Source organism: Pseudoalteromonas sp. KS88, assembly GCF_004766475.1.
Classification (GTDB): Bacteria; Pseudomonadota; Gammaproteobacteria; order Enterobacterales; family Alteromonadaceae; genus Pseudoalteromonas.
Genome location: NZ_PYHV01000011.1, coordinates 57,672 through 114,726 on the forward strand (window position 1 = coordinate 57,672; position 57,055 = coordinate 114,726).

44 protein-coding genes and 1 tRNA gene (1 of these 45 running past the window's edge) are annotated in these 57,055 nt (G+C 40.3%); 24 read left to right on the forward strand and 21 right to left on the reverse strand.

From position 1 onward, the window contains the following. The 10 genes from bcsA to C7Y70_RS07270 form a co-directional block, all read left to right on the forward strand. Nucleotides 1–1,021, forward strand: the final stretch of a protein-coding gene (gene bcsA / locus C7Y70_RS07225) for a UDP-forming cellulose synthase catalytic subunit (RefSeq protein ID WP_135474009.1). 1,646 nt of this gene lie to the left of the window's left edge; 1,021 of the gene's 2,667 nt are visible here — the last part of the coding sequence; the start codon falls outside the window, past its left edge; its stop codon occupies nt 1,019–1,021. After that, nucleotides 1,014–3,260 carry a cellulose biosynthesis cyclic di-GMP-binding regulatory protein BcsB gene (gene bcsB, locus C7Y70_RS07230; protein WP_135474011.1) on the forward strand — a complete coding sequence of 749 codons (2,247 nt, stop codon included), beginning with the start codon at nt 1,014–1,016 and terminating at the stop codon, nt 3,258–3,260. The genes bcsA and bcsB overlap by 8 nt, the downstream gene beginning before the upstream one ends. Beyond that, nucleotides 3,260–4,393 (forward strand): cellulose synthase complex periplasmic endoglucanase BcsZ, encoded by a 1,134-nt coding sequence (bcsZ, locus tag C7Y70_RS07235; RefSeq protein ID WP_135474013.1) that lies wholly within the window; start codon nt 3,260–3,262, stop codon nt 4,391–4,393. The genes bcsB and bcsZ overlap by 1 nt, the downstream gene beginning before the upstream one ends. Then, entirely contained in the window at nt 4,384–8,220 is a 3,837-nt protein-coding gene (locus C7Y70_RS07240) for a cellulose synthase subunit BcsC-related outer membrane protein (RefSeq protein ID WP_135474015.1), read from the forward strand. Before bcsZ ends, C7Y70_RS07240 begins: the two co-directional genes overlap by 10 nt. Nucleotides 8,221–8,477: 257 nt before the next feature. Further along, on the forward strand, nt 8,478–9,971 hold the full coding sequence (locus C7Y70_RS07245; RefSeq protein WP_135474017.1) for a peptide MFS transporter: 1,494 nt from the start codon (nt 8,478–8,480) through the stop codon (nt 9,969–9,971). A 208-nt stretch (nt 9,972–10,179) separates the two neighbouring features. Next, complete coding sequence (locus tag C7Y70_RS07250; RefSeq protein ID WP_135474019.1) at nt 10,180–12,912, forward strand: metallophosphoesterase; 2,733 nt, start codon at nt 10,180–10,182, stop codon at nt 12,910–12,912. 299 nt (nt 12,913–13,211) lie between these two features. After that, a complete protein-coding gene (hppD, locus tag C7Y70_RS07255) occupies nt 13,212–14,258 on the forward strand; it encodes a 4-hydroxyphenylpyruvate dioxygenase (RefSeq protein WP_099294524.1) in 1,047 nt (348 codons plus the stop codon). A gap of 152 nt (nt 14,259–14,410) precedes the next feature. After that, a complete protein-coding gene (gene fahA, locus C7Y70_RS07260) occupies nt 14,411–15,724 on the forward strand; it encodes a fumarylacetoacetase (protein WP_058559870.1) in 1,314 nt (437 codons plus the stop codon). 153 nt (nt 15,725–15,877) lie between these two features. Continuing rightward, nucleotides 15,878–17,026 (forward strand): M23 family metallopeptidase, encoded by a 1,149-nt coding sequence (locus C7Y70_RS07265; protein ID WP_135474021.1) that lies wholly within the window; start codon nt 15,878–15,880, stop codon nt 17,024–17,026. Then, nucleotides 17,016–17,507: a polymer-forming cytoskeletal protein gene (locus tag C7Y70_RS07270; protein WP_058559868.1), complete on the forward strand. Its 492-nt coding sequence runs from the start codon at nt 17,016–17,018 to the stop codon at nt 17,505–17,507. The genes C7Y70_RS07265 and C7Y70_RS07270 overlap by 11 nt, the downstream gene beginning before the upstream one ends. On the opposite strand, the gene C7Y70_RS07275 is transcribed toward C7Y70_RS07270, so the two are convergent. Continuing rightward, nucleotides 17,508–17,981 carry a hotdog fold domain-containing protein gene (locus C7Y70_RS07275; RefSeq protein ID WP_099294840.1) on the reverse strand — a complete coding sequence of 158 codons (474 nt, stop codon included), beginning with the start codon at nt 17,979–17,981 and terminating at the stop codon, nt 17,508–17,510. Between the two features lie 504 nt (nt 17,982–18,485). On the opposite strand from C7Y70_RS07275, the gene C7Y70_RS07280 reads away from it, so the two are divergent. The 3 genes from C7Y70_RS07280 to C7Y70_RS07290 all read left to right on the forward strand — a co-directional run bounded on the left by C7Y70_RS07280 (nt 18,486) and on the right by C7Y70_RS07290 (nt 20,878). Further along, nucleotides 18,486–19,655 (forward strand): multidrug effflux MFS transporter, encoded by a 1,170-nt coding sequence (locus C7Y70_RS07280; RefSeq protein ID WP_135474023.1) that lies wholly within the window; start codon nt 18,486–18,488, stop codon nt 19,653–19,655. A 105-nt stretch (nt 19,656–19,760) separates the two neighbouring features. Beyond that, nucleotides 19,761–20,396: a LysE family translocator gene (locus tag C7Y70_RS07285; protein WP_135474025.1), complete on the forward strand. Its 636-nt coding sequence runs from the start codon at nt 19,761–19,763 to the stop codon at nt 20,394–20,396. 17 nt (nt 20,397–20,413) lie between these two features. Then, on the forward strand, nt 20,414–20,878 hold the full coding sequence (locus tag C7Y70_RS07290) for a methylglyoxal synthase (protein WP_087532055.1): 465 nt from the start codon (nt 20,414–20,416) through the stop codon (nt 20,876–20,878). A gap of 11 nt (nt 20,879–20,889) precedes the next feature. Here the strand turns inward: C7Y70_RS07290 and yegD are convergent, their stop codons facing one another. The 6 genes from yegD to C7Y70_RS07320 form a co-directional block, all read right to left on the reverse strand. After that, on the reverse strand, nt 20,890–22,257 hold the full coding sequence (yegD, locus tag C7Y70_RS07295; RefSeq protein WP_135474027.1) for a molecular chaperone: 1,368 nt from the start codon (nt 22,255–22,257) through the stop codon (nt 20,890–20,892). A gap of 64 nt (nt 22,258–22,321) precedes the next feature. Next, nucleotides 22,322–23,188: a DNA ligase gene (locus C7Y70_RS07300; RefSeq protein WP_135474029.1), complete on the reverse strand. Its 867-nt coding sequence runs from the start codon at nt 23,186–23,188 to the stop codon at nt 22,322–22,324. A 30-nt stretch (nt 23,189–23,218) separates the two neighbouring features. Beyond that, complete coding sequence (locus C7Y70_RS07305; RefSeq protein WP_135474031.1) at nt 23,219–23,875, reverse strand: HAD family phosphatase; 657 nt, start codon at nt 23,873–23,875, stop codon at nt 23,219–23,221. Between the two features lie 143 nt (nt 23,876–24,018). Further along, nucleotides 24,019–24,318 carry a hypothetical protein gene (locus C7Y70_RS07310; protein ID WP_135474033.1) on the reverse strand — a complete coding sequence of 100 codons (300 nt, stop codon included), beginning with the start codon at nt 24,316–24,318 and terminating at the stop codon, nt 24,019–24,021. A gap of 110 nt (nt 24,319–24,428) precedes the next feature. Beyond that, nucleotides 24,429–26,708: a TonB-dependent receptor gene (locus C7Y70_RS07315; RefSeq protein ID WP_135474035.1), complete on the reverse strand. Its 2,280-nt coding sequence runs from the start codon at nt 26,706–26,708 to the stop codon at nt 24,429–24,431. Nucleotides 26,709–27,066: 358 nt separating this feature from the next. Further along, the gene (locus C7Y70_RS07320; protein ID WP_135474037.1) at nt 27,067–28,755 is read right to left on the reverse strand and encodes a mechanosensitive ion channel family protein; all 1,689 of its coding nucleotides are present in this window, start codon (nt 28,753–28,755) and stop codon (nt 27,067–27,069) included. Nucleotides 28,756–29,097: 342 nt separating this feature from the next. Between C7Y70_RS07320 and C7Y70_RS07325 the strand changes: the two genes are divergently transcribed. Then, complete coding sequence (locus C7Y70_RS07325) at nt 29,098–29,652, forward strand: DUF308 domain-containing protein (RefSeq protein ID WP_245321408.1); 555 nt, start codon at nt 29,098–29,100, stop codon at nt 29,650–29,652. A 162-nt stretch (nt 29,653–29,814) separates the two neighbouring features. On the opposite strand, the gene C7Y70_RS07330 is transcribed toward C7Y70_RS07325, so the two are convergent. Both C7Y70_RS07330 and C7Y70_RS07335 read right to left on the reverse strand, forming a co-directional pair. Next, entirely contained in the window at nt 29,815–31,449 is a 1,635-nt protein-coding gene (locus C7Y70_RS07330; RefSeq protein WP_135474039.1) for a methyl-accepting chemotaxis protein, read from the reverse strand. A gap of 207 nt (nt 31,450–31,656) precedes the next feature. Next, nucleotides 31,657–32,526 (reverse strand): mechanosensitive ion channel domain-containing protein, encoded by an 870-nt coding sequence (locus C7Y70_RS07335; RefSeq protein ID WP_135474041.1) that lies wholly within the window; start codon nt 32,524–32,526, stop codon nt 31,657–31,659. Between the two features lie 414 nt (nt 32,527–32,940). Between C7Y70_RS07335 and C7Y70_RS07340 the strand changes: the two genes are divergently transcribed. The 4 genes from C7Y70_RS07340 to C7Y70_RS07355 all read left to right on the forward strand — a co-directional run bounded on the left by C7Y70_RS07340 (nt 32,941) and on the right by C7Y70_RS07355 (nt 38,063). Then, nucleotides 32,941–35,073, forward strand: coding sequence for a M3 family metallopeptidase (locus C7Y70_RS07340; protein ID WP_135474043.1), 2,133 nt, complete (start codon nt 32,941–32,943; stop codon nt 35,071–35,073). An 84-nt stretch (nt 35,074–35,157) separates the two neighbouring features. Then, the gene (locus C7Y70_RS07345; protein WP_135474045.1) at nt 35,158–36,018 is read left to right on the forward strand and encodes a carboxylate/amino acid/amine transporter; all 861 of its coding nucleotides are present in this window, start codon (nt 35,158–35,160) and stop codon (nt 36,016–36,018) included. Nucleotides 36,019–36,046: 28 nt separating this feature from the next. Then, nucleotides 36,047–37,273: a glycerophosphodiester phosphodiesterase family protein gene (locus C7Y70_RS07350; RefSeq protein ID WP_135474047.1), complete on the forward strand. Its 1,227-nt coding sequence runs from the start codon at nt 36,047–36,049 to the stop codon at nt 37,271–37,273. Nucleotides 37,274–37,322: 49 nt separating this feature from the next. Then, entirely contained in the window at nt 37,323–38,063 is a 741-nt protein-coding gene (locus C7Y70_RS07355) for a dienelactone hydrolase family protein (protein WP_135474049.1), read from the forward strand. Between the two features lie 282 nt (nt 38,064–38,345). Here the strand turns inward: C7Y70_RS07355 and C7Y70_RS07365 are convergent, their stop codons facing one another. Next, nucleotides 38,346–39,269, reverse strand: a complete 924-nt coding sequence (locus tag C7Y70_RS07365) for a LysR family transcriptional regulator (protein ID WP_135474053.1) — start codon at nt 39,267–39,269, stop codon at nt 38,346–38,348. A 400-nt stretch (nt 39,270–39,669) separates the two neighbouring features. On the opposite strand from C7Y70_RS07365, the gene C7Y70_RS07370 reads away from it, so the two are divergent. Together C7Y70_RS07370 and C7Y70_RS07375 are read left to right on the forward strand one after the other, a co-directional pair. Continuing rightward, nucleotides 39,670–40,353, forward strand: a complete 684-nt coding sequence (locus tag C7Y70_RS07370) for a type 1 glutamine amidotransferase domain-containing protein (protein WP_135474055.1) — start codon at nt 39,670–39,672, stop codon at nt 40,351–40,353. A gap of 95 nt (nt 40,354–40,448) precedes the next feature. Beyond that, nucleotides 40,449–41,045: a rhomboid family intramembrane serine protease gene (locus tag C7Y70_RS07375; protein WP_099294488.1), complete on the forward strand. Its 597-nt coding sequence runs from the start codon at nt 40,449–40,451 to the stop codon at nt 41,043–41,045. Nucleotides 41,046–41,116: 71 nt separating this feature from the next. Here C7Y70_RS07375 and ggt read toward each other — a convergent pair whose 3' ends face one another. Then, nucleotides 41,117–42,784 carry a gamma-glutamyltransferase gene (gene ggt / locus C7Y70_RS07380; RefSeq protein ID WP_135474057.1) on the reverse strand — a complete coding sequence of 556 codons (1,668 nt, stop codon included), beginning with the start codon at nt 42,782–42,784 and terminating at the stop codon, nt 41,117–41,119. A 70-nt stretch (nt 42,785–42,854) separates the two neighbouring features. Further along, nucleotides 42,855–43,391: a GNAT family N-acetyltransferase gene (locus C7Y70_RS07385; RefSeq protein WP_135474059.1), complete on the reverse strand. Its 537-nt coding sequence runs from the start codon at nt 43,389–43,391 to the stop codon at nt 42,855–42,857. A gap of 108 nt (nt 43,392–43,499) precedes the next feature. Between C7Y70_RS07385 and C7Y70_RS07390 the strand changes: the two genes are divergently transcribed. Then, the gene (locus C7Y70_RS07390) at nt 43,500–43,868 is read left to right on the forward strand and encodes a hypothetical protein (RefSeq protein WP_135474061.1); all 369 of its coding nucleotides are present in this window, start codon (nt 43,500–43,502) and stop codon (nt 43,866–43,868) included. Nucleotides 43,869–43,956: 88 nt separating this feature from the next. Here the strand turns inward: C7Y70_RS07390 and C7Y70_RS07395 are convergent, their stop codons facing one another. Continuing rightward, on the reverse strand, nt 43,957–46,179 hold the full coding sequence (locus C7Y70_RS07395; protein ID WP_135474063.1) for a TonB-dependent receptor: 2,223 nt from the start codon (nt 46,177–46,179) through the stop codon (nt 43,957–43,959). A 299-nt stretch (nt 46,180–46,478) separates the two neighbouring features. Here C7Y70_RS07395 and C7Y70_RS07400 point away from each other — a divergent pair, with 299 nt between their 5' ends. Both C7Y70_RS07400 and C7Y70_RS07405 read left to right on the forward strand, forming a co-directional pair. After that, nucleotides 46,479–47,624 (forward strand): porin, encoded by a 1,146-nt coding sequence (locus C7Y70_RS07400; protein WP_135474065.1) that lies wholly within the window; start codon nt 46,479–46,481, stop codon nt 47,622–47,624. 12 nt (nt 47,625–47,636) lie between these two features. Next, on the forward strand, nt 47,637–48,044 hold the full coding sequence (locus C7Y70_RS07405; protein WP_099294476.1) for a phosphate ABC transporter substrate-binding protein: 408 nt from the start codon (nt 47,637–47,639) through the stop codon (nt 48,042–48,044). 82 nt (nt 48,045–48,126) lie between these two features. Here the strand turns inward: C7Y70_RS07405 and C7Y70_RS07410 are convergent, their stop codons facing one another. From C7Y70_RS07410 to rlmE, 8 genes are all read right to left on the reverse strand, one after another. Next, complete coding sequence (locus C7Y70_RS07410) at nt 48,127–49,752, reverse strand: HAMP domain-containing methyl-accepting chemotaxis protein (RefSeq protein ID WP_099294474.1); 1,626 nt, start codon at nt 49,750–49,752, stop codon at nt 48,127–48,129. Between the two features lie 483 nt (nt 49,753–50,235). Next, nucleotides 50,236–50,320 (reverse strand) — tRNA-Leu (locus tag C7Y70_RS07415). 80 nt (nt 50,321–50,400) lie between these two features. After that, a complete protein-coding gene (gene secG / locus C7Y70_RS07420; RefSeq protein ID WP_135474067.1) occupies nt 50,401–50,751 on the reverse strand; it encodes a preprotein translocase subunit SecG in 351 nt (116 codons plus the stop codon). A gap of 1 nt (nt 50,752) precedes the next feature. Then, complete coding sequence (gene tpiA, locus C7Y70_RS07425; RefSeq protein WP_135474071.1) at nt 50,753–51,502, reverse strand: triose-phosphate isomerase; 750 nt, start codon at nt 51,500–51,502, stop codon at nt 50,753–50,755. Nucleotides 51,503–51,574: 72 nt separating this feature from the next. After that, nucleotides 51,575–52,924, reverse strand: a complete 1,350-nt coding sequence (gene glmM / locus C7Y70_RS07430; RefSeq protein ID WP_099294468.1) for a phosphoglucosamine mutase — start codon at nt 52,922–52,924, stop codon at nt 51,575–51,577. Beyond that, entirely contained in the window at nt 52,917–53,780 is an 864-nt protein-coding gene (gene folP, locus C7Y70_RS07435; protein WP_099294466.1) for a dihydropteroate synthase, read from the reverse strand. Before folP ends, glmM begins: the two co-directional genes overlap by 8 nt. A 94-nt stretch (nt 53,781–53,874) precedes the next feature. Next, a complete protein-coding gene (gene ftsH, locus C7Y70_RS07440) occupies nt 53,875–55,815 on the reverse strand; it encodes an ATP-dependent zinc metalloprotease FtsH (RefSeq protein WP_099294838.1) in 1,941 nt (646 codons plus the stop codon). A gap of 66 nt (nt 55,816–55,881) precedes the next feature. Beyond that, a complete protein-coding gene (gene rlmE, locus C7Y70_RS07445; protein ID WP_099294464.1) occupies nt 55,882–56,511 on the reverse strand; it encodes a 23S rRNA (uridine(2552)-2'-O)-methyltransferase RlmE in 630 nt (209 codons plus the stop codon). An 88-nt stretch (nt 56,512–56,599) separates the two neighbouring features. On the opposite strand from rlmE, the gene yhbY reads away from it, so the two are divergent. Continuing rightward, nucleotides 56,600–56,896, forward strand: a complete 297-nt coding sequence (gene yhbY / locus C7Y70_RS07450) for a ribosome assembly RNA-binding protein YhbY (RefSeq protein ID WP_058559834.1) — start codon at nt 56,600–56,602, stop codon at nt 56,894–56,896. The last annotated feature ends 159 nt before the right edge of the window (nt 56,897–57,055 follow it).

Here is a 57,055-nt window from a genome sequence, read left to right on the forward strand (position 1 = left end):
AAATGCAATGTTGCACTTTTTATCGGGCATTCCTCGTATTGTCTTTTTAACAGCCCCGCTGGCATTAATTTACTTCAATGCCTACATTATATACGCTCCTTTTACAGCTATTTTTTTATATATAGTGCCCACCTTAATGCAGGTCAAAATAACCAACTCCAGAGTTCAGGGTAAATTCCGATATTCGTTTTGGGGAGAAGTTTATGAATCTGTATTAGCATGGTACATATTAAAACCGACCACTGTAGCGCTTATTAACCCCAACAAAGGAAAATTTAATGTTACAGAGAAAGGTGGCTTGAACGACACCGCTCGTTACGACTGGCTAATATCAAAGCCCTATATCGTGTTATTATTAATAAACGTACTGGGTATGTGTTACGCCATTTTTCGATTGATTTTTGGTGATGTCTCACAAATAGGCGTTTTACTGATCAGTATGCTGTGGGTTAGCTACAACATCATTATTTTAGGCGCCGCGGTTGCCGTTGCAGCAGAAGCAAAACAAGTGCGTAGCTCTCATCGAATTAAAGCAAACTTCCCAGCGGCTATTCGGTTAGAAAACGGTCGTACGATTAAGGTTAAAATTACAGATTACTCTGACAGTGGTGTTGGTATCGAAACCATTAGTGACCACCCTTGTCGTGAAAATGATAAAGTTGAGTTGTTAATGAGCCGAGGCAAAAAGCAATTTTCATTTCCGACTTATATTTGCAACACCCGTAAAACACAAATTGGCTTAACATTACGCGATCTTGATTTAGCTAAACAAAAAGCATTTATCCAATGTACCTTCTCAAGAGCGGATGCTTGGATAGATTGGCAAGAAAACTTTAAACACGATAGACCTTCTTACAGCTTTAAACATGTTTGTATTACCAGCTTGAGAGGATTTACCAATTTGATTTATCATGCGCCAAGTCAATTTAAGCCATTTATAATTTTGATGGCAAACATAATTAACTTTGTAGTGTCGTTATTACCGAAAAAACCAATAAAGTATTATAACCAATATGACTAAATATATATTTAAACCTGCCTTTGTAATTTTAGTGTTGTGCAGCTCTTTATTTGCAGCCGCATCAGAGCCACTTGCAGATAAAAGTATTTTTGATGCCGGGTACCCAGAACAAGCACCAACGCAAAGTTTGACGCTGAGCTTTAAGCGTTTGGGGGTTAATAAATACAAACTCGATGGTATAAACAACGCAACAACTGTTGATTTTACTAACCGATTAGACAAAATTGGTAAAAAGCTAACGCTTAACTTTTCTTATAGCCATTCCCCTGCATTAATTAGCAGAGTATCGCATCTAAAAATATACTTTAATGACAACCTAATCACGGTTATGCCCATTAATGACCACAACAAAAAAATAGAGTCACTGGCAACACACAGCCTTGAGTTAAACCCAAAGTTCATCAAAGACTTTAACCAAGTACGCTTTGAGCTGGTTGGCTACTACGATTTAATTTGCCAAGACGATTTTAGTAAAACAATTTGGACTGAACTTAGTCAAAATAGCGCTATCATGCTTGACCAACAAGCGCTTGCACTTGAAAGCTTACTGGAATACCTACCAGCGCCATTTTTTGATGAACGAGATTACACTCAACTCACGCTGCCGTTTATTTTCACATCTAAAACAGATAAAAACACGCTTGAAGCTGCGGCAACTTTATCAAGCTGGTTTGGAGCGAAAGCTGATTGGCGCAAAGCAAGTTTTCCGGTCTCATTTAATAAAACACCGACTCAGCATAGCGTTGTATTTGCTACAAATGACAATAAACCAGATTTCTTACTTGATTACCCAGATGTCACTAAACCAACCATTGAGATTATTTCAAGCCCAATTAATCGATACGCAAAAGTGTTACTTATTCTAGGCAAGGATACTAATCAGTTAAAAGAAGCCGCGCTTGGTTTAGCATTCGGCCATAAAGTTATGACCGGCCGTACTGCAAGCGTTAATGCGATCAATCAATTACCTTTGAGAAAAGCTTACGACGCACCTCGCTGGGTTCGCTCAGATAGACCGGTTGCCTTTGAGGAGTTTGTCGAATACCCCAATCAGTTGCAATCTCAAGGCGTTCAAGGACGGCCAGTAAATTTAGATGTTCGTTTTGCACCAGATTTATTTACCTGGCGTAAAGAAGGTATTCCTATTGACTTACATTACCGTAATGCACCTGCCGATGAAGCATTACTTTCACGATTAAATATGCTTATCAACGGAAAGTTCATTAACGGTTTTGTATTGGCAACCGACAGCTCGCAAATTGTCGAATCAAACAGTTTTATGCCGCTGCTGAACAATAACAATATGGCCCATACGCAACGTGACTTTGAGCTAACAGGATTAGATCTTAGTAAGAAAAACCAGCTAACATACGACTTTAAATTTGGTGTTGTAAAAGCAGGGAAATGTAGCGCTGTGCCTGCCGGTGGTGAGTACGGCGTTATCGATGGAAGCTCAACTATAGACGTGAGTGACTTTCACCATTACATTGCCTTACCCAACCTAAACGTGTTTGCAAACAGTGGTTTTCCCTTTACAAAGTACGCTGATTTACACCAAACAACCCTTATTATTGAACCAAATAGTTCAGCGCAAGCTGTCGAATTACTCCTTAATTTTACTGGCCACTTAGGCCAAATTACAGGCTACCCTGCACACCGTTTAAGCATCGCATTTCCAACTAGTGATCTAGATTTATCACAGAACGATATTCTTATTATTGGTAAACCCGATGCACTAAATTCTGAACTACCAAAAGACACAGCTATCAGCGTGCTATTAAAAAACAATCAGCGTATCGTCAATCAGGCCATATATAACGGTGCCTATCATGATAATGAACCTGAAAAAATTAATGTAAGCATTAATAGTAGAGGCAAGCTTGGGATAATTGCAGGGTATCAATCGCCGTTCAATTCAGATCGTTCTGTCGTATCAATGATCGCGACTTCAGATAGTGCATATACACTGTTAAGTGATTCGTTAATTAACGACACCATCACGGCACAAATTAAAGGCAGTGCAACGGTCATCAGTAACAAAGGAGTTAAAACAATAAACACTGACGACCTGTATTATGTTGGTCAGATCCCTATCCATACTTTGATTTGGTTTCATTTCTCTGATCATCCATTTGTTTTGGCCTTTTTATCTATTTTAATACTACTGCTTATCTCATTTTTACTTTGGCGATTACTCGGTATATTAACTCAAAAACGTTTATCTGAAGGGGACGAATAATGAAAAATACGTACATTAAGATTTATTCATTATTGGCTTTTCTACTGTTCACAACAACAAGCTTCGCGCAAACAATGTGTGAACCTTGGACACAATGGGAAACCTTCAAAAATCACTTTATCACCTCGGATGGTCGCGTAATCGACTTAGGCAGCAAACAATCGATCACCACATCTGAAGGACAATCCTACGCGTTATTTTTTGCATTAATAGCAAATGACCGCGTAACGTTTGATAAAGTGCTAGATTGGACAGAGGTTAATCTCGCTGAAGGTGATTTGAGCACGCGCCTTCCAGCGTGGCAATGGGGTATTAATGATGATGGACAAGAGTCGATATTGGACTCAAACCCAGCATCGGATTCTGATTTATGGATTGCATACGCGCTCTCTCAAGCGGGAATACTTTGGCAAGATAGACGTTACAGTGTACTCGCTGCGGTAATGGCCAAACGGATCATGCGTGAAGAAACCGCATACATCCCTAACTTGGGACTGTCTTTGTTACCTGCGCCAAGTGGCTTTGAATATAAAAATGATCAATACAAACTCAATCCAAGCTATGCCCCTCTTTTTATTCTCCGTCAATTAAGTCAATTGTACCCTCACTCTCCTTGGCAAAAACTGCATGATAACTCCGCTCAAATGATACTCGAAACGAGTAAAGAAGGTGTTAGCCCTGATTGGGTAATGTATCAACCAAGTAAAGGGTTTTATTACGATAAAACAACCTCTGATCTAGGGAGCTATAACGCTATACGTGTTTATTTATGGGCCAGTATGATGGCAGAAGATGCTCCTTACAGAGAGACGTTAGTAAAACAATTTAAACCAATGTCAGACCATGTTGTTAGATTATCTAGCTCCCCTCTAAATACTTATGCAAAAACAGGGAAAGTACAAAAATATGGCCCGCGAGGATTTGATGCGGCACTACTGCCCCTGCTCGCTGTATTTAATGAAGACGAGGCAATGACTGCGTTGCAGCAAAAATTGATGATCGATACTTCGTTTACAAAAAGTCGTTACTACGACAGTGTTTTATACTTATTTGGTACGAGTACCGTAAACAAGCAATTCGCTATCGATGAAATGGGGAAATTGACACCTCATTGGAGCACTGAATGTCGCTAAAAGGATTGATAGGTGTTTCACTGTTAAGTACCTTTTATTTTACATCAGGCCCGTTGCTTGCCCAATCAGCGAAAGATTTAGATACGCAATCAATTAATTGGCTTGTGAGCCAAATTGAGTTAGGTGAAATTCAAAAAAACACCTTACTCATGACTGACAGCTTAGATAAGTTAATGAGTATTGCACCCAATAACGTGCTGGCAAGATGCGCTCAGGCACGCGTATATTTAGCGTTAAACAACCCAACCAGAGCGCAAATAGTTATAGATCAGTTTAGTAAGCTGGATAACTCACAGCATTGCGTTAAACAGCTGAAAGTATTTGCTAAAGTAAGCACTAAAGAGAAGCAACAAGTTCAAAAAGCCCGTTTATTGGCTAAAGCGGGGCAATACCAGCAAGCTGTAAAAATATATGATGTATTGTTTTCCCCCGTTTATCCTAATTCTGAATATGAATTTGAACATATTAGCTGGATTGCAGTAGATACAAATAATTGGCAAGAGGCACTTAAAGGGTATCAGTCACTTCGTAAGCGCTACCCTAATATAGGCCGGTATGATATTGCTTATGCAAGACACCTATTAAAGCGTGATCCACAAAGTAAAAAGGCGTTTGAGATATATACTCACTATGCACACAGTAATCAATACAGTGTTGCAGCAGAGTTTGCTTGGCTCGATGCACTAAGAAATTTGCCAATTACTAAAGAGACTAGCCTCGCCTACCGTGAATACATTAGTCACTACCCTAACAGCAGCAAAGGTAAATTACAGTTTTCAGACTTTAAAGCTGATTTAAAAAACGAATTAATTAAACAGGCAGATCCGGCTTATAAGCTTTGGGTGAGAGGTGCAAATGCACTTGAAAAGAAGCAATATGTGAAAGCTGAAAACTTATTGCTTCGTGCATACCAAGGTAGGCCTGATGATCACGAAGTATTAAATAGCTTAGGCTTACTAAACCTCCGCCAAGGTAGAAATGAAAAAGCGTATAAATATTTCAAAGAAGCACAACGAAGTACGCTTGAGGTTGATTTAGTATCTGTATACCGAAACTTAGCTAAAACGGCCAAGTTTTGGCAATACATAGAACAAACTCAACTTGCTATTGCTGCACAGCAATTTAAACGTGCCCAGCTGAAACTAAATTTAGCAGATACCTTAGCTGAGAGTCCTGATACCGTTAATTATTACAGAGCTGAAGTATATAAAGCACAAGGCAACTATCAGCAAGCCATGCAGTTTTATAATAAAGTGTTAGCTAATGACCCAATAAATAACTCTGCATTGCGTGGTATGTTAGAAATATTAAGTGTTGATAATAACTTTGATAGAATTAATCAGTTTTATTACCAACTTTCACGGGCTCAACAACAAGCTATAATTGAAGATTATACCGTATTACAAAGCCAGCAATTGCGTCAAAGAGCGACTATGTTAGTCGAACAAGGCCAACTTGACGACGCGGTTGAGTTACTTTTGGTAGCGATTAAACAAACCCCTCGGGAAAGCTGGCTGTACTATGATTTAGCGAATGTATACCAACAACAAGGTTTAAATACTCACGCCAAAGCGCTTTATAATAGAACATTGTGGCAATTTCCGCTTGATGCCGAATTACGATACAGCCATGCTATATTTCTTAGTTCACTTAATGATTATCAAGGCGCGTTAGATACGCTTCAATATATTCCCAACAACGCTCGAACAAGTGATATTGAGCAATTTGCCCAACAACTGTCTGTGAATGCAAAACTCGATAAACTTGAAAATAATAACCCTGTGGATAGAGCCACAATAATTTACAACCTCACAGAGCTAGGTGCTCAGCCTTTAACTCCACTAATGCAAGCTGAACTTGCCGTTCAGTGGCAACAAATTAACGAGTTACAATATGCCACTAGGCAACTAAAAATTGCCTTAGAGCGCGATAATACCTTAAGTCCATATTGGCATATGACCTATGGGCAGTGGCTTTTAGATAGTGGTAACGAGCAGCAAATAAAACACTGGTTTACCAATTATCAATTACCTCAACAGGCAACCGTCGATGATCAGGTGCGCTGGTTATCATTGCAAGTTGCTCATATAAATAAGTTTAACGAACCACAGCAACGATTGAATAAGTTAAACAGCCTTGCCAAAAGCTCATCTAATAATCCAGCAGTCATTGAGGCTATGATTGCAGCAAACATTGAGCTAAATCGTTCAAAAGCAGCCATAGACTTATATTTACAACAGCAACAAACAGGAAGCACTTTATCGTCTGACACTCAGCTGGCGGTAGCGCAAATTAGCCGAGAGCAAGGTAACTACGCATTATCTGATAATATCATTGCTTCACTAATCGAAAATGTTCAACCAGATCAGTTGTATCAACAGCAGCTTTTAATGACTGCGCTGATAGATTTAAATGATGATACCAATGCTATTGATTTAGCAAAAAGCTTATTAGTTAAATCTGATTATAATCAAGAAATGTATTATCAAGCAGCCCAAGTTGCGCAAAGTAAAAAACAGCCTTTTTATGCTGAAACTTGGTACAAAGAGGCCATTGAGCCACACAGCAGCATAAAGGCAAGCAACGACCCTGCGCTTAATTATAAGCTATACAGATTAGACGACGAGGCCCCGTGGTATATTAATAATGCTAAACGTGAGTTAGCCTCTATGGTAGAACACAATCAGGCTTATATTACAGCAGGTATTAATTTTAGTAGTCAAACAAGCACACAAAATCAATCAAGCCTTGGGGCTGGTACTATTCCTATAGAAGCGGGATTCCCATTATGGGATGGCTTAGCAATAATCAAGCTTGACCCTGTGGCAATTTCAAGCCAAGAAACGCGCTTTGACGAGACATTTGCAGGCAGCCGTTATGGGCAAGGTGCCTTATGTATTTTGGGCTGCCCATTAAATAGTATTGAGCCAAAGCAAGAAGGTATTGATATTGGTTTAGCTTGGCAAAATGACACCTGGCGATTTGACGTTGGTACTACCCCCATTGGTTTTTTAGTTGAAGATATTGTTTGGGGTGTCGATTATAGCGACAGTTTTGGCGACTTTGGTTACAGTGTGACATTAAATAAGCGCCCAGTTACAAGCTCAGTCTTATCCTATGGCGGACTAGAAGATGTGTTCACCAACCAAGTTTGGGGGGGTGTTCGAGCAACGAGTTTACGCTTAAATGTATCGCACGACCTAGGTCTTGAGTGGGGATTTTGGGGCTCAACTGATTTTCAGTTACTACAAGGCAAAAATGTAAAAGATAACCAGCAGTACAGCATCATGGGCGGTGCATATAACCGTTACATTCAAGAAAAAGATATTGAATTAACCCTAGGTGCAAGCCTTTTACATTGGTCATATAAGTACAATTTAAGTGAAGAGACCTTTGGCCATGGCGGGTATTATAGCCCACAAAGTTATCTAGGCGCTTCTGTTCCAATTACTTTTGATCATCGCTTAAATAATGATTTTATATATAGATTACGTGCTGGTGTTTCTTGGTCGACCACAACAAATGATGACAGTGAGTTCTTTCCCAATGACCCACTCCTACAGTCTCAGGCAATGCAAAGAGAATCAATCACGGGCGTTAATCCTTTCTTTGAAGGAGATAAAAGTGCTGGTATTTCATATAGCTTAGGGGGAAGTTTTGAATATCGATTTACGCCTCATTGGTTCTTTGGTGGCTTTTTTAACTTAGATCGTGCTGATTTTTATGAACCCAATTTTGGCCAGCTTTATTTTAGGTATTACTTTAAACCTGTTTACACTGAAATGGTTTTCCCAGGCACTCCTGTTGTACCTTATGCTAGCTATTAACGCAGGGTGGTGAGGTACAACCAGTACTAACTATCGCAATCACTTCCCCTGACCATAAGGTCTATGTATACTTACCCGCAATTGTAGCTAGGATAAGGGTGTGACTCTTACCACTAAGTTATCGCTTAGTTAGCAAACCATTACCTTAGCTGCATTAGAAAACATTCATGGCCGCCCGTTCAAAAAGTGCGTTAAAGCACGAACGAATAAAGCAATAAATATAAGGCCGCAATAATAATATAAGTTAGGAAGTAAATATGAGTTCATCTTCAACTGGGGGCTTTTTTGGCCACCCAAAAGGACTTTCAACACTGTTCTTCACTGAAATGTGGGAACGAATGAGCTATTACGGCATGCGTGCCTTATTAGTACTTTTCATGACCGCTAGTTTGCAAGAAGAAGGACTAGGTTTTACTGTCGCCTCCGCCGCTGCAATTTATGGTTTGTACACTGGTGCAGTTTACTTTTTAGGTTTACCCGGTGGTTGGCTAGCTGACCGTCTGTTTGGTGGCCAAAAAGCGGTATGGTATGGCGGTATCATAATCATGATCGGCCATATTATATTGGCTATCCCACATGAATATTCATTTTTCATCGGCCTGGTTTTTGTTGCCACAGGTACGGGTCTATTAAAGCCAAATATAAGTGCTATGGTCGGATTGCTATACAGCAGTGAAGACGAGCGCCGTGACAGTGGTTATGCAATTTACTACATGGGCATCAACTTAGGCTCAATCATCGGTTATTATGTGTGTGGTTACTTCATGGAAAATGTAGGCTGGCATTGGGCTTTTGGTGCTGCTGCTGTGGGTATGGGTATTGGTCTTATTCAATATCATTTAACAACCAAACACTTGCCGAGTAATAGTGCTCAGCCAGCTAACCCGCTAAGTGCAAGAGGTATTACACGCGCTTGGTTTGGTATCGCTACTTTTATAATCGTTGTTGCATCAATCGTTGCAGCTGCAATGACTGGCCACCTAATCATTGACCCTGTTGTTATAGCTGGCTACGTTGCAATCGCATTCACACTTATTTTCTTCGCTTACTTTGGCATTATCTATTTCAAAGGCAAGCTGACTGAAGCTGAAAAACGCCGTATGTGGGCACTGTTTTTAGTGTGTGTAGCCTCAGCGTGTTTTTGGTCTGGCTTTGAACAAGCAGGCTCATCGCTAAACTTATTTGCACGTGATTACACTGACCGTTTAATTGGTTCTTTTGAAATCCCAACCGCGTGGTTCCAATCACTAAACGCTATTTTTATTATTGTTCTGTCACCGTTTTTTGCGGCGCTATGGATTAACTTATCTAAAAAAATGATCTCACCTTCATACAGCGTCAAATGCGCGATTGGCTTAATCATCATGGCTTCTGGCTTTTTAGTGATGTTTATGGCTGCTCATTACGCTGCAGAGGGTTTAAAAGTAGCGCCATACTGGCTAGTTACTACCTACTTCTTACACACTGTGGGTGAACTATGTTTAAGCCCAGTAGCATTAAGCGCAGTAAGCCGTTTGTCACCGAAGCGTTTCTCTGGCCAGATGATGGGTGTATTCGTATTAACTTATTCTATCGGTAATATCATCGCAGGCTTATTAGCTGGTGGTTTTGATCCGAACAACATGGAAGAAATTCCTTACCTGTACTTACAAATTGCACTCTTTAGCATAGGCGTAGGTATTATATTAGTGCTAATGAGCTTCAAAGCTAAAATCTGGGAAAAACAAGGGCTAACTGAAAACAACGTTTGAAAATAAAGCGTTAGTTTTTATAAATTGATACCCTCGTATCAACTTTGGTTCCCGAATAGGCAAGGTAGTAATATCTTGCCTATTTTATTCCCTCCCCTTTTTGAGCCTATGTTACTTCCACGTTAATATATTCTATATAAAGTACCTATAACCACGCATTTATTACTGCTATCATGAGATTATTAGACTTAGTGGTAAAATGGATATTATGAGTTTTTTTTCTAATAGTAAGTTGCTTAGTGTAAGCATATTACTCATGTTAGTAAGCGGGTGCGGCGGAGATAGCTCTAAAAAAGAGACTAACTTTGAAGTTGCTGAATCAAACTTAATCATTTCAGTTGAATCAGGCCTCTCTGAAAGCTTTGATAATGATCTCATAGAGCTTAGTGCACCAGCCAATGCAGTATCATCTGATACCAGCTTTATCTATAGTAAAGTGGATGTAGATGAGGCTAATAAGGCACTTAATATTGTCTCACCTCTTTATACTTTTACACCCAGCGACATCATATTTACTAATCCACTAACAGTCACTATTACGGTACCTGATGCCACCGAGCAACAAGCTTATACTATTGTTCAGCTCGTAGATGAATCTTGGCAGCCATTGGCGAGCACAACGACTAATTTAAACCAAATCAGTGCACAAATATCAGCATTTGGGACTTTTGCCGTACAATCTCGAACTTTACCACTCGTTGCAAAAACAATTGGACCGCAATGTGTTGATAATCAAAACGAGCAAATGTTGCGATTCATCCACGTTGCAGATTTGCATGCTCGTTTTGGTTTTAAAGAACAATATTTTAGTCGCATTAAAGGCTATTACAATGCTGCCATCGCAGAACAACCTTTCACTTTATTTACCAATGGTGGTGATGATTACGAAAAAGGGACCGTTGCAGAGCAAACATCAATGGGACAAGCAACTGTTGAGGCAATTAAAGCGATGGCTTTTGATGTCAGAGTTGTTGGTAATCATGACTATGCATGGGGACCTGAACAACTGCTCGATTACGCAAGTGACGAAAACGCAATAGTTCTGGCCAGTAACACCACCTATGAAGGTGCACCCGATACAACGTTTGACGCAGTTGACTTCTCTGTTGTCCAAGTTGGGTGTTTAAAAGTAGGCTTTTTTGGTATGACTTCAGTGCCTTGGAATGAGCTGGATGAACCACTTGAAACTGATCCTATCCCTGATTTCATCGCAAACTTTAAAATGAATTGGCTATGGCAGGATGTCGCACAAGAGCTGGTCAATAAATACCGCCAAGATGTAGACTATATGGTTATGGTGAGCCATTTAGGCGAAGGGTCAGATGTACGTGTTGCGCAAAATGTTCCGGGCATTGATTTAGTTTTAGGCGGACATACTCACGGTGGCGAAAGTTATCAACAACTAGATAACGGGACCATTGTTATACAACCCAACTTTTTCGCGCAAGGGTTAACAGACTTAACATTAACATTTGATGCCCAAACAAAAACAGTAAAAAATATAGACTACAACACGGTTGCTACAACGTCAGTTTCAACAATTGATACCAACACTCAGCGTGAAGTTGATATGATCATGGGTAAATATGCCCCAGATGCCCAAACAGAGATAGCTCTTTCACAAAACTTCCCAACTGTTAAAGAGCTCAGTCAAATAACAGGACTCGCAACACAACATCAATTTTCGAATATAGACGCCGTGTTGTTCGATCCAACTCAAGTACAAGATCGTTGGACCCCAGGCACGCTGACTCAGGAAGATTTTCATAATGTATTTCAAGTCGAAAGACAGCCTTCTAATACATCCGGTTTTAATGCCATATATCAAGTGACGGTGAGCGGCTCAGACCTCAAAGTAATGGCAGCAGCTGTGCCTGAATGGGTTTACATAGCACCAGATAGCGTCTTAGACACTCAACTATATATGGTAGCTTTACATAAGGGGCCGGCTTTTAATGGCGACTTATTTTTTGGTAATGTGACCTTAAATGATCCAACTTTACTGGCCGAGGCTTGGGCCATACTTGATAATTACGCGCGCTTTCGTACCAGTCAATGCATGTATATTGACGTTGATGAAGTACTCAGCGCATGTAAAGTCGATGACAGTATTACCATTTGGAACTTTGATAATCCTGAAACGCCATTATTAGCAGACACCGGCCCAGCTGTACTAAGTTATTACGACCCTGAATCTGATAATTGGGGTGATGAGAAAACACAGTTTAAAACAACCACCGAATTAAACATTTCAGATCTAAAGGAAGGCCCTTCAGGTGTGATGGCATTTGCACGTCATAGCCCAACAGAAGGCTTTAGATTAACAGCCAATACTCCCGCTAATGGCGACTTTAAGGAACAAAATCTCATTTCTGATTATACATTAGTAATGGATGTGCTATGGCCTGAGGGCAGCGACAAAAGTTGGCGCTCGTTATGGCAAACAGATTTAACAAACCTCACTGATGCTGAACTTTACTACAATACAAGTAATGGCATCGGCATAACAACCACTGATAGCGGTTACTTTGGTGAGCTAAACAGCAGTGAATGGAATCGAATTGCGTTTGTATTTTACGCCGCCCCTGCTAATGGCGTATTAAAAATATATATTAACGGCAAACTTGCTGGCGTCAAAGATGAAGGAGAAATTGACGCTCGCTGGGCAATTAATCAGGCCGCATTATTATTTACAGAGAACGATTATGAGACCGAAGCCGGTTTTTTAAACGCTATGCTGTTCGCTGGGCGTACTATGACTGACAAAGAAATTGCATCCCTTGGCGAAGCAACACACTCGCTTTCATTTACTCAGTCAACTCGACAGTTAAATGAAGCTGTAAAACGTCATTATCAAAGTGCACCTGTAATTAAACCTAACGTGTGGCTTCAACAACGCAGCCAATTTTTTAACAAAAACCGAGCCAGTGTAAATAATTGATTACAGTTAAGTTAGGTAAATAAGGGAATACGTTTCCATATTTACCTAACTAATAGCACTTATAAAGCATTAAAAATTAAACGCTTACATATAAAAAGAACATATCGCCATAAAACGCATGCTGATAACATGAGCTAGGCAAGTAGGAAGCTATTAGGTATTAAAAATTCCGTCCCATTTAATTTACAATTTGGCTCTGGGCTAAATAAATGCAACCTCTTCCCCTAATCACATTTATGGTTAATCATCCCACTCATTAAACAACACTAAACGCAGTGCTTAATTGCGGGAGAATTAAAATGAGTGATGAAAAGAACCCTTTAGGTTTAGTTGGTATCGAGTTTACAGAATACGCAACACCAGATGCTGACTACATGGATAAAGTATTTACCGATTTTGGTTTTTCTAAGTTAAAAACATTTAAAGGTAAAGACATCGTTTACTACAACCAAAACGATATCCACTTTTTGTTAAATAATGAACGTGGTGGTTTTTCAGCAGAATTTGCAAAAAGCCATGGCCCTGCAATTTGTTCAATGGGCTGGCGCGTTGAGAATGCTCAACATGCATTCGAAACTGCCGTAGCACGTGGTGCAAAACCAGCAACAGACTCAACACATAAAGACTTACCATACCCAGCAATCTACGGTATCGGTGATAGCCTAATTTACTTCATCGAACAATTTGGTAAAGACGGCTCTATCTACGATAACGACTTTGAAGATTTAGCTGAGCAAAATGTGGTTGCTGATAAAGGCTTCCTACGTATCGATCATTTAACCAATAACGTTTATAAAGGCACTATGGAAACATGGGCTAATTTTTATAAAGATGTATTTGGTTTCACTGAAGTACGTTATTTTGATATTAAAGGCCAGAAAACAGCACTATTATCTTATGCACTTAAATCACCATGTGGCACCTTCTCAATTCCAATCAATGAAGGTAAAGGCAACGATAATAACCAAATTGATGAATACCTAGGTGAATACAATGGCCCAGGTGTACAACATTTAGCATTTTTGACTGATGACCTTGTAAGCTCACTTGATAAGCTAGATAAATCAACGATTGCAACTCTTGATATTATCCCTGAGTACTACGAGACAATTTTTGACCGTGTACCGTGGGTTAAAGAAGACAAAGAAAAAATCCGTGAGCATCAAATTTTGGTAGATAGCCAAAGTGAAGACTGTTACTTGCTACAGATTTTCTCTAAAAACTTATTTGGTCCAATCTTTATTGAGATGATCCAACGTGTGGATGATGGTGGTTTTGGTGAAGGTAACTTCCAAGCACTGTTTGAATCGATTGAGCGTGATCAAGAGCGTCGCGGCGTTCTTTAAGCTTTAGTCTATAAAATTAAAAAGCAGCGAACTCGCTGCTTTTTGTCGTTTAACCTATTTTATAAATCACAATCTGATTTTCACTGTTTAAATCGCGCTAATCATCACCATATCCACTGTAAAGCGCGACTGACTAAACCAAAGGAAATGTAATGAGTTTAATTAACGAAACCCATGATATAAATTTAACTAGCTGGGTAGCCTCAGCGAATGTTGCAAACTGTGACTTCCCTATTCAAAACTTACCATTTGCAGAAGTACGTCGTAAGAACGCTGACGAAGCTTTCCGTGGTGCTGTTGCTATTGGCGATCAAGTTATAGACCTTGCAAAAGTAAATGAATTAGCTATTTTTTCAGGTGATGCGCAAACTGCTGTTGCAGCGGCAAGCCAACCGACACTCAATGAGTTTATGGGCTTGGGCCAGCAATATTGGTCAGCACTACGTTTAGCGCTTTCAAAAGCACTTCGCGAAGGTGCATCGGAGCAAGCTTTATTATCTGAGGCGTTAATTGCCCAAGCAGATATCGAATTCGCATTACCGTGTCGTATTGGCGATTACACTGACTTTTATACGTCAATTTACCACGCTACAGCCGTGGGTAGCTTATTCCGCCCAGATAACCCATTACTGCCAAACTACAAATGGGTGCCAATTGGTTACCATGGTCGCTCATCATCAATCGATGTATCAGGACAAACTTTCCATCGCCCTAATGGCCAAACTAAAGCACCCGATGCAGAAGTGCCATCATTTGGTCCATGTAAACGCTTGGATTATGAATTAGAGCTAGGTATCTACCTAGGTAAAGGCAATGAACTTGGCGATGCAATTGCTATCGAAAATGCTGAAAACCACGTATTTGGTTTCTGTGTTTTCAATGATTGGTCTGCACGTGACTTACAAGCGTGGGAATATCAACCACTAGGGCCTTTCCTAGCGAAAAACTTTGCCTCTACCGTTTCGCCTTGGATCGTCACTACTGAAGCGCTTGCTCCATACAGAACATCATGGACACGCGATGAGAATGATCCACAACCAATGGATTACCTTGAGTCTTCACAAAACCGTGAACTAGGCGCATTTGATATTCAGATGGATGTACAAATCGAAACGCAAAAAATGCGTGATGAAAAACACACACCAGAGCAAGTATCTAAGTCTAGCTTCAAACATTCATACTGGACAGTAGCGCAAATGGTTACTCACCACACTGTAAATGGCTGTAACTTTATGCCGGGTGATATGCTTGGCTCTGGTACACAATCAGGCCCAACACATGAAGAAGCCGGTTCATTACTTGAATTATCGCGCGGTGGTAAAGAAAAAATTACCCTGAGTAACGGTGAGCAACGTAGCTTCTTAGAAGATGGCGATAATGTAATCATGCGTGGTTGGTGTGAAAAAGAAGGTTTTGCACGGATTGGTTTTGGCTCAGTTGAAGGCACTATCCTGCCAGCTAAGTGATTAATTAACCAATATTTTTAATATAAAGTTAACAAATCAAAGCGCCCAACTGGGCGCTTTTTACATATAAATGAGTAAGAATTACAATTTTTTTCTGGCTTTTTTATCTCAAATTGCTATCGTGGACCAGTTAATAGCCAGTATTTATGAGCCATGTCAGTATTTATTAAGTCTTTTTACCACAAATTATTTCCTACCCGACAGCTATTGATCCGTCAAAATGGCGAGGTTAAACATGTGGTTTTAGCGCCTTGGCTACAAATTTCAATTGTTTTAGCTATTTTAGCAGCCACAGTGTGGCTGGTAACAACAACCGTTCACGTTTACTCTCAAACGAATAAAATTTCAGACATTGAAAAAAGCCAAATAACAAAGCAACAACAATGGCAACAACAACAGCAAACTCAACAAGCACTACATGAAAAACAATTAGAGCAATTAGCTGCACTTGAGCAAAAGCATGCTTTACTGCAAAGCATGATTGAATCGTTACCTGAGTCTATTAGCAAAGTAGGCGAGACTGATGCTGTTCAAATTGAAGAGAAAAAACAAGGTGATTTTCATGAGCCTCTTGTTGATGAACCGGTTAGTGGTAAAAATACGGCGCACCTAAACAACTACTCAGCAGAGCAACGATTCGCTCTTTTAAGTGAGCACTATCAAAACAATTTTACCGCACTTGAAGCACACATAGAAAACCGCCAACAACGTATTTTAGCAACACTTAAAGTGGCGGGAATTGATGATGCCATTTCAAGTCGACTACTCATCAATTCGAATGACACCGCACAGGGTGGCCCACTCAATGTATTTGATGAATCAAAAATTCCGAGTGAATTTTTAGCCATCGCTGATAAATTATTACTGCTAAATAGCCTTGAAAGCTTACTTAATGAGTTACCGCAATCTCTCCCTGCCGCAGATTATTATATTTCAAGCAGCTACGGTTTGCGTAAAGATCCTATGAATGGTCGCAGAGCATTTCATAAAGGCGTTGATTTAGCTGGTTGGCATAAAACCGAAATTTTCGCACCTGCTGATGGTACAGTCCTACGTGCTGGCCGTAATGGCGGTTATGGTAATTTTATTGAATTAGAACATAAGAATGGATTTGTAACTCGGTTTGGCCACCTTAATAAAATTAAAGTTAAAAAAGGCCAAACGGTCACTAAAAATGACGTAATTGGCTTGATGGGTAGCACTGGCCGAAGTACTAGTACGCACTTGCATTATGAAGTGTTACTCAATGACAAGCATGTTAACCCTGTTAAAATTACTAAGGCGCTCGCACGTGTTCGGTAAAAAAAAGCAAACTAATACTGGTTTAACTGGTAACCAATTAAAAAGAACCAACAACACACCTTCTATTATTTCTGAAGATATGCGCCTCACTGGTAGTTTAACCAGCCAAGGTGAAGTTCAGCTCGATGGCCGAATTGATGGTGATGTACGTGTTAGCCTGTTAGTGATTGGTATTACTGGTGTTGTTGAAGGTAGCGTGGTTGCTGATAGCGTTGTTGTAAAAGGAAAGATCATCGGTTCACTCAATGCGGGTAAAGTTATTATTGAACAAACCGCAGAATTACATGGCGATATATACCAAGATACCCTGAGTATCGAAGCTGGCGCAACGATTGAAGGAAACTTAAAACAACGCCATGAAGCAGAAACCGTCGAGCTAAAGAGCACCGAAAATGATAAACCTGATCTTACTTCCGTGTTAGATACAGGTGACAGTGACTTGTCATTTTTCAATAAACAATCTGCCGAGAAAACAAAGTAACTATTTCTTTTTTGTAATGTACATTGTTATATCTGCGCTAAAAACTAGCTCGTTACGGGTGTTATAAAGCCTTACCGGCACCACTAAATCTTCTTTATCTAACCATTGCCTTGGCATTTGAATTTCTGCAATAGCTGTCACGTCAGTATCTACTTTAGCTAAGTAACTCACAGTCATCCCTTTAGGGATCCAGCGATGGGTTTTGTATGGGACGGTTGCATCAACCATAACGCCAGCGCATAGCTCAGCTAAATTACATTGCGCAATCGCATGAATAGTACCGATATGATTATGTACGCTGCGCCTATTTTTTACTACTGCACTACAATAGCCCTCTTTCAAATCCAAAATATAGGGTTTCATTGAACCAAAATATGGGGCTTTAAAACATACAGCCTTAGTAAATAACCAATTACCAAACGGCATATTCTTTAATCTTAACCATGTTTTTAAAACTGCAGATTGTTCACTCATTATTTTTCTCATGTGAATGCTTTAATAATCACAAAGCTAACACATCAGACCAGTTATAAAAAGCTAAAAAACATCATATTCTGTTAAGCAAACTGTTAGGAGCTGTTTACCTTTCAAGGTTAAGTTTGCAGCAGTCTGTTTAGTAGTTGGTAGGCAGCGCCTATGTGGCGTGATTATTCCTCGTAAATAGGCGATAACGCAGCATCAATGCCAAACAGGCGCAACCCTTAGGGTTCTGCCTAGGGGCAATTTACTCTTTGTTGCCTACATGAATAGTGGTAAAGGGCGTGATCAGAACGCGTAAGCTTCGCTCGGTTTTGACTTAGCTCACTAGGTTACAAACCTCGCGCCGCGATTAAACCGCCCATAGCTGAACACATTATAATCCGAAATGATAAACAGACCCTAATACAATGATGACTTTAGATATTTTCTTCTTTTAATAAATAGAGTGCTTTCAATTTACCTACAAGGCACTTAAAATATTGTTTTAAAGGAGTTCGAATGTACCCACCCCAGTCCAAACATACTATTAACTTGCTATTGATCCTTGCGCTTCTTGTGATTTTTTGCCCTTTGGCAATTGATATTTATCTACCCGCATTTCCAACAATTGCAAAACAATTTCAAGTTGGTGAAAAACAAGTTCAGCAAACCGTGGCTATTTTCATGCTAACGGTAGGACTTGGGCAGTTAATCGCTGGCCCACTAGCAGATAAATTTGGCCGTAAACCAGTTGCGCTCGTTGGCGTAAGCCTTTATGGCATAGCTTCTTTAGGCGCTTACTTTGCCCCAAACTTCAATACCATGTTAGTAGCACGTGCCGTACAAGGGTTTGGAGCATGTGCAACTTTTGTAGTGGCCTTTGCAATTGTCAGAGATAGGTTTGGCAGCGAGCGAAGCGGCCAAATGATCACTTATTTAAATGGTATTGTGTGTTTTATCCCAGCATTAGCACCTATTTTGGGTGCTTGGCTTACAGTTCAGTTTGGCTGGCGCATGAATTTTCTATTTTTAGCTGGCTTTGCGTTTCTAGGTCTTATTGTTACCTTACTTATGTTTAAGGAAACCCGCCCTGCTGATAGTGTTTACGATGGCCATATCCTCGACTTAAGGCGCTTTATTCCAATTATAACAACCCCTATTTTTCTTTTTAATAGCTTAATTTGCATGGTAGCCATGTCTGCAATTTTGGTATTTGTAACGCTGGCACCAGGCTGGCTTATTACAGAGCTTGGCGGAAGTGTTGCTGATTTCACTTTCTGGTTCACAATCAATGCTGTACTGAGTATTTTAGCAAGCTTCACCATGCCTGTATTTATAAAGAAAAATGCAACTAAAGCGTTAAAGTGTGGTTTATTGATACTCATAGGCTCTGGCTTTTTGATGATACTGTTGAGTAATCTAAAAACGCCTTTGGCATTAATGACACCTATGTTTATTGCGGCATTTGGCTTTGCTTTAACGTTAGGCTCTGCGGCTGGAGGTGCGCTCAGCATATTCCCAAAACAAGCGGGAACTGCGTCTGCTTTAATTGGACTTATGCAAATGAGCGGTGCAAGTTTGCTCGTATTTTTGACGCAATATCTTAATTTATCGACTCCGCAATTAATTAGTGTTCACTTTTTATTGCTGCTCCCTTTTTGCTATTTACTTTTCAAAAATAAATATTAACAATGCGTTATTTAAGTAAGCACACCCAACAAGCGAGCCAGGGCTCGCTTTTCTTTTTAACAAATTTTGTTAATATGATGCCCATTAAAATCACATGCCTTAACAATGATAAACGTTGAATTTTTATTATCTTTCCTCGCAGCCAGTTTTTTAATTGCTGTTGCTCCTGGCCCCTCTAACGCATTTCTTATGGCGCAAACATTTGCTAATGGCCGCGCGGCGGGTTTACAAAGTGCATTTGGTTTTGCCCTTGGCGGCGTAGTACACACTTTATTTGCCGTAGTTGGTTTAACGGCTATCTTAAAAGCCTCTGAGACCGCTTATGCGACGGTGCAGTATGCAGGCGCTGCCTATCTTTGCTATTTGGGTGCTAGTATGCTTAAAAGCACGTTTAAGGAGCCACAATGCAATAGTGACGAGAAGCCTCATATCACGACCAAAAAGAAATCCAACGTTATGTTTCAAGCGATGATGACAGAAGTGCTTAACCCAAAAGTGGCGCTGTTTTTTATTGCTTTTATACCGCAGTTTGTTGATCCCTCCCTATCAAGCTCAACCACGTTTCAACTGGCATTTTTTGGTTTACTCTACCCTATTTTTGCTTTTCCTATTGACTGCACATATATTTACTTCGGCGATAAAATTGCACACTATTTTAGAGCACATCCACAAAGCCAGATTTGGATTGACCGCATAACAGGTGTAGTATTTATCGCACTGGCCATTAATTTACTAATGTAATAACAATAAGAGTCAATATGGAACAAAAATTACAGTCACTCCCAGCGCATAAAAATATCGCTTTGGTTGCTCATGATGGTAAAAAAGCAGCTCTTCAAGCTTGGTGTAAAAAACACCATGCTAGCCTTAGCCAACATACATTGTATGGTACAGGCACCACAGGACATTTAATCGAACGAACCACCGGGTTAAACGTTGTAAAACTATTAAGCGGCCCTATGGGGGGCGACCAACAGCTTGGAGCAAAGATTGCTGAGCACGAAGTGCATATGCTTATCTTCTTTTGGGATCCACTTGCATCACAGCCCCATGATCCTGATGTAAAAGCATTGCTAAGATTGGCTGCGGTATGGAATATTCCTGTAGCCTGTAATGAAGTCAGTGCGGATATGCTATTAAGCTCAACATTAATGAACAGTGAGCTTGAGCGTACCTTGCCGGATTACGAAAAATACCTCGCTACTCGGCAAGTAGATTTATAAGTAGGCACCTACTACTTATAAAGCATATTTGCCCACTTGGTTAAACCGGCGGTAACACTACCAAAGTGGTCGCCGTTCACCATATTAATATCGCCCAAGTGCTGTTTGAGTGCCGCTTTTATTAATGGCGACTGTGCACTGCCCCCAGTTAAATAAATAACGTCTGGTACAACGCCTGCCTCTTTAATTGCTTCTTTAGCCAGCGTCACTATTTGACTTATAGAGTCTTCAACGGCTAACGCGAGATCTCTTAAATCCAATGTTTTAGCTAAATCCGTCGCTAGAAAGCCTAAATTACAGTTGTAACTTTGTTCAGAAGATAAGGCTATTTTAGCGGCTTCGCCTTGTTGCACTAGCTGGTGCCCCTGCTTATTCTGTTGTAAATTAATTAAACGTTGGAAAAGCGCTGGTTCATTTGCATCACGAAGTGCAGTAATGAGCTCACGAGTATGCGCTTGTGCGTAAAATTGGCTTTGTAAATTTACATCGTTAATTTTACATGCCTGCCAAAAAGGTTGGTTGGGCAATGGTAAGCCAGATTTAAACGTACTACCTAAACCGAGTAAAGGCATTAAGCCATGATAGCTCAGCGCAATATCTAGGTCGTTTCCACCGATACGTTTACCGCTGTGAGCTAAAAAGTCATGATCTCGCTCGCTGTTACCGCGAAAGTCCGGGCCCATTTGCACAAATGAACAATCACTCGTACCACCACCAATATCAACTACGAGTACTTTTTGGTTTTGAATTAAATTACTTTCGTAATCAATTCCTGCGGCTAAAGGCTCATATAAAAAGGCAACGTCTTTAAAGCCCGCACGTTTTGCAGCACGCTCTAAAATACCGATTGCTTGCTGATTCGACTCTTCACCGCCCACCGCTTGAAAGTTAACAGGACGGCCAATCACAGTGTGAGTTAATGACTGCTTGAGTGACAACTCTGCTCGTTGTTTTATTTTTAAGATCATTGCCGTAGCAATGTCTTCAAAAAAGTTAATTTGGCCTTGTTTTAAACCAGTTGCACCAAAAAATGATTTCGGTGATTTAACAAAATAGCCTTCTTCAGGGAATTGCACATACTCGCTAATCGCTTCTCGGCCAATGAATATACTTTGTTCATCATCCGCTAAATCAAGGTCAGACTTTATGCGTGGCAATGTATTAAGTAAGGCTTGGCGCTGGCTTTTATAATCGTGCTCGAATGGGGTGCCTGCTAGGTTCTTGGCAACAAAATCAACGACCAATGCGCTATGGTGAGTATAAAGGGTCGATGGCAAGTAATGCTTACCTTGCTCTAATGGTACAAGTTCAACAAGGTTGTTTGCACCTATAACACCCATTGCACAATTAGAACTACCATAATCAAAACCTACTACCATTGCTTCACCACACTGACGACAAAAAGGCCGCGCAATTTAGCACATTTAACGCAGCTTTAAAACGTTATTCCTGCGGTCGCTCACGTAAAAAGCTAGCAAAACGTGGTAGACCATTTTTTGTATAGCCATGGTATCTGTACGTAATAAGAGCACCAATCGCTGGCGGGTGGCGCCTTTGTTTATCACTAAAGCCCGTTCCTATTTTAAATGTAACCCCAGCGTTATTTTTTACTTTTAAGGCACCAAGCATCCCATGGTATTTTCCTTTGCCTGGATGATGAGCAATGACTGTTGCCTCATCGTCAAAATATGGCTTAAGTTTTAACAACGCTGAAGAGCGACCACTTTGATGTTTAGCGCTTGCAAGATGCAGCATCACCCCTTCACCACCGCGTTTAGTTATTCGTTCAAAAAAGGCGGTGAGAGCTTGGTTTGACAAAAACTGGTGCTGTTCTACCCCAATAATATGCGGCTTGTTAATTGCTCTAACTAACTGTTGGTAATTTTTGTAGCGAATACTAAAAGGATTTGTCTGATCGGGCATATCAAAAATACGAAACGTCACCCTTTGCCACTCACTGTCGGCTGGATTGGCTGTGCGCACAATGCCACTTAAAGCCGCAAAGTCATTATGCTTTGTCCAAAGCTCACCATCGAGCCACACTTGAGGCAAAACACGGCTAAACCAGCGAGGTGGTTTAATTGAATTACCATTTCGCGTGACAAACTCAGCACCAGTCCAAATGGCCCTCACGCCATCAAACTTTTCACTCACTAAGTATTCAGACACATCCACTGTGCTGCTTTTATCATACACTTTTGCAAGCTGAACACGTGGCGTAACACTTCCCTCATCAGCACTTTGGGCTAAACCAGTTAAGGGCAGTATAAATAGCCATAAATATAATAAGGTATAAAATCCTTTTTTCATCGTCGTATCCTTACAAAGTAGATACGCAAACTATAGTTTATTTTGTACCCATTGCAAAAACTCTTGTAAATCGACGAGCTGTGCAGTCGCTTTGCTGAGATCATGATTTAAGGTATGCTTATTAGGCACCGCTACCACAGCGAGCTCTGCATTAAAAGCAGCTGTTACACCGGTATGGGTATCTTCAACCGCAACGGCATTCGCAGGTTTAATTGCAAGTGTTTGCAGTGCTAATAAATAAGGATCGCCAGCAGGCTTTGGGTTTGCAACATCATCCTTCGTTACTACACAGTCAAACAGTTCATAAAAGCCATACCCTTTAAGAATAGGTAGGGCTTCATCCCTTGCACTGCCTGTAACTAACGCCATCTTTAAACCACTTTTTTTAACCGCGAGCAAGGTTTCTTTTGCAAATGGCATAAGTGGTGGCAAGTGAGTTGTGACAAATTCACTAAAATAATCATACTTACGTTGTGCAAGTGCTTGTGGTGTAATTGCTAAGTTATAATATGCAACGACTTCTTTGGCCGCTTCTACGGTCGCTTTACCTGAAAAATGCTGACAAAACTCCTCTTCTTCATAGCGAATACCATACTCGGCTAAAATGTCATTCCAGCAATTAAAATGCACACTTTCAGAGTCAACCAAGGTGCCGTCCATATCAAATAGTATTGCCTGTAAAGTCATCGTCATTCCTTATTGAACCTGAACTCTGGTTAAGAGATGTACTAGTGTATTGATATTAAATCACAAATATATTTATTATCCAGAGCTCAGGTTATTTAAAGCGCTAAAAAAAGGCGCACTCGGCACCTTTTATAATTGATAAATTATCCTACGAGGCCAGCAGGCGGCTCAGCAAATGCTTCTTCGCCAGTTTCCACATCGACCAATTCATAACCGCGCTCTTTACGAACCACTTTAAGCACCGGTTTTTCAAACGCCGTTTTTAACCGATCACTATCGGCTTGCAATTCTTCAACAGTATTACCAAATGGTGCCGCACCGGTTTCAGACCAGTTTGTTACTTTACCATTTAGGTTATATTCAACTTCATGAATTTGATATTGCGCTGCTTCATCTTTGGTCGCTTCACAAAAAATTACACGGTAGTTCCAAAATCCAGCCATTATTTGTCTCTTTTCTTTATCAGTTAATGAGGGCTACTTTAGCAGTATAAACTAGCAATAGAAATGAAAAAACCCGCTTTAAAAGCGGGTTTTATTGTAATTAGTTAACCTTAAAAGAAGTTAACTTTAAACTCTGCGCCAATAAAGCGCGGTTCGTTTACGATTGCTGAGTTATTACTAAAATCAACACCGCCGATGAATACTTGCTCATCAGTTATGTTACGAGCAAAGGCTGCTACTTCATACTCATAATCGCCCGAGAACCATTTATAGCCAGTGCGCACGCCACCTTCAAGTAGGGCTTCACCAGTAAATTCAACTGATTCATATAAGAAAAAGTCAATTTCACTGCGGTAAGACCAATCAGTGTAAGCATAAAACTCACCGTCACCTAGCTCTTGTGTGTAACGTAAAGTAAAGTTAGCAATCCACTCTGGTGCGTGAGGTAAGCTGTTACCATCAAGGCTAAAACCTTGGTCAGTCGAAGGGTCTGTTATAGTACATGCAAAACAACCTTGCGAAAATAATGCATCATCCTGCAACTCAGTATTGTTGTAACTAAAGTTGAATGTTGCGTCAAAGTTATCAGATAATACCCATTGAGTATCAACTTCAAAACCATAACCTACTGTTTTATCAGCGTTAAGTAAGCGTGCAGTGTTACCAGCATCACCACCAACAGCGGTTAGTTGCTGGTCATCCATTTGATAGTAAAAAACAGTCGCATTAATACGACCACTACCATCAAGTACATCTGACTTGATACCTGCTTCAATAGAGTTAATTGTTTCAGAGTCAGCAACCGTTACATCATCGCTAAACAGAATACGGCCTTGAACACTTGGTGCACGGAAACCATTCGCTGCACGAACAAATAAGTTAATATCATCAGAATATTTATAAGCTGCTGCTAAATCCCATGATACATGGCTGTCTTCTGGTGCCACAGACTTAGTTAGGTTAGCGGTAGTTGACTCAGGTGATGCATAACGTGATGCAGTAAAGTCACGCTTATCATCTGAATAACGTAAACCTGCAGTGATTTCTAACTTATCAGATAACTGATATTCACTTGAGGCAAATACTGCCCAAGCAGTCGTTTCTTGATCTTGACGTACGTAACCCGTTAAGAAATTGGCGCCTAGACCATCATAACCATAAGTTTCGATAACTTGCTCTTCATTATAATAAAAAGCACCAACTTGATAGTTAAAATCACCAGCAAAGTCACTCGATAAACGTAACTCTTGCGTGTATTGATTATGATCAGGTAAAGCATCTGCCGTTTCTGATGCTAAGAATATAAAACCAGGCCCCATCTCTGGAGTTGGGCAACCAGGAACAAATGTGTTACCACAACCAAAACCACCATCAACATCCGCGCGAGAGTAAATTTCTGCACTTTCCCAGCCGCTGATTGAGGTTAAGGTATGAGCATTAAAGTCATATTCAACTTTTAAACTTGCGCCTTGTGATTCAACATTTTGCGTCGCGAACTGTACTGAATCTTGATAAATAACTTCTGGGTCAAAGCCAGCACGTGGTTTGTTCGTACCTGCTTCAATCGCGTTTGCATGAAAGACAATTGGCTTACCATTTAAATCACGTGTGTGATAATTAAATAGTGCACTTAGGTCATCTTTTTCATATAAAAATTGTACACGAGCAGCTGTTTCTTGATAACCACCCGTTGCGTCATCAATTTCATTACCAGCTAAACGGTTATCAATATAATCATCACGCTCTTGACGTAATAAAGATACACGAGCAGATACGTTATCTGTTAACCCACCACTTACAGCACCTTCAAAATCAATTGAATTGAATGAACCATAAGATAAAGCCGCATAGCCTTCAAAATCTTGTGTTGGGCGTGCAGAGTCAATTTTAACTAAGCCAGCCGGTGTATTACGACCAAACAACGTTCCTTGAGGTCCACGAAGAACTTCAACTCGCCCCGTATCAAATACAGGGAAACCTTTTAAAATAGGGCTTTCTTGAACAATTTCATCTACCACTAAAGAGACTGGTTGTGATGAGTTCAAATCGAAATCTGAGTTACCAAGACCACGAACATAAAAGCGTGGGAATGAACGACCAAACGAAGATTCAACGGTTAAACTTGGGATCTTCGCATTTAAAAAGCGAATATCCATACCAGCAGAGCTTGCTGCTTCTAACCCGTCACCTTGCAATGCAGATGCTGCAACAGGAACTTCCTGCGCATTCTCTACACGTTTACGTGCGGTAATTTGAATAACTTCTAATTGGTTGTTTTTATCTGCAGCGGGGGCGTCTTCTGCTGCGCTTGAAAATGAAGTACCTGCTACTGCAGAGAACAACGTTGCATTAATAAGGGTTGCTAACGTAGATCTTTTCATTGCTTTCATGTTGGGGTTTAGCCTTTTTAATGCACTCTTGTTCAACGGTTAAGGTGTTGCGCCAAATTCACTCGGCGGGCTCAATCAATTTTTCGCGCCTTGAATAATCTGCGCGGACCTCTTAGTCGAGAGTGCAAAACGAAGTAAAGAGGCTGATCGAACGGACGATATTATAGCACTTCATGACACTTTTACTGCATTAATACGTATAAAAAAACAAGTTTTTTACAACTTTTAGCAACAACATGACGACTTTTAGACTCATTTATGCAAATATTTCACACTTTAGCGGACATATGTCCTGTATTAAATAATTGCAAAAATTGTAGCGAAAGCACAGAGTTGGTAATGGTTATTATTTCAGTTTTTATTTTAGGTCACCACTTGGGTTTACGAACTCTGGACTCGCAAGTTCGCAATTATGTTTATTAAGTAAACAAATAATGGCTAGGTTTAGTTCTTCTATGACGTCTAGATACTTATTAAAATCGGTAGTATTTACATAACTCAATACATCGACTTGTAATGCCCATGGCGTAAATCCCTTAAATTTTACTCGACAGGGCTCATTACATATCTCTTCATGTTCAGTCAATAACTGTTTGAATGCTGTTATGAAGGCATGCAGATCGTCCTTCTGCGTTTTGGCACTCAGCATTAAATTGGGTCGATAAGAAATACGCTCTCGCTCAGAAATATTTTCCAGTTGCATATCGACAAATTTAGCGTTTGCGACATAAACAACTGAGCGTTCGAGTGTTCGGATCCGCGTTGCCCTCAAACCAATTTCTTCAATAGTGCCAATATGATTATCAAACTTGCACAAGCTACCAATTTTTACTGGGGCTGAAATATAAAGCGTAATTGCACCAATAATATTTTCAACTGTTTTTTGTGCGGCCAGCGCAATAGCCAAACCACCAATCCCTAGACCCGCAATCAATGTGGTTGCATTAAAGCCTAGATTTTCAAACCAGATTAAAATCGCCATAATCATAATGATAACTTTGAAAACATTACTCATTGGACGCAACAAATAAACTGCCTGAGGCTTGTCCTGCATTATAAATCGATCAGCTAAACGATGTTTTAGTATGTCGACAGCACGTATAAACACCCAAACCCATGCAATTATTAAAACGGTTGCCCCCTGGGAGATAGCAACAACTGCGAGTGTTACATTAGCTTTATCATTAAATGTACGTGCCAAAATAACAGCCATTAATAAGCAAATGGGTCCTTTGATAAAGGCGAGTATATCCGCAGATGTATGAACGCTTAATCGGTGTATAATTGCAGCAATAATGCGTGTTATAAGCACTGCAAAAAACACGAATCCTAAAAAAGTTGCTGTAAAATATACCCACTGCCACAACATCACTCCTAATAATTCAGCTTGAGGCAAGTGTCTATATAACCACTCTCCCACAGCGTTGTAACCAAACTCTTCAATCAAAAATGGGATTTTACTTACTGTCGCATTTGAGATTTTCCAAATGCGAGGACTCCCATTATTTCCTGGAACACGTTGTAAAAGAATTTGGATAGGGCCAATTGAAGTCGGGATTTGTGCGACCAAATCTCGGTAATCGGGTACACCTTCATTTTGTTTTCCTTCTGGGCTTTGGCTTAATGTGTCTATATCAACCCATACAGTTCGGTCTAAAACCAATAATAAGTCTTCAGCTAAAAGTGCTGGTGAAATACTTTGCACGTTTAGGGGCAAATTACGTACATCTAAATATTTAGCCGCTAATTCAAAGTTTCGTGCCCGTGCTGCTTTAAAGTAAGCTTGCATTGCAGAGCGTGGTGTTAATCGATGAAACTCATCATAGTATAACGAGCTCGATTCCATGGCTTGTTCAGTGCTTGTTTTATGAGCTGCTGATAGGTCTTTAGGCTGTGAGGGGGACGTTGTTTGTGTCTTCTCTTTGTCCTCATTATCCATGATTGATTTTACGGTAATTACAGGCTCTGCAAAAACACCAATACTTAAACTGGCAAGCAGAATCATCATTACCCAATTTAAGCAACCACCCCTCACGTTCTCAGCCATTCATTTATCCTTGGTATTTTAAAAGTAGCCTTTAAGTAGCAAATGTATTTATCCGTCTCCAGCCTGAGGCTTTTAACGGTAACAAAGCGAATATACTCGTCAATAATTGGCCTATTGCAAGTAAATTCAACACAGGTAGCGTTGAACGTAGCCGCTGGAGATAGGTCTATTATTCAGAGTTTAGGTTAACTATAAGAGGCTATACGATTATTTAAAAGTTAATCATTGTTTTAATCAAATTGGCTATCGTTATTTACGCAAGTTATTTGACCAAGATGATGGTACACGCTAACGTAGCTTTTCAAATATAAGGGATACATCGCCCACCTACCTTTGAGGTATATGATGAATTTAACAAATACACTTTCAAAAAATTGGTCAATGCTTTTTATTCGGGGCCTGATTGCGACTGTTTTGGGTGTTATTACTTGGTTTGCTCCTGAGGCATCGCTCAATATTCTGTTGCTCTTTTTTGCTGGATACTTTTTATTTGACGGCTTACTAAGAACGTGGGTTGCATGGAGTTCAAAACAACATAACCCATATTGGCGCTGGTTATTAATCGGAGGGGTTTTATCTTTCATTGCAGGGGCAGTCACTTTATTTGCTCCAAATGTCACAGCCATACTGTTACTTTATTATGTTGCAGCGTGGGCCATTACGATAGGCGCTGTTGAAATACTTGTTGCCATTAAGCTTAGAGCTGAGATAACTGGGGAGTGGTTTTTAATTATTACTGGTGTCATTTCGGTTGTTTTTGGCTTGTACTTGGTTTTTAACCCCAGCGCCGGTATTCATACTTTGCTTTGGCTAGTTGCAACGTATGCTGTTGTTTTTGGTACTTTGATAATGGGCTTTTCGCTCAAATTAAAAAAGCTCGCAACACACGTTAATTGATCCCTTATACCCACACACCTAAAGGTGCTCAATTGTGTATGTCACAGGGGCTTAAACTTAAGCTGTATTAACACCTATTATAGGAAGTAATAAGCATAAGAGTAAGCGCCTGTGAAAAGCTCAACGATTGAAATAGTTAAGGTAAATACCCAAGCCAATTATCTATAACTTAAATTCAGCAACTAACCCATTTAATTGCTGAGACATTTCACTCAGTTGCTCACTTGATTGATGCGTATGCTTAGCCCCCAACTGTGTTTGTTCAGCAATGGCTGCGATCTCAGACACATTGTGACTGATGTTTGTTACAGCGGTTTGCTGTTCGCTGGTCGCTTGCGCTATTTCTTCATTAATAGTAAATAGCACTAGTACGGCCTCATCGATACTTTGCAAAGTATGTGTACATTTTTGGCTTATTTTTAGACCTTCCTGCGTTGCGTTTTGTGCTTGTAGCATTTGTTCAACAGTAACCTGTACACGGGTCTGTAATTGCTCAATCATAGCTTCAATACTGCCTGTTGAGTCTTGGGTGCGTTTAGCCAGTGTGCGTACTTCATCAGCAACCACAGCAAAACCTCGCCCTTGTTCACCAGCCCTAGCCGCTTCTATCGCCGCATTTAACGCAAGTAGATTGGTTTGTTCCGCGACTTGCTTAATCACATTTAAAATATCACCAATATGTTCTGATGCGGCCTGTAATTCTAGTACTACAGATTGCGCTTGCTCTACATTGTGAGCAACTTGAGTAATTGAATTGAGATTATCTGCAACATGCTCTAGACCTTGCTTGCTGAGCATTTCAACTTTTTGTGTGGTGTTTAAGCTTTGCTCTGTCTGGTTAGTAACAGAGAGAGCTTGTGAGCTAAGCTCTTCAATATTGTTTGCAACCTGCATTGTTTGCTGCTTTTGTTCGATAATTCCTACTTGTATCTGACTTGTTACACAAGCCAACTCTTCAGCTTGGGATGCGAGCGTACTGGTATTATTACTGATAATATTCAATACCCCTTTGAAGTCGTGATTCATTGCATTAAAAGCACGCGCCATACTGGATAGCTCATCTTTACCATGGCTTTTTAAAACAATAGTTAAATCTTTTGTCGCTGCTATGTCATTCATGGATAATGTTAGCTTTGCCAGAGGTTTAGTAATATTACGCGCCACCAAAGAAGCCAAAATGACCAATAGTAAAACATAACCCAATGTGCTTATTACGCTAACTATAAGCATTTCTGTAAATTCTGACTCTATGTCATCTAAATATATCCCAGTGCCAATCACCCATTGCCCATAGTTTAAGCGCTGTACAAATGAAGACTTCTGTTCGAGCTCTGTTGAACCTGGCTTAGGCCACTGATAATAGACAAACCCATTGTTATACGCTTTAGCAGTGTTAACAAATTTAGTAAACGCAGTCGCAATAAATGGCTTTTCGTGTTGCGTCATTGATAAGGAGTTAAGTTGAGGTTTGATAGGATGAAGTACCATCTCTCCATTGAGGTCAAATACAAAAAAATACCCGCTTTCACCATAGCGAGAGCTTTCTACAATGCGTTTAATTTCACTCTCTAGTTTTTTAGGCGAATTACCATATGTAATTTGTAGTGCGGCAATCTGACTTTGTAGATTATTAATCAATAGTTTGGCGCTGGCTTTTCGCTCTAACAGCATATGATCTTTAAGGTCATAGGCACTGTGTATTTGTAAGATAAAAATGATGATACTTGCAAATGCAATTATCAGACGTAATTTTGCTGATACTTTTAAGTTATTCAAACAGTTGGTTAACAATTTCATGGTTTTTCCAAGTAATGACAACATAGAGCGAACTCTCATTAACACTTGAATTGTACCTTTATCTTCAACAATTTAAATAGCCGTATAGACTTTCAACTACCTAAATAAACCGACTACGCTTTAATGTATTGATAATTATTACCTTTTACATAAACCTCAAATGTAAACAACTGTAACCGAGGTTAGCGCCACAACGTAATTTGAGCTTCAATGATGCTTTTTGCGCGTCAATGCTATTTCACCATCAATATGAATATCGCGTTGTGGGAAAGAAATGACCACATTATGCGCTTCGAATATTTTATAAATACTAAATCGAATATCACTACGGACTTTTCTAAGCATGGTCTCCGATTCAGCACACACCCAAAAAACAGCATTAAACACCAGTGAGCTTTCACCAAAATCATCAAAGAACACAGATGCTGCGGGAGCCGGTAAAATTGATGTGTTTTCATTAAGCACCTGCATAATTAGCTTTTCCACCAGCACCACGTCTGAACCATAAGCAACACCAACACTGACGGAAGAGCGTGCATTGCGATCTATCAAAGTCCAATTTGTTACTGTGTTTTCTAATAACTGGCTGTTTGGTACTAGCATATGAACACCGTCGTTTCGACGGATCCGTGTTGATCGCGTTTTTATTGTTTCAACAACGCCTTTAGCAGTTCCAACTTCCAAGAAGTCTCCAATTCTAATCGGACGTTCCCACATCAGAATCCAACCACTTATAAAGTTATTAATAATATTCTGTGCGCCAAAACCAACACCAATAGCAATAGCCCCTGAAACAAAAGCAAATGCAGTTAAAGGAATACTCAGTACTTCTAAAGTTGTAAAAACAAGTATCGCAATGCAAAGTACTAAATAAATACGCGTAAATAGTAGTACCGCATCAGGACTCATTTTTTGGGCCAGTAATGCCTTCTTAATTAGGCGCCCTGTTCGCGTGACCACAAACCACATTGCAAATAATATAAGGGGTACTTGGATTATTTTAGATACGGTAATACTGACATCACCGTAAGTGAACAGTACATAAGTTAAATAGTAAGTAATTTGATCTAGGTTCATAGTGGTCCAAATGGGCGTAATTCAGCGTGAATAACTCTAATAAAGCCATAATACGTTTAAAATACATTATTGCTAAGGTCATTATGGCATTTATTGAAAAAGCGTTAATTTTTTGTGTTAATGCATCTTTTAACGAATTTGAAAAAACTCTTTGCAAATAGGTATGACAATCAGCTCTGTGATCATATCAAACACATCATATTTAGAATGTACGATAGAAAACGACATTATGAAAACAATCAAATTTAAGCTACTTTTTGCACAAGACGGCTATTTTTATGCCTAAAACTCCTATTTTGCGCCCAACTGACTCATTATTTCGATAAACTTAATTGTATATAATCTAAAATTTGCTAAGTTAGTTGGTTAATGCCTTTGTCACACTTTAAGGCTTATTCTTATATTGGAGCTTTTATGCGCAAATCTCTCATCGCTAGCACTATTGCTAGCGCTTTACTATTATCAGCTTGTAGTTCACAACAAGTTGAAGACTCAACTGAACAAGCAACGCAGGTACAAACAGTTAGTGTTGATAACGTTTTGATGAAGCCAAGCCCACTACAATATATGGCGCCAGAATTTGATAAGTTTGGCACTAAAGACTATGAACCTGTATTCGATGCAGGTATTACACAGCAAAAAGCTGAAATTGCAGCCATCGCAAATAATCCTAAGCCGGCTACTTTTAAGAACACTTTAGTCGAACTTGAACTCTCAGGTGAGCTACTCGATAGAGTATCAACAGCATTTTACAACTTATCTGGCTTAATCTCTGATAGTGAGTACCAACGTATTGCTGCGAAGATGGCTCCTGTGCTTTCTGCTCACTCAGACGATATTTACCTTAATAAAGCGTTGTTTCAACGTGTTGAAAGCATTTATAACAACAAAGCTAAGTTAAGTGCAGAAGATCAAAGACTTGTCGATTTTTATTACACTAAGTTTGTCAATGCTGGCGCAAAACTTGATGAAACTCAAAAATCAAAGATGCGTGAAATTAACGCGGAACTTGCAAAATTATCAACGGCTTTCTCACAAAATGTTTTAAAGTCATTTAAAGAAGATGTGATTCTAGTAACAGATAAAAGTGAACTTGCTGGCCTATCTGAAGGACATATAGAGAGCTTAGCCGCTGCCGCTAAAAAAGCAGGCAAAGAAGGTTACATGATCACGCTTGTGAACACCACTCAGCAGCCAATTTTAAGCAGCCTAGAAAACCGTAAACTACGTGAGCGCATTTTCAAAGCATCTGCAACACGTGCACAAGATACAAATGGCCCTATCATCATCAAAGAAACCAACTTACGCGCACAAAAAGCGGAGTTGTTAGGTTATAAAGACTGGGCATCCTATGTAATGACTACCAGAATGGCTAAAACCACTGAGAATGTATACGGCATACTTGATGACTTAGCGCCAAAAGCTGTTAACAAAGCGAAAGCTGAAGCGGCTGAAATTCAAAAAGTAATTGATGCATCAGGTGAAACTTTTGCTTTACAACCTTGGGACTGGGCATTTTATTCAGAAAAAGTTCGCCAAGCTAAATATGACTTAGATCCAGCGCTAGTTAAGCCATACTTTGAAATGCAATCTGTGATCCACGACGGCATGTTCTTCGCAATGGAAAAACTGTACGGTATTACGTTTAAAGAGCGTAAAGATTTACCGCTTTACCACGAAGACGTAATGGCATTTGAAGTATTTGACGCTGATGGCAGCGCAATTGGCTTGTTCTATATGGACCCATATGCACGTGAAGGTAAACGTGGCGGTGCATGGATGAGTGCATACGTTGGCCAAAGTGGCTTAAAAGGCACAAAACCAGTTATTTATAACGCGCAAAATATTCCTAAGCCTGCAGAAGGTCAGCCAACCTTAATGACCTTCTCTGAAGTAACGACCATGTTCCATGAATTTGGCCATGCAGCGCACGGTTTATTCTCAGACGTTAAATACCCAAGCCTTGCAGGTACTGCAACCGCACGTGACTTTGTTGAGTTCCCGTCACAAGCTCACGAAGATTGGAATATTGAACCAACAGTGCTTGCGAACTACGCTAAACACTACAAAACGGGTGAGCCGATTCCAAAAGAGCTACTAGATAAAGTACTAGAGTCACAAAACTTTAACCAAGGTTTTGGTACAACTGAGTATTTAGCAGCCGCATTACTTGATATGGAGTGGCACTCATTTGGTTCTGACACTGAAATCAATGATGTTCAAAAGTTTGAACACGAGGCCCTAGAAAAGCACGGTATTGCTTATTACCCAGTACCTCCACGCTATAAGTCTTGCTACTTTAGCCATACTTTTGCTGGTGGTTATTCAGCGGGTTACTACGCCTACCTTTGGACTGAAGTATTTGCAGCTGATGCATTTGCTCATATGACTGAGCAAGGCGGCCTTACTCGTGAAAACGGTGATAACTTCCGTAAAGAAATTTTATCAAAAGGTAACAGCCGTGACTTAATGCAAAGCTACATTGAGTTCCGTGGTCAAAAGCCAACTACAGACGCATTACTTAAGCGCCGTGGTTTAGTAGAATAATAACTACTTAATTTTGCAATAAAGCCCGCACACTGTTGCGGGCTTTTTGTTATAGTAAGGCTTTAAAATTACTGATGTAAAATCATGACCTACCTTTTCACAACTACCCTACTTTGGGCTTTTTCGTTTAGTTTAATCGGCGTGTATTTGGCAGGCCAGGTTGATGCATGGTTTAGCGTGTTAATGCGTGTAGCCTTAGCAACATTAGTATTTTTACCGTTTTTAAAGTTTACAGCCATACCCAAGGTAGTCATTACAAAGCTCATGCTAATTGGCGCAGTACAACTAGGTGCCATGTATGGCTTTTATTACCACTCTTTTTTATACCTCAGCGTGCCCGAAGTATTACTCTTTACTGTAATGACACCTTTATATATCGCACTGTTAAACGATGTACTTGAACGGCGCTTTAACCCCCAATATTTGTTTGTCGCACTGTTGGCAATTGCCGGAGCGGTGGCTATTCGCTATCAAGGTATTGATGAGCATTTTGTTACAGGGCTATTACTGGTTCAAGCTGCAAATATTTGCTTTGCCACCGGGCAAGTCACCTACAAACGCTTAATGGCTGGCAGTGAGCTACCACAACGTACTGTGTTTGGTTGGTTTTTTGTTGGCGCACTAATTGTTGCATGTGTATGTTTTGCTCTATTTGGTGATACCAGCAAACTTCCCACCACCAGCACCCAATGGGGAATTCTTATTTACTTGGGCGCAATTGCCTCTGGCTTTGGTTATTTTGCATGGAACAAAGGGGCAACTCAGGTTAACGTTGGCGGCTTAGCAGTGATGAATAACTTACTCATTCCCGCCGGGATTTTGGTTAATGTTATAATTTGGAATCGCGAAGCCGACCTTATAAAGCTCAGTATTGGCGGCGCCATTATTGTGTTAGCACTGCTTTTAAATCAGTACCTTAATAGAAATGCCACAAATAAAGCCTAGACTGTCATTAGTTAATTGTGAGGGTTTTATGAAATTACTGATTTGTACATCTTTGATACTATTATTGAGTGCCTGTAGTCACACACCGCAAGGCTCAAATGTTCAAGTGGGCTCTAGGCCCTATTATCTTATTAACAAGATGCCAGCAAGTGAGTTAAAAACACAACTGCAAGCATGCAGCGAAGGCCCTTTTTACAAAACAGACTTTTCCATTGGTCATCGTGGTGCACCGATGCAATACCCTGAACATACTAAAGAGTCTTATGTCGCAGCAGCGCGAATGGGCGCGGGTGTTTTAGAGTGCGATGTAGCTTTTACCAAAGATAAAGAACTGGTGTGTCGCCACTCTCAATGTGATTTACATACCACCACTAATATTTTAGCCGTGCCGGAACTAGCCGCAAAATGCACCGTGCCATTTCAGCCTGCAAAGAGCGGCCAACCAGCTCAAGTAAAATGCTGTACCAGTGATATTACCCTCGCTGAGTTTTTAACACTGAAAGGTAAAATGGACGGCGCCAATAACCAAGCCACCACAATCGCTGAGTATTTGAATGGTACGCCTAGTTGGCGCACTGATTTATACGCAAGTAATGGCACACTAATGAGCCATAAACAAAGCATTGCCCTATTCAAGCAGCTGGGCGTAAAAATGACCCCAGAGCTAAAATCACCGCAAGTACCAATGCCGTTTAATGGCTTTACGCAAGCCCAGTATGCGCAAAAAGTGCTGGATGAATACGCAGAACAAAATGTGCCGAGTGAACATGTTTTTCCCCAGTCATTTAATCTTGATGACGTAAAGTATTGGATAAACAATAATCCTGAATTTGCAAATAACAGCGTGTACTTGGATGGTCGCGACGAAACAACTAATTTTGACCCAAACAACCCTGCTACTTGGCAACCAAGTATGACTGAGCTCTATAATGACGGCATACGTATTCTTGCTCCACCGATTTGGATGCTATTAACTGTTGATAACAACAAACAGATTGCGCCATCCCTTTACGCTACTTCCGCTAAAGCCGCAGGACTTAAACTTATAGCATGGAGCCTCGAACGCTCTGGCCCACTTGATAACGGTGGTGGCTATTACTATCAATCAATAAAACATGCAATTAATAACGATGGCGATATGATGAAGGTGGTTGATGTATTAGCTCAAGATGTGGGCGTAATAGCTATATTTTCAGATTGGCCTGCAACGGTGAGTTATTATGCCAGTTGTATGAATATGGCAAACAGTGAGTAATGCGTAATGCTTTGCTATGATAAGCTAATTTTCCCTCTAAAGGCGCATTATGATTATTCAGCATCAAAGCCATGATATCGAAACAGCAACAGGTACTATGCGTACTAGTGTTTATCGCCCTCAAGCCGATGGTAAGTTTCCGGCAATCATTTTTTACTCTGAGATTTTCCAACAAACTGCCCCAATTGCACGCAGCGCTGCACTTTTAGCAGGTCACGGCTTTGTGGTATTAGTGCCAGAAGTGTTTCATGAGTTAAACCCTTTAGGAACTGTGCTTGCATACGACGATGAAGGTAAAGACAAAGGCAACGCTGATAAATGGGCAAAGCCACTTGAATCTCATGACAGTGACACCCAAGCGTTAATCGATTTTGCGCAAACACAAGATTATTGTACTGGCTCTGTGGGCGCTATGGGTGTCTGTATTGGTGGGCATTTAGCTTATAGAGCTGCACTAAACCCAGCAATTAAAGCAGCCTTTTGCTTATATGCTACCGATATTCACAGCGATACCCTACCAGCAGCGACAGGCAATAATTCGTTCGAACGTATGGCTGACATTCAAGGTGAAATTCACTTTATTTGGGGTAAGCAAGACCCGCATGTGCCACAGGAAGGCCGCAATAAAATCTACCAACAAGCAGTGGCTACTAATATCAACTATCAATGGCAAGAAGTGAATGCACAACACGCTTTTATGCGCGACGAAGGGGCGCGTTACGACCCTGCTCTTGCAATTGCGATGTATCAGCAAGCGGTGGCATTATTTAGTCGTATTTTGTATACCTAAACCACCTCAAGATGCGAGTTTCAGTTGGAATTAAAAGCGATTTAGGCAAGGCATTGATTGCAAGTAATAGTGGTTCTATTGTTAAAATCAATAACGCAGTATAAATCGCTTTTAAACCAACCCGTTGGGCGTTCCACAGAGACTTACTCTCATCGTTGTTACTTCTTAAAAGGGACTGCCATTCTTGCAAAGTAACGCCTTGATATTAAGCCCCTGTGAAACGCTGAATTCTGCATCTTGAGGTGGCTTGGGTATACTTATTTTAAGCAATCGGCTACTGCGTTAGTTACTTTTAAGCATACCCAAAGCGGTGTGCTTTTTTACAAAGTAATTTTTAAGGTAATCAATAAAGAGGCGTAACTTCTTAGACCCTGCACCGCCGGGCGGAAATACGCCATAAAGCTCTATATCTTTGCTTTTATAATCATCTAACACTATCTCTAATAAACCAGCTTGTACTTTAGGCCAAGCATCATAAAGAGGAATTCGTCCAATGCCGTGCCCAGCTTCAACAAACGCGGTACGTGCTGCGGCATTATTGGTACTTAACCCTCCTTGCATAATTACACTGTATTTTTTGCCGTCTTTTTGTAATGTCAGTGTTTTGCTCCCGAGCTGATACACCACCCATTTATGTGCTTTTAGTTGCTCCGGCGTTTTAGGCTTACCAAAGTGAGCAAAGTAATCTGGCGAGCCACAAATACACGTGCTCATTACAGTCAGCTTGGTTGCCTGTAGGTTTGAATCATCAAGAGCCACGCCTCGTATAGCAAAATCAAACCCACCTTTAATAATATCAATAACTTCATCGCTTAACTGTAAGTCGATATCGATTTTTGGGTATTGGCGTTTAAAGTCATTAATAGCCGGTACTATCAGTTGCATGCCAACATTTACGGGGCAGCTTATTTTTAATAATCCCTGAGGCTCATTTTTAATGTTTTCTATTTGTAAGTTTGCAGCATTCGCTTGCTCTGTAATAACCCGGCAACGCTCATAATAGGCAATCCCCGCTTCTGTTAATGCCATGGTCCGTGTCGAGCGATTTAGCAAACTCACTTCGAGTTGAGTTTCGAGTTTTTTTAAATGATAGCTCGCCACAGCGCGGGTTAAACCTAACTGTTTTGCCGCAGCCGTTAAGCTGCCTTGCTCAACAATTTGTGCAAAAACCACCATACTTTTTAATTGTTCAAACGAAACTTTCATAGTCACTCCAACTTTAAACTCATTTATACCCAAACTACCTCAAAATGCGAGCGTCGTTGGAATTAAAAGCGATTTAGGCAAGGCATTGATTGCAAGTAATAGTGGTTCTATTGTTAAAATCAATAACGCAGTATAAATCGCTTTTAAACCAACCCTTTGGGCGTTCCACAGAGACTTACTCTCATCGTTGTTACTTCTTAAAAGGGACTGCCATTCTTGCAAAGTAACGCCTTGATATTAAGCCCCTGTGAAACGCTGAATTCTGCATCTTGAGGTGGTTTGGGTATACTGTATCAATTTTTAAATCAATAAAGTTAAATTTATCATCGTTGTTTAAGCTCACCCTCGCGCATATAGTAATTAACAGATTAAAATTCATTTCATCAGAAGGAATATCGTTATGGCTAAAAAAATACTTATGGTTCTTACTTCACATGCTGATTTAGGCAATACAGGTGAAAAAACAGGGTTTTGGGTAGAAGAATTCGCAGCCCCTTATTATGCCTTTATCGATGCGGGTGCAGAAGTAACCTTGGCATCACCTGAAGGTGGTCAGCCACCTATTGATCCGACAAGTACACTAGCCGACTTTGAAACGGATGCCACTAAACGTTATGACAACGACAGTGCAGCAAAAATATTGATGGCTAACACCCAAATTTTAAGCGAAGTAAACGCCAGCGATTTTGATGCAGTATTTTACCCAGGCGGCCATGGCCCGCTATGGGATTTAGTTGATAACGCTGACTCAATTAACTTAATTGAGAACTTTATTCAGCAGCAAAAACCTGTTGCCGCGGTTTGCCATGCGAGCGCTGCATTTTTAAATATTAAAGATACAGACGGTAATGCATTAGTTGCAGGTAAAAAAGTAACAGGCTTTAGTAATACAGAAGAAGCAGCAGTACAACTTACTGACATTGTGCCATTTCTAGTCGAAGACGAGCTAATTAAAAAAGGTGGCGATTATCAAAAAACGGATGATTGGGGTGTACTTGCACTAGAAGACGGCCTTGTGATCACAGGTCAAAACCCAGCAAGTTCTGAGCTGGCCGCTAAGAAGCTATTAACCAAATTAGGTTAACTATTCATTTTAAAGCCTTGCTCTAATGCAAGGCTTTTCAATACAACCTTAAGCTAGGTATACTCAGGTAAATGTTATTTTAATTAAGTTTATCTATGCCAAGCAATAGCAACTCATCTCGCATTCCCCCTCTGAGCAGTAAGCGCTTTACCCTCATCGGCATTATTTTACTGTGTACTGTATTACAAGTTGTTAATAGCTTGCCTGGTATAAACCTAAATGGTTTAGGTATATACCCACGCAGCCTTAGTGGTTTGACTGGAATCTTTTTCGCCCCCTTCTTACATGGTGGTTGGGCACACTTAATAAGTAATTTAATTCCCTTTGCAGTACTTGGCTGGTTAGTTTGCCAATACAGTATTAAGCGATTTTGGTTGGTGTTTATTTTTACAGCCTTAGGCGGTGGTTTGCTGGTTTGGTTATTTGGCCGTGGCAATATTCATGTTGGGCTAAGTGGCGTATTGTATGGCTTATGGGGCTTTTTAATTTGCTATGGTCTTATGCTTCGCTCCTTCAAAGCAATTGTTATTAGCGTTGTCGTGGTATTTTTGTATAGTGGATTTATCTGGGGTGTGCTGCCTCAACGTCCTCATGTTTCGTTCGAAAGTCACCTCTTTGGTGCCATAGCAGGTGTGTTAATCGGCTACTACTTAGCGAAAAAAGATAAAGTGTCTTTAACCTTTAAACGCTAACGCTCTAAGTAACTAAAATGGTAGCAGCCAATACTGCTACCAAAAATGACTATTGCACACGCCCTGCTGATTTAAAATACCATGGCTTTGCCACGCCCTGAAGCCTCTGAAGCAGCCTGCAACTTACCCTCTTTCTCAATCACAACATGCATATCACCAAAGCGGCGCTCATTTAATGTGTAACCCATTTTTTCAAGTGCGCTGATAACATCAGTAGCTAAACCGCTGTGATGGCGAATCACATTTTTAGGCCATAGCTGGTGATGAAATCGAGGGCTATTTACAACATCATCAGCACTCATATTAAATTCAACCATATTTAAAATCGATTCATACACTGAGCTAATGATCGTCGTTCCACCAGGTGAGCCTGTAACCATTTTGACTTTATTGTTTTTAAGTAAGATTGTTGGCGTCATCGAGCTAAGCATACGTTTATGTGGCTGAATTTCGTTTGCTTTACCTCCAAGCGCGCCAAACACATTCATTACCCCTGGCTTGGCGCTAAAGTCATCCATTTCATCGTTAAGTAAAAAGCCTGCACCAGCAACCACTACTCCACTGCCAAAGCTTAAGTTAATCGTTGTGGTGTTAGACACTGCATTGCCAAATTTATCAACGATTGAAAAATGAGTCGTTTGTTCGCTTTCATGTAAGCCTGGTTTAATGCTCTCAGTGGTTGATATTTTATTAGCCTCAATCGTGCCAACACGTGCTTTCAAGTACTTTGTCGCTATTAGTTCACGTTTTGGCACTTCAAAAAAATCAGGATCACCCAAGTACTCTGCTCTATCTGCAAAAACACGTTTACCTATTTCAGCCAGTAAATGAATATATGCGGTTGAATTATGCTCAAAACCAATGTCTGGCTTAGTCAGCTCATACATTTTTAACCATTGTAAAATTGCAATACCACCAGAGCTTGGCGGCGGAGACGTTAATACTTCATAGCCATTCCAGCTGGCTTTAATAGGAGTACGTGATTTTGCTTGATAGCCTTTTAAATCTGCTTGGGTAATTATACCGCCATGTTGCGCCATAAAATCGGCGATGATTTTAGCGGTTTCACCTTCATAAAACCCGGCTTTACCCTTATCGCGAATGCGCTTTAGGGTAGCTGCGAGCTCTGGTTGTTTAAAGTTTTTGTTTGCTTTAGCGTTGGCAAAGTAATCAGCAAAATTGATTGAGACATCTTTTTTAGCCATACGAGCAATGTAGCGCTCAATACTACTAGCAAGCTTTGGATGGACAATAAAGCCATGCTCGGCCAACTTAACCGCAGGGTCAACTAAGCTTTGCCAATCAAGTGTGCCGTGTTTTTTATGAGCAAGCCACATACCTGCAACACTGCCAGGCACACCGCTGGCATGAATACCATACACAGAACGATTCTTAATAACATTGCCTTGCTCATCTAGATACATATCGCGATGTGCTGCGCTTGGAGCTGTTTCACGATAATCAATAAAGTCACTTGAGCCCTCTTTATGTATCAGCATAAAACCACCGCCACCTATGTTTCCGGCTTCGGGTAAGGTCACCGCAAGCACAAACTGCGCGGCGATTGCAGCATCAACGGCATTGCCACCTTGCTCTAGTATTGCTCGAGCAGCATCGCTGCTATAGCTATCAGGCATAGCAACTGCAGCCTGGTTCGTTTTTTCTACTGCGAAAAGTGTCAAATTAAGTTGTATTACAATAAAACTAAAAAGCACTAGATACTTGGCACTTACAAACATAGGTCACTCCTTTTATTAACTACTGTTTTTATTATTTATCCATGCTGCACTAATTTTAGGCAAACCACAATTAAACCCTTTTTTGATATAGCACAGCCGGTAACTCACCTTGTTCATCAACATGGGTATAATCTTTAATAAATGTCATTGCTAGTTTTCCCATAACTTTAATTGAAGCCAGATTGTCTTTTAACGCTGTAGCACTAATAGCATGCACTTGGGGTTTTAGAGCAATTAAGTTAGCAATTGCAATAGCCGCTTCACTAGCATACCCCTTACCCCAGCTCGAGCGTTTAAAGCGCCAACCAATTTCAATGTCATTATAATTAGGCGATTCAGTAAAAAAGTCCATCGGCCTTACAAGCACCCAGCCAATGAATTCATTTTGTTGTGTAATATTAACCTGCCATAACCCCCACCCCATCTCAACATTACGATACGCTTGCATACGGGGAATAAATACGTCCTTTATCGTTTGCATGGAGGTAACTTTACCGCGCGATAAATACTTCATCACTTGAGGGTCGCTGTCTAATTCAAATAATAGCGGTGCATCATGTTCATCCATTAATTTGAAATCTAGCCTTGTTGTTCGAGGTACATTCATATTATCCCCTGTATATTATTACTGACTTTAACACTACCTATTTTGACTATAATGACTTTACTTAACAATGTAGTTAATAGAAACAAAATAATTTAATAGAGAACAAATATGAAAAAATTAGCCAGTTTAGTTTTAGTAAGTTCAGTTTTACTGTTTGGTTGTGAAGATGCTAAGGAAGTTAAAGAAGACGCTGCCGAAGCGAAAGCTGAAATGAAAAAAGCGCTTGATGATGCCTGGAATGAAGTTAAAGAGTCGACCAATGAGTTTAAAGGGGATTCATTGAATGAGTTACTCAACGAAAGTAAAAAGCTTGGCCTAGATATGTTTGATGACGGCAAAGAAATTGCCCTCGATGCATGGCTAGAAAGTAAAGAAGCCGCAGGCGAGTTAACTGAAAAGACTAAACAAAAGGCACAAGAACTTGCCGATGAACTAAAAGAAGCGCGTGAAAAACGCGAGCAAGAAAAAAACAACTAGCTGCCAGCCAGCAACTTTTTGTAAGCACTGTTTGATAATAAGAAGGGTAAGGCTTTAAACCTTACCCTTCTTATTTAAAGGCGCTTAATTAAAGCTCAAAATCTTTTTTAAACTTAATACCAAACTCACTGCGGTCGTTACTACGCATAACACCCACGAAACCAGATTGCTGTAAACGGCCTACATCATAAACTTCATTAAGTACATTTTCACCGTATAAGGTTACTTCCATATCGCCATAGGCATTCAAATATGAAATATTAAACCCAACCAGTTCACGCGAGTCAATTTGCTCGCTTTGATTATAAACTGACTGGCCTTGCATATCACTGCGATAAGAGTAGTTGGCGTTTAACGCAACCGTAGCGCCATTGTCTAAGTCAATGAAGTAAGAAGGCGCAACCATCACAGTCCAACGCGGTGTAAGTGCAGGCGAATCGCCTTTGCCAATACCTTGTACACCTTCATCTACTTTAGTGATTTCAGAGTCTAAATAACCCACAGCACTGCGAATTGTAAAATCATCTGTTACTGCAACAGTAGTCTCTAACTCTATACCTTGAGCTTTAGATTGACCTGCATTCTCAACAATAGTTACAAAACCACCACCGGCAGTAGGGTCAGAAAACGGTAACGCCAAGTCAGTATAGTCAGTAACAAATACTGCTAGCATCATAGATACATCTTCATGAACTTGGCCTTTTAAGCCCAACTCATAGTTAATGGCTTTTGTCTCATCAAACGATACAAACTGATCAGGACCACCAAATGGGCGTGGTGGGAAACCACCCGTTTGATACCCTTTTTGAACTTGACCATACACATTCAAACCATTATCTAAACGGTAAGATGCGTTTACATCCCATGTTATGGCATCAAAGTCAGCTGAGACAAATTTACGCTCAGGGAAACTTGGGAATAAAGCATTGGCTTCTTTTTCATCTTTTGAGTAGCGCAAACCACCACCAACGCTCAGCGCGTCAGAAAGGTCATAGCTGGCGTTAATATACGCTGCGTATGAATTAGTTTCTTGGTTTACATCAAAATAACCATAGTCACCAAATGAAGGGGTTACACCATCATTTAACAAACCATTAGGTGTGTTCCATGGACTAAATACAAATGGGCCTGAGCTTGTGAACCCGTCCTCATTAAAGTAATAAAGACCCGATACGAAGTCCATATCAGCAAATGTGCCATTTAGTTGGATTTCAAATGAATATTGATCTGCACCACCTTCTTCAGGGAATTCAGATAAATTAAGTGCAACAGCATCATCATCTAGCCCACCTTCGTATTCTGATGTGCGGTAGCTTGAAATAAATTTAGCTGTGTACTCGTTATTAATATCCCATTGCGCAGAGACTGATGTTCCCCAACCAGAATAAGAAGTAGATTCAATGCCTGCTACAGTCGTAGCTAAGTCATCAGGGTCTTTTGGCAGCATATCAGCTGTAAGAAGTGGGAAATCACCGTTACCAGGGTTAGAAGCATCTAACGGCGTTGTAAGCTCAATTGTATAAGGTGATTGTCCTGACTCATTATCAACGGCATCTAATGAGACTACCAGTGAAAAATCTGTAGTTGGTTGCCATTTAATCGCAACACGACCACTGGTTTCCTGTTCTTCGCCAATTTCTTTTTCTGGATTAGCTAAGTTAATCGCCTTACCTACGCCATCACGTTGTTTGTAAGATGCACTAGCTGACATACTAAGCTCATCTGTCAACGAGTTATTAAAATATACATCGCCAGCTATACGTCCACGAGAACCTACTTTAGCAGTCGTCGTTGCAATGCCTTCATCACCTGGTTGTTTAGTTATAATGTTAACAGCCCCACCAAGTGTATTACGGCCATACAATGTCCCTTGTGGTCCACGTAACACTTCTACACGCTCAATATTTGGCAATGACAAGTTAGAGCCCATTTGACGGCCTAAGTAAACGCCATCAAGGTATACACCTACACCAGGATCAGTAGTGATGATGTGATCTTGCAAACCAATACCGCGAATAAATACCGATGCATGAGCAGCATTACCTACCCCATAGCGCGTAATATTTAAATTGGGTACGTATTTACCAATATCTTCTAAGTTGCTCATATTAGCTTTATCAATCAAATTTTCACCGATTGATGTAACGGCTGTTGGAGACTCAAAAATGCTTTCTGTGCGCTTACGAGCTGTGACTTCTATTTTTTCAAAAGCATCCTGCTTTGCAGTGGTTTTTTCATCTTGTGCGTAACTAGGTGCAGCAAAAGCCGTAAGCATGGCAATACTTAACTGAGATAGGTGGCGTATTTTCAATGTATTCTCCAAAGGGTACCGTGTGTGGAAGTGCCTAGTAAATTTCAGGCATAAAAAAAGACACTTAATTAAGTATCTTACCTCTGGAGGGGTATTATATTTCACTTTTGTGAAAAATGGTATAATTAACGCAGCTAAGCTGAATTAATTTAAAAACCTATATCAAAAAATTCTTATAAGCAAAATATCTTACCTATTTAAGGCATTTGACTTTCTTTTTGGTTTTTCATCGCTAACTTGCTCTTTTACGACTAAAATGTCTTTGAAATCAACCTATCTTTAAATACTTAGGATACACAATGAAAAAACTTCCTATTGCTATTGCACTATGTGGTGCTCTTACATCAGCAGCTTCTTTTGCGGAGGTGCGCATCAACGGTTTTGCCTCAATTGTTGGTGGTAAAACAATGGATGATGATGCGACCCTATATGGGTATGATAATGACATCTCCTTTAAAAATGAGAGCGTATTTGCACTTCAGCTATCTGCTGACTTGCAAGACAAACTAAGCGCAACAGCGCAAATTGTCGCCCGTGGCGAAAATGACTTTGATGCTGAGTTCGAATGGGCTTATTTAACATACGAATTTACCGATGAGCTGCAACTCAGTGCAGGTAAAATGCGCGTGCCCTTTTATCGTTATTCGGATTTCTTAGATGTAGGTTACGCCTATCGTTGGATTAGGCCACCGCAGTCTGTTTATAACATTCCTTTTTCAACATACGAAGGCTTAAGTCTGTTACATACCTCAACTCTGGGTGATTGGGATTCTACAGTACAAGCTATTTATGGTGGCTATGATGGCACCATTGCAGTTGTATCTGTTAATGGTGATACTGAACTTAACGACATTGCTGGTATCAACTGGACCCTAAGTTATGACTGGTTCAGTGCACGCGCAGCATACTTTGTTGCAGATACATCTATTGCTATTGAAAATGATACTGATACTGGCATAGCCCTTAATAATTTAGAGCAAACCTTGCGTGGTGCAGGCTTCGCTGAGCAAGCAAATGATATTGCTATTGATGAAGACAATGGTTCATTCTTTGCGATTGGTTTCTCTGTTGATTATAACGATATTTTATTTGATGCCGAATACACTGAGTTTGAAGTAGATAACAGCGCATTAGCTAAACAAACTCAATACTACACCTCTGTAGGTTATCGCATGGATGAGTGGACTGTTCACTTCACTTATGAAAATAACGATGATGAACATGATAGCAGCCGCTACAATGCCCTCACTGCTGTTCCTCCTTTGAATCAAGGTATTAACCAAGTACTAGAAGGATCAAAAGCGAAAAGTAACGTATACACAATTGGCACGCGTTATAACTTCCATCCATCAGCTGCATTCAAAGTAGATTTCAGCCGCTTTAAAGACGATATCACTGATACAGAGACCGATGTTGTTGCCGTTGCTGTCGATTTGATATTTTAATTGGAGTTTATGATGAGAAAATTATTTTTAGCCACAGCATTAACTGTTTGCTCATTAAACACGTTTGCGGAAGTTGCAGTGATCGTAAACCCTGCAAATTCAAATCAACTGGATGCAAATGCCATTAAAAAGATCTACCTAGGTAAAAGTAAATCTTTCGATGACGGGGTAAAAGTGAACCCAGTTAATCAGGATGGCAATAGCGTTGCAGATGAATTTAACGATAAAGTGGTCGGTAAGTCCGGTAGCCAATTAAATGCGTATTGGTCAAAGTTGGTATTTACAGGCAAAGGCACACCGCCAGAAAAGCTAAGCAACGATCAAGCTGTTATTGATTTTGTCAGTAGCAACACCGATGCCATAGGCTATATTGATAGCGCAAAAATCACTGATAACGTAAAAGTTGTCGGTAAATTTTAAATAACGTTACCCTATCAAAAAACCACCTAGGCTTAGGTGGTTTTTTATTATTACACTGATAAATTTTTATGCCAGGTTTAGTTTATTCCACCTTAAACTTCGCTGTAGCATCAAGTAAGTTATCTGACAAATAATGAAGGTTCTTGGCAACATCTCTCACTGCTGCTAATGACTGCATTGTGTCTTCGAAAGACATATGCATATTCGACACATTATCAACTACCATTGCCGCTACTGAAGTTTGCTCCTCTGTTGCAGCTGCAATTTGCGAGTTCATACCATTAATTTCGAGTATTTGTTCTGCTATTTTTTCAATTGATATACCCGTATTTTTTGCTGCGGTAGCATTATTTGTTGCCATATCTCTCGCTGAGGTCATGGCATTGACCGACTCGTTTGCAGCGCTAGTTAAGGTATTAAGTAGCTCACGTATTTCGTTGGTTGATTTAGCAGTTCGTGATGCAAGCTCTCGTACTTCATCTGCTACAACCGCAAAACCACGACCTTGTTCTCCAGCTCGAGCTGCCTCAATAGCCGCATTTAGAGCGAGTAAATTAGTTTGCTCTGCAATGGCCGTTATAACATTTAAAATTTGAGTCACATTTTTTGTATCATCAGCTAACTTATTGATGGTAGTCGCCGCGTGATTGATTTCATTACTAAGTGTTTGAGATTCTGAAACCGCCGTTTGAATTTGGCTCCGGCTTTGATCGACTTCTTGCTCTGCTGTTTGCGCAGCACGAGATGCACTAGCCGCAGATTGAGAAATATCACCCACGCTCTGTTTCATTTCTTCCATTGATTGTTTAACGACTTCAGCATCAGAAGCCTGCTTGCTTGTAGCTCTTTCGGCTTGCTCCATCCCTTGCACTAAACGCGTAGAGTTTTCCATTAGCGGTTCACACACAGACATTACATCTAACACTGAACCTCTTAAAAGGGTAATAAAGGAGTTGAAATTAATTGCAACTTGCCCTATCTCATCCTCTGAGCGCACAGTTAACTGTGTGCTTAAAGAACCTTTACCTTCACCTAATAACCTTAAGTTATCTGCTGCGTCACTGGCAGCTGCACCAATGCCTCGTGCAATCCAAACTGCCATGAGTAATAACAGTGATAAAGATACTAAAGACACAACTAGCATTAAAGTCAGCGCTTTATCAGAACGCGCTTTGGTATTTTTCACTAACTCGAAAAAACGGTCATCTGCACGCTCTTGGGCGTTTTTAAAGCTCTTAAGTACTGAAGTGTAGATCTGGGTTTTAGTCTGAGCTTGTTGCTGTATTTTACTAAAGTCAGCAGTTCCATCGATCATACCATTGGCTATTTGCGATGAAATTTTTGAATAGTTACCTAACTGGTCACGCACTTTACTATCGATATAGTTATTACTTATCGCCGTAATTTTATCGATATTGCTCATTAATTTTTCATAGGTGTCGCTGGCTTTATCAACTAATTCTTGTTCACCAAAAGTAACTGCCTGGGTGTATAACTCATCAAGTTTTTCTAGCAACACAACATTTGAAGAGGTTAGCTTAACAACTTGGTAAGATGTTTTTTCCAACTCATCTAATGACCCGCGGTTGTCATCCATGGCAACGTAATTTATCAATACAATCACCACAAATGCTATAACCGCAATACTGGTGATAGCATGGATTTTTTTTGTGATACTGATATTTTGAAAAGACATGCTTGACGCCATTCGTAGTACCTTAATTATTTTAACTAAAAGTAATATCGGCTATAGAGCCTAATTCATTAGCTATATTTTTAATTTATATAGCTTTTTAATTATATTTTCTGCTTTCAATAATGCTTATCCACAATAAGCTATCCTGTATCAGATAACCGTGCTCAAACTTGCCATGAATAAGTTTTTATTATTAGTAAACACATTAGCTTATAGTTCGGCATTAAGCAAAAATTGACTTGTTTGCTACGAGTTCATTGCTAATCATTTTAGGCAAATATAGAACCAGTCGATTTCTACTAAACCACTTATTGAGTAGAAATCGAGTCAATGAACTAACTTGGTTTAATAGAGGCACTCTTAGAATATACTTTTCAAGAGGTGGAGCTTAGCTATAAATATATAGGAGATAAAACATTGTATTGAAGCGGATGTCCAAATACTTAATCTTAAAACAAAAAAACCAGTAACATCGCTGTTACTGGTTTTATAATATGGTGCGGTTGGGGGGACTTGAACCCCCACGCCCTAAAGCACTACCCCCTCAAGGTAGCGTGTCTACCAATTCCACCACAACCGCATTTTTAAAGTTTTCACTTTATTTGTTAAACTCTTTGATTTACTTGAGGCTTGTAAATCGTTTAACTCAAATTTTATTACTTAATTAGGTACGTCAGATTTTTCATTAGTAGAAGTCACTGGAACGTCATCTTCTACAGGAGTAACAGTCTCAACTACAGGAGCTGCTTCTAAGTTTTCCCACTCATCACTTTTCTTGATTTGATTCGCAGTCAGATTACCTAGGACAATACTTAAAACAAAGAATATTGTTGCTAAAGCAGTCGTTGTTTTAGTCATAAAGTTACCTGCGCCTGAAGAACCGAAAACAGTTCCTGATGCGCCTGAACCAAATGACGAGCCCATATCTGCGCCTTTACCTTGTTGAATTAAAACCATACCAACAAGCGCTATCGCTATAACTAAATAAACTACTAATAAAATTTCGTACATCTTATACGGTCCTTTTTGCACTCTCACAGATCGCAGTAAATGAATCTGCTTTTAAACTAGCACCGCCTATTAAGCCGCCGTCTATATCTGATTGTGCAAATAATAATTCGCTATTTTTTTCATTTACACTGCCACCATAAAGGATGGTCAGCCCTTGTGCTAAATCGCTATTTAAATCAGCAATTTTATCACGGATAAATTTGTGCACATGCTGTGCTTGTTCAGGCGATGCAGTCTTACCTGTGCCAATGGCCCAAACGGGCTCGTATGCTACCACAGAATCTTTCAGTGCTGCTAGACCTAATTCATTAATTACCGCATCAATTTGTGCAGCAACTACCTGTTCAGTTTGTCCTTGCTCACGTTGCTGTTCACTTTCACCTACACAAAGAATAGGTGTTAACCCAACCTGCTGTGCACGAGCAAACTTTTTAGCAACAGTGCTATTGCTTTCACCAAATATACTTCGGCGCTCAGAGTGACCAACCAATGTGTGACTAGCACCTAAATCTTTAACTAACTGAGCATCAACTTCACCGGTAAATGCACCTGGTTGATTTTCAGAAACTGTTTGCGAACCTGTTGCTATACCACTTGCTACTAGCTGTGAGATCAACGGGTAAGGTGGAAATATTACAACATCTAAATCGGTTGATTCTACGTTTTTGATTGCACTAGATAACTGTTCAACAAGTTCTAAAGAACCGTTCATTTTCCAGTTTCCAGCTACCATCGGCTTGCGTAATGCCATTTTTCCACTCCAGATTAGAAAGCGGGCGAGATAGTAACTCGACTCGCCCAAAGTTACAAGAGGTTATTGTTCTTAATCAGTTTGTTTGCTCATAGATTCGACAACATCCGCTATTTTACGAGCACTATCAAGCACCATTTTCTCTTCTTCAGCTTCAACCATAACGCGAACCACAGGTTCAGTACCTGATTTACGCAATAATACACGGCCTTTGTCTGCTAATTTAGCCTCAACCTCAGTAACTGCAGCGATAACTTCTGGTGCTTGCGTTGGATCAGTGCCTGCTTTGTAGCGTACATTGATCATTTTCATTGGGTACTTAGTAAACCCTGCACCTAAATCTTTTAAAGTGCGGTTTTGCGCAACCATGGCAGCAAGTACTTGCAGGCTTGAAATAATACCATCGCCCGTACTAATAAGATCTAGATTAAGTACATGGCCAGAACTTTCGCCACCGATTTTCCAACCTTTTTTCTGTAGTAATTCCATTACATAGCGGTCGCCAACTTTACTTCTTTCAAAATCAATGCCTTTGGCTTTTAATGCATTTTCAAGGCCCATGTTTGACATCACAGTACCAACAACCCCGCCACCGAGCATATCGTCTTGCGCTGCCTGGCATGCAATAATATATACAATGTCATCACCATCAAAAACACGTCCATTGTGGTCAACCATCATGACACGGTCACCATCTCCATCGTAGGCTATACCTACATCGGCATTATGCTCTAGGACTTTACGTTTGAGCGCATCAACATGTGTTGCACCACACTCTAAATTGATATTTACACCATTTGGTTCACACGCATGGCAAATAATATCAGCACCTAACTCGCGCATAACTGAAGGGGCGATATGGTATGTTGCGCCATTGGCACAATCTAGAACAATTTTTAAGCCCTCAAGAGATAATCCTTGTGGGAACTGACTTTTGCAAAACTCAATGTAACGTCCATCAGCACTTTCTAAACGCTTGGCTTTACCTAACTTGTCTGATGCAACACATGTCATAGGCTCATCAAGCATTGCTTCTATTTGAAGTTCAACATCGTCACCTAATTTTAAGCCTCGCCCACAGAAAAACTTGATACCGTTATCGTGGTATGGGTTGTGAGAAGCACTAATTACAATACCCGCTTCAGCGCGAAATGTTTGCGCTAGATAGGCAACAGCCGGTGTTGGCATAGGCCCTAGTAAAACCACATCGATACCTGCCGCAATCAAGCCTGCTTCGAGCGATGTCTCAAGCATATAGCCCGAAATACGCGTATCTTTACCAATAATGACTTTTTTTGTGCCTTTTGCTGACAGTACACGTCCTGCAGCCCAGCCTAGTTTTAGTGCAAATTCAGGGGTGATCGGGTATTCTCCAACCATGCCTCTTACACCGTCTGTTCCAAAATATTTTCTATTACTCATTAGATAGTCCTTGTTCGCAAGCTTGCCATACAGCAAGCACATCTGCAGTTTCTTTTACATCATGTACACGGATAATTTTTGCGCCATTTTGCGCCGCGATCAGTGCGCCTGCCAAACTTCCAGCAAGCCGTTCATCAGTATTTCTATTTAACAAATTACCAATCATTGATTTACGAGATAGGCCAGCTAATACAGGTAAACCCAAATGATTAAATTCATCAAATCGTTTTAATAGTTCGTAGTTGTGAGCCAGGCTTTTACCAAAACCAAAACCTGGATCTAGGATAAGTTGCTGTGGCTTAATACCCGCTGTTTTACATGCATCAATGCGCTGCTTAAAAAAATGATTGATATCCGCAAATAAATCATTGTATTGCGGATTACTTTGCATAGTACGAGGCTGCCCTTGCATATGCATCAAGCAAATCGCTACATCTGCAAACTCGGCAGCTACGCTAAGCGCATCAGGCTCTTGTAAAGCCCGCACATCATTTATAATATCAGCCCCTGCATGTAATGCTTGGCGCATAACTTCACTTTTACTGGTATCAATTGAAATTATACAGTCACTAACCGTTGGTTCTGAGTGGGCTCTAATTGCGTTTATTGCGGGGATTACACGGTTTAACTCTTCTTCAAGCGTGACATCAGGTGCACCCGGACGGGTCGACTCACCACCAATGTCTATTATGGTAGCACCATCATTAAGGAGTGTTTGAGCTTGAATGACAGCGCTGTCTGTTTGGTAGTATGAACCACCATCTGAAAAGGAGTCAGGTGTAACATTTAAGATCCCCATAATGATTGGGGTGTCGAGGTGCAACTTACGACCCCGAGGTAAATTAACTGTGGTCATTTTTCACCTTCAATACATCCATTGCATTGATTATTTTCTTTTTGATACAAAAAACCCCGGTGGCCCGGGGTTTTTAGGTAAGCTATTTTAACTATTATTCAGCTTTGTCATCAAGGTTTGTTTCATCTTTTTGCGATGATTCTTGATCTTTATTCTCAGGTTCAGCTTTTACTTGAGCTGGCTCTGGCTTTTTATCTTCTGTATCACGTCTGTCATGCGCATCGCGAGGCTCGCGAACTGGTTGACGTGCCATTAAGTCATCGATTTGTTTTGCATCAATTGTTTCATATTTCATTAATGCATCTTTCATCGAATGTAAGATATCAATATTCTCTTTAAGAATATCTTCAGCGCGTTGATAGTTTCTATCAGAAAACAAACGTACTTCAGTATCAATTACTTTTGCAGTTTCATCCGACATGCTCATAGCACGGCCACCGCCGCCACCCATGTACATTTCATTCTGATCTTCAGAATATAATAACGGCCCTAGCTTTTCACTCAAGCCCCACTGCGTTACCATTTTACGCGCAATATCAGTTGCCCGTTCAATATCGTTACTTGCACCAGTAGTTACTTTATCTTCACCGTAAATAAGTGCTTCAGCAATACGTCCGCCATACAAACTTGAAATCATTGATTCGAGCAATTCTTTAGAATGGCTAACACGGTCTTGCTCTGGTAAGTACATAGTTACACCAAGGGCACGGCCACGAGGAATAATAGATACTTTATAAACAGGATCGTGTTCTGGCACTAAACGACCAACAATTGCGTGACCCGCTTCGTGATAAGCAGTCATCTCTTTTTCTTGCTCGCTCATCACCATGGTCTTGCGCTCTGCGCCCATCATGATTTTATCTTTTGCGGCATCAAATTCGGCCATGCTTACTACACGTTTGTTACCACGGGCAGCGTATAAAGCAGCTTCATTTACTAAGTTTGCTAAATCAGCACCTGAGAAACCTGGCGTCCCGCGGGCAATAACAGCCGCTTCAACGTTGTCGCCTAAAGGCACTTTACGCATGTGAACTTTTAAGATTTGTTCACGGCCACGGATATCAGGTAAACCAACAACAACCTGACGGTCAAAACGACCTGGGCGAAGTAATGCTGGATCAAGTACGTCTGGACGGTTAGTAGCAGCAATAACGATAATACCTTCATTACCTTCAAAGCCATCCATTTCTACTAGCATTTGGTTTAGGGTTTGCTCACGCTCGTCGTGACCGCCGCCCATTCCTGCACCACGCTTACGACCAACAGCGTCAATCTCATCAATGAAAATGATACATGGCGCCGCTTTTTTAGCTTGTTCAAACATGTCACGAACACGCGATGCACCAACACCAACAAACATTTCTACAAAGTCAGAACCTGAAATTGTAAAGAACGGAACTTTTGCTTCACCGGCAACCGCTTTAGCGAGCAATGTTTTACCCGTTCCTGGAGGGCCGACCATGAGTACACCCTTAGGGATACTGCCGCCTAACTTTTGAAACTTAGACGGATCACGTAAGAAATCCACCAGCTCGGTTACATCATCTTTCGCTTCATCACATCCGGCAACATCAGCGAATGTTGTTTTAACTTGATCTTCGCTCATCAAGCGTGCTTTGCTCTTGCCAAACGACATTGCGCCTTTACCGCCACCGCCTTGCATTTGACGCATGAAGAATATCCACACACCAATTAGCAGTAACATCGGGAACCAAGAAATTAAGATGCTTGCTAAGAAAGACTGCTCTTCCGGCTTAACACCTTTAACATTCACATCACTTTTTAATAAGTCATTTAAAATGTCTTTGTCATAAATAGGCATAATGGTTTGGAAGCGCTCACCATTAGTTTTAGTGCCGGTGATTGTGCCACTGGTACTTTCGATTGCCACTTCTTGTAAAGAACCATTTCTAGCATCTTTAACAAATTGAGTGTAACTAGTTTGACGATCTATTTGATCGCCACCATTAAAGCTCTGAAATACTGACATTAGCACAACAGCTATAACCAGCCAGAGTATTAGATTTTTCGCCATATCGCTCAAGGTGTTAACCTCTTGTATCCAATTAATTTAAATTCAACTTAACGCCAGACAACTGTACTACAGTTTGTAACCTGTCGCTACTATATATACTTCGCGAGATCGAGCACGTGAGGCGTCGGGTTTGCGTATCTTCACTGTTTTAAAACTATTACGTACATCTTGCAAATATTGATCAAACCCTTCACCTTGGAAAACTTTAACAATAAACGCACCGTTTTTCTTAAGTACTTGATGACACATATCCAGTGCAAGCTCTACGAGATACATGCTTCCTGCCTGGTCAACTGAGCTATTACCACTCATGTTCGGTGCCATATCAGAAAGTACTACATCTACATTTTTGCCACCAATACGATTTAATAACGCATCAAGGACTGCTTCCTCTCGAAAATCTCCTTGTAAAAAATCGACGCCTGCAAGAGAGTCCATAGGTAATATATCACACGCAACGACTTGGCCTTTAGTACCCACTTTATCTGCTAAATATTGTGACCAACTACCCGGTGCGGCACCTAAATCAACTACGGTCATTGCTGGGCGTAGTAATTTATCTTTATTTTGAATTTCATCAAGTTTAAAAATCGCACGAGAGCGCCAACCTTTCTTTTGAGCTTCGTGAACGTAAGGATCATCAAAATGTTCCTTCAACCATCGCTGTGAACTGGCTGAATGTTTTTTATTTGTCATAAATTAACACGCAACTAATTAGTAATATTCTCTAGATGGCGTTAGAATACCCTTAATTCAAGCCATATTCAGCAAAATTTGTAATAACATGAAATTATCGAACAAACAAAAGCAGTTTTTAAAAGGTCAAGCACATTCTCTTAAGCCCGTTGTACTTCTCGGTTCAAACGGCCTTACAGAAGGTGTAGTAGTGGAAATTCAAAGCGCTTTAGAAATTCACGAACTCATTAAAGTTAAAGTACCAACTGATGACCGCGAAACTAAAGCATTGATTTTTGAAGCAATTGTACGTGAAACCGGTGCAGAAAAACTGCAAACTATCGGCCATACAATTGTGTTATACCGTCAAAGCGAAGAGAAGAAAATTCAATTACCACGTAATTAATTTTTTCTTAGTGAAAAAAAACCAGCTTGTGCTGGTTTTTTTATGCTTATAATTTATTCAAAATAAAATTTGTAAATGAATGTGCATTCACTAGGGCGTGTTGACCTTTGTGGATTGAAATTTGTTCAATCTAGGGGTGATTTAATCGCGGCGCGAGGT

Bases quoted from the DNA above. Each gene is read 5' to 3' on its own strand.
- bcsB (WP_135474011.1), top strand. From the start codon at position 1,014: ATGACTAAATATATATTTAAACCTGCCTTTGTAATTTTAGTGTTGTGC.
- bcsZ (WP_135474013.1), top strand. From the start codon at position 3,260: ATGAAAAATACGTACATTAAGATTTATTCATTATTGGCTTTTCTACTG.
- C7Y70_RS07240 (WP_135474015.1), top strand. From the start codon at position 4,384: ATGTCGCTAAAAGGATTGATAGGTGTTTCACTGTTAAGTACCTTTTAT.
- C7Y70_RS07245 (WP_135474017.1), top strand. From the start codon at position 8,478: ATGAGTTCATCTTCAACTGGGGGCTTTTTTGGCCACCCAAAAGGACTT.
- C7Y70_RS07250 (WP_135474019.1), top strand. From the start codon at position 10,180: ATGAGTTTTTTTTCTAATAGTAAGTTGCTTAGTGTAAGCATATTACTC.
- hppD (WP_099294524.1), top strand. From the start codon at position 13,212: ATGAGTGATGAAAAGAACCCTTTAGGTTTAGTTGGTATCGAGTTTACA.
- fahA (WP_058559870.1), top strand. From the start codon at position 14,411: ATGAGTTTAATTAACGAAACCCATGATATAAATTTAACTAGCTGGGTA.
- C7Y70_RS07265 (WP_135474021.1), top strand. From the start codon at position 15,878: ATGTCAGTATTTATTAAGTCTTTTTACCACAAATTATTTCCTACCCGA.
- C7Y70_RS07275 (WP_099294840.1), bottom strand. From the start codon at position 17,981: ATGAGTGAACAATCTGCAGTTTTAAAAACATGGTTAAGATTAAAGAAT.
- C7Y70_RS07280 (WP_135474023.1), top strand. From the start codon at position 18,486: ATGTACCCACCCCAGTCCAAACATACTATTAACTTGCTATTGATCCTT.
- C7Y70_RS07285 (WP_135474025.1), top strand. From the start codon at position 19,761: ATGATAAACGTTGAATTTTTATTATCTTTCCTCGCAGCCAGTTTTTTA.
- C7Y70_RS07290 (WP_087532055.1), top strand. From the start codon at position 20,414: ATGGAACAAAAATTACAGTCACTCCCAGCGCATAAAAATATCGCTTTG.
- yegD (WP_135474027.1), bottom strand. From the start codon at position 22,257: ATGGTAGTAGGTTTTGATTATGGTAGTTCTAATTGTGCAATGGGTGTT.
- C7Y70_RS07300 (WP_135474029.1), bottom strand. From the start codon at position 23,188: ATGAAAAAAGGATTTTATACCTTATTATATTTATGGCTATTTATACTG.
- C7Y70_RS07305 (WP_135474031.1), bottom strand. From the start codon at position 23,875: ATGACTTTACAGGCAATACTATTTGATATGGACGGCACCTTGGTTGAC.
- C7Y70_RS07310 (WP_135474033.1), bottom strand. From the start codon at position 24,318: ATGGCTGGATTTTGGAACTACCGTGTAATTTTTTGTGAAGCGACCAAA.
- C7Y70_RS07315 (WP_135474035.1), bottom strand. From the start codon at position 26,708: ATGAAAGCAATGAAAAGATCTACGTTAGCAACCCTTATTAATGCAACG.
- C7Y70_RS07320 (WP_135474037.1), bottom strand. From the start codon at position 28,755: ATGGCTGAGAACGTGAGGGGTGGTTGCTTAAATTGGGTAATGATGATT.
- C7Y70_RS07325 (WP_245321408.1), top strand. From the start codon at position 29,098: ATGATGAATTTAACAAATACACTTTCAAAAAATTGGTCAATGCTTTTT.
- C7Y70_RS07330 (WP_135474039.1), bottom strand. From the start codon at position 31,449: ATGAAATTGTTAACCAACTGTTTGAATAACTTAAAAGTATCAGCAAAA.
- C7Y70_RS07335 (WP_135474041.1), bottom strand. From the start codon at position 32,526: ATGAACCTAGATCAAATTACTTACTATTTAACTTATGTACTGTTCACT.
- C7Y70_RS07340 (WP_135474043.1), top strand. From the start codon at position 32,941: ATGCGCAAATCTCTCATCGCTAGCACTATTGCTAGCGCTTTACTATTA.
- C7Y70_RS07345 (WP_135474045.1), top strand. From the start codon at position 35,158: ATGACCTACCTTTTCACAACTACCCTACTTTGGGCTTTTTCGTTTAGT.
- C7Y70_RS07350 (WP_135474047.1), top strand. From the start codon at position 36,047: ATGAAATTACTGATTTGTACATCTTTGATACTATTATTGAGTGCCTGT.
- C7Y70_RS07355 (WP_135474049.1), top strand. From the start codon at position 37,323: ATGATTATTCAGCATCAAAGCCATGATATCGAAACAGCAACAGGTACT.
- C7Y70_RS07365 (WP_135474053.1), bottom strand. From the start codon at position 39,269: ATGAAAGTTTCGTTTGAACAATTAAAAAGTATGGTGGTTTTTGCACAA.
- C7Y70_RS07370 (WP_135474055.1), top strand. From the start codon at position 39,670: ATGGCTAAAAAAATACTTATGGTTCTTACTTCACATGCTGATTTAGGC.
- C7Y70_RS07375 (WP_099294488.1), top strand. From the start codon at position 40,449: ATGCCAAGCAATAGCAACTCATCTCGCATTCCCCCTCTGAGCAGTAAG.
- ggt (WP_135474057.1), bottom strand. From the start codon at position 42,784: ATGTTTGTAAGTGCCAAGTATCTAGTGCTTTTTAGTTTTATTGTAATA.
- C7Y70_RS07385 (WP_135474059.1), bottom strand. From the start codon at position 43,391: ATGAATGTACCTCGAACAACAAGGCTAGATTTCAAATTAATGGATGAA.
- C7Y70_RS07390 (WP_135474061.1), top strand. From the start codon at position 43,500: ATGAAAAAATTAGCCAGTTTAGTTTTAGTAAGTTCAGTTTTACTGTTT.
- C7Y70_RS07400 (WP_135474065.1), top strand. From the start codon at position 46,479: ATGAAAAAACTTCCTATTGCTATTGCACTATGTGGTGCTCTTACATCA.
- C7Y70_RS07405 (WP_099294476.1), top strand. From the start codon at position 47,637: ATGAGAAAATTATTTTTAGCCACAGCATTAACTGTTTGCTCATTAAAC.
- C7Y70_RS07410 (WP_099294474.1), bottom strand. From the start codon at position 49,752: ATGGCGTCAAGCATGTCTTTTCAAAATATCAGTATCACAAAAAAAATC.
- secG (WP_135474067.1), bottom strand. From the start codon at position 50,751: ATGTACGAAATTTTATTAGTAGTTTATTTAGTTATAGCGATAGCGCTT.
- tpiA (WP_135474071.1), bottom strand. From the start codon at position 51,502: ATGGCATTACGCAAGCCGATGGTAGCTGGAAACTGGAAAATGAACGGT.
- glmM (WP_099294468.1), bottom strand. From the start codon at position 52,924: ATGAGTAATAGAAAATATTTTGGAACAGACGGTGTAAGAGGCATGGTT.
- folP (WP_099294466.1), bottom strand. From the start codon at position 53,780: ATGACCACAGTTAATTTACCTCGGGGTCGTAAGTTGCACCTCGACACC.
- ftsH (WP_099294838.1), bottom strand. From the start codon at position 55,815: ATGGCGAAAAATCTAATACTCTGGCTGGTTATAGCTGTTGTGCTAATG.
- rlmE (WP_099294464.1), bottom strand. From the start codon at position 56,511: ATGACAAATAAAAAACATTCAGCCAGTTCACAGCGATGGTTGAAGGAA.
- yhbY (WP_058559834.1), top strand. From the start codon at position 56,600: ATGAAATTATCGAACAAACAAAAGCAGTTTTTAAAAGGTCAAGCACAT.